This window comes from Mammaliicoccus sp. C-M13 (genome assembly GCF_022386845.1).
Taxonomy (GTDB): Bacteria; Bacillota; Bacilli; order Staphylococcales; family Staphylococcaceae; genus Mammaliicoccus; species Mammaliicoccus lentus.
This window is the reverse complement of sequence record NZ_JAJNHQ010000006.1, coordinates 115,343-173,013: the sequence shown is the minus strand read 5'-3', so window position 1 is coordinate 173,013 and position 57,671 is coordinate 115,343. Positions and strand designations below refer to the sequence as shown.

At 31.5% G+C, this 57,671-nt stretch carries 61 protein-coding genes (2 of these 61 running past the window's edge); 17 read left to right on the top strand and 44 right to left on the bottom strand.

Features of this window, described 5'->3' with window-relative positions:
- From LQ615_RS06710 to LQ615_RS06690, 5 genes are all read right to left on the bottom strand, one after another.
- Positions 1-742 carry the 5' portion of an amidohydrolase gene (locus tag LQ615_RS06710; protein WP_239704064.1) on the bottom strand. The gene continues 851 nt to the left of window position 1, outside the view, so only the first 742 of its 1,593 coding nucleotides appear in the window; it begins with the start codon at positions 740-742; its stop codon lies beyond the left edge, outside the window.
- A gap of 178 nt (positions 743-920) precedes the next feature.
- Positions 921-1,328 carry a TipAS antibiotic-recognition domain-containing protein gene (locus LQ615_RS06705; protein ID WP_016998980.1) on the bottom strand — a complete coding sequence of 136 codons (408 nt, stop codon included), beginning with the start codon at positions 1,326-1,328 and terminating at the stop codon, positions 921-923.
- Between the two features lie 256 nt (positions 1,329-1,584).
- Positions 1,585-1,827, bottom strand: coding sequence for a hypothetical protein (locus LQ615_RS06700; protein ID WP_103269459.1), 243 nt, complete (start codon positions 1,825-1,827; stop codon positions 1,585-1,587).
- A 10-nt stretch (positions 1,828-1,837) separates the two neighbouring features.
- Positions 1,838-2,536 carry a PAQR family membrane homeostasis protein TrhA gene (gene trhA, locus LQ615_RS06695; RefSeq protein WP_016998978.1) on the bottom strand — a complete coding sequence of 233 codons (699 nt, stop codon included), beginning with the start codon at positions 2,534-2,536 and terminating at the stop codon, positions 1,838-1,840.
- Between the two features lie 13 nt (positions 2,537-2,549).
- Entirely contained in the window at positions 2,550-3,737 is a 1,188-nt protein-coding gene (locus LQ615_RS06690; protein ID WP_103269460.1) for a UTP--glucose-1-phosphate uridylyltransferase, read from the bottom strand.
- Between the two features lie 181 nt (positions 3,738-3,918).
- On the opposite strand from LQ615_RS06690, the gene LQ615_RS06685 reads away from it, so the two are divergent.
- Positions 3,919-4,071, top strand: coding sequence for a hypothetical protein (locus tag LQ615_RS06685; RefSeq protein WP_016998976.1), 153 nt, complete (start codon positions 3,919-3,921; stop codon positions 4,069-4,071).
- Positions 4,072-4,205: 134 nt separating this feature from the next.
- Here the strand turns inward: LQ615_RS06685 and LQ615_RS06680 are convergent, their stop codons facing one another.
- Positions 4,206-4,697, bottom strand: a complete 492-nt coding sequence (locus LQ615_RS06680; protein ID WP_016998975.1) for a metal-dependent hydrolase — start codon at positions 4,695-4,697, stop codon at positions 4,206-4,208.
- Between the two features lie 282 nt (positions 4,698-4,979).
- Positions 4,980-5,678 (bottom strand): hypothetical protein, encoded by a 699-nt coding sequence (locus tag LQ615_RS06675; RefSeq protein WP_239704063.1) that lies wholly within the window; start codon positions 5,676-5,678, stop codon positions 4,980-4,982.
- A 159-nt stretch (positions 5,679-5,837) separates the two neighbouring features.
- Here LQ615_RS06675 and hutG point away from each other — a divergent pair, with 159 nt between their 5' ends.
- Both hutG and rarD read left to right on the top strand, forming a co-directional pair.
- Positions 5,838-6,827 (top strand): formimidoylglutamase, encoded by a 990-nt coding sequence (hutG, locus tag LQ615_RS06670; protein ID WP_016998973.1) that lies wholly within the window; start codon positions 5,838-5,840, stop codon positions 6,825-6,827.
- Between the two features lie 3 nt (positions 6,828-6,830).
- On the top strand, positions 6,831-7,739 hold the full coding sequence (gene rarD / locus LQ615_RS06665) for an EamA family transporter RarD (protein WP_218708777.1): 909 nt from the start codon (positions 6,831-6,833) through the stop codon (positions 7,737-7,739).
- Between the two features lie 72 nt (positions 7,740-7,811).
- On the opposite strand, the gene argF is transcribed toward rarD, so the two are convergent.
- Positions 7,812-8,831: an ornithine carbamoyltransferase gene (gene argF, locus LQ615_RS06660; protein WP_182094109.1), complete on the bottom strand. Its 1,020-nt coding sequence runs from the start codon at positions 8,829-8,831 to the stop codon at positions 7,812-7,814.
- Positions 8,832-9,036: 205 nt separating this feature from the next.
- On the opposite strand from argF, the gene LQ615_RS06655 reads away from it, so the two are divergent.
- From LQ615_RS06655 to LQ615_RS06645, 3 genes are all read left to right on the top strand, one after another.
- A complete protein-coding gene (locus LQ615_RS06655) occupies positions 9,037-9,297 on the top strand; it encodes a SunI/YnzG family protein (protein ID WP_064211662.1) in 261 nt (86 codons plus the stop codon).
- A 193-nt stretch (positions 9,298-9,490) separates the two neighbouring features.
- Entirely contained in the window at positions 9,491-10,213 is a 723-nt protein-coding gene (locus LQ615_RS06650; protein WP_016998969.1) for an SDR family NAD(P)-dependent oxidoreductase, read from the top strand.
- 11 nt (positions 10,214-10,224) lie between these two features.
- Positions 10,225-10,566 (top strand): heme oxygenase, encoded by a 342-nt coding sequence (locus LQ615_RS06645; protein WP_064205193.1) that lies wholly within the window; start codon positions 10,225-10,227, stop codon positions 10,564-10,566.
- Positions 10,567-10,727: 161 nt separating this feature from the next.
- Here the strand turns inward: LQ615_RS06645 and LQ615_RS06640 are convergent, their stop codons facing one another.
- Complete coding sequence (locus tag LQ615_RS06640; RefSeq protein ID WP_017001189.1) at positions 10,728-12,086, bottom strand: YjiH family protein; 1,359 nt, start codon at positions 12,084-12,086, stop codon at positions 10,728-10,730.
- 359 nt (positions 12,087-12,445) lie between these two features.
- On the opposite strand from LQ615_RS06640, the gene LQ615_RS06635 reads away from it, so the two are divergent.
- The gene (locus tag LQ615_RS06635) at positions 12,446-13,600 is read left to right on the top strand and encodes an MFS transporter (RefSeq protein WP_064205191.1); all 1,155 of its coding nucleotides are present in this window, start codon (positions 12,446-12,448) and stop codon (positions 13,598-13,600) included.
- A 111-nt stretch (positions 13,601-13,711) separates the two neighbouring features.
- On the opposite strand, the gene LQ615_RS06630 is transcribed toward LQ615_RS06635, so the two are convergent.
- The 10 genes from LQ615_RS06630 to LQ615_RS06585 all read right to left on the bottom strand — a co-directional run bounded on the left by LQ615_RS06630 (position 13,712) and on the right by LQ615_RS06585 (position 24,006).
- Positions 13,712-14,227 (bottom strand): Asp23/Gls24 family envelope stress response protein, encoded by a 516-nt coding sequence (locus tag LQ615_RS06630; protein WP_017001188.1) that lies wholly within the window; start codon positions 14,225-14,227, stop codon positions 13,712-13,714.
- Positions 14,228-14,294: 67 nt separating this feature from the next.
- Complete coding sequence (locus LQ615_RS06625; protein WP_017001187.1) at positions 14,295-14,519, bottom strand: DUF2273 domain-containing protein; 225 nt, start codon at positions 14,517-14,519, stop codon at positions 14,295-14,297.
- A gap of 23 nt (positions 14,520-14,542) precedes the next feature.
- Positions 14,543-15,082 carry an alkaline shock response membrane anchor protein AmaP gene (gene amaP / locus LQ615_RS06620; protein ID WP_064211668.1) on the bottom strand — a complete coding sequence of 180 codons (540 nt, stop codon included), beginning with the start codon at positions 15,080-15,082 and terminating at the stop codon, positions 14,543-14,545.
- Positions 15,083-15,298: 216 nt separating this feature from the next.
- The gene (locus LQ615_RS06615; RefSeq protein WP_017001185.1) at positions 15,299-16,315 is read right to left on the bottom strand and encodes a FecCD family ABC transporter permease; all 1,017 of its coding nucleotides are present in this window, start codon (positions 16,313-16,315) and stop codon (positions 15,299-15,301) included.
- Entirely contained in the window at positions 16,312-17,316 is a 1,005-nt protein-coding gene (locus tag LQ615_RS06610) for a FecCD family ABC transporter permease (RefSeq protein ID WP_017001184.1), read from the bottom strand. The genes LQ615_RS06615 and LQ615_RS06610 overlap by 4 nt, the downstream gene beginning before the upstream one ends.
- Positions 17,317-17,330: 14 nt before the next feature.
- Positions 17,331-18,134: an ABC transporter ATP-binding protein gene (locus LQ615_RS06605; RefSeq protein WP_017001183.1), complete on the bottom strand. Its 804-nt coding sequence runs from the start codon at positions 18,132-18,134 to the stop codon at positions 17,331-17,333.
- A 220-nt stretch (positions 18,135-18,354) separates the two neighbouring features.
- Positions 18,355-19,191 (bottom strand): YitT family protein, encoded by an 837-nt coding sequence (locus tag LQ615_RS06600; protein WP_017001182.1) that lies wholly within the window; start codon positions 19,189-19,191, stop codon positions 18,355-18,357.
- A gap of 252 nt (positions 19,192-19,443) precedes the next feature.
- Complete coding sequence (locus LQ615_RS06595; protein ID WP_017001181.1) at positions 19,444-20,400, bottom strand: L-lactate dehydrogenase; 957 nt, start codon at positions 20,398-20,400, stop codon at positions 19,444-19,446.
- A 27-nt stretch (positions 20,401-20,427) separates the two neighbouring features.
- Positions 20,428-22,026, bottom strand: coding sequence for an L-lactate permease (locus LQ615_RS06590; protein WP_135032578.1), 1,599 nt, complete (start codon positions 22,024-22,026; stop codon positions 20,428-20,430).
- 255 nt (positions 22,027-22,281) lie between these two features.
- Positions 22,282-24,006 (bottom strand): ABC transporter ATP-binding protein, encoded by a 1,725-nt coding sequence (locus LQ615_RS06585; RefSeq protein ID WP_135032576.1) that lies wholly within the window; start codon positions 24,004-24,006, stop codon positions 22,282-22,284.
- A gap of 188 nt (positions 24,007-24,194) precedes the next feature.
- On the opposite strand from LQ615_RS06585, the gene pbp4 reads away from it, so the two are divergent.
- Positions 24,195-25,568, top strand: a complete 1,374-nt coding sequence (gene pbp4, locus LQ615_RS06580; protein WP_239704062.1) for a penicillin-binding protein PBP4 — start codon at positions 24,195-24,197, stop codon at positions 25,566-25,568.
- 81 nt (positions 25,569-25,649) lie between these two features.
- Positions 25,650-26,399, top strand: coding sequence for a M50 family metallopeptidase (locus LQ615_RS06575; RefSeq protein WP_064211655.1), 750 nt, complete (start codon positions 25,650-25,652; stop codon positions 26,397-26,399).
- A 185-nt stretch (positions 26,400-26,584) separates the two neighbouring features.
- Here the strand turns inward: LQ615_RS06575 and LQ615_RS06570 are convergent, their stop codons facing one another.
- Positions 26,585-27,235 carry a metal-dependent transcriptional regulator gene (locus tag LQ615_RS06570; protein WP_064211718.1) on the bottom strand — a complete coding sequence of 217 codons (651 nt, stop codon included), beginning with the start codon at positions 27,233-27,235 and terminating at the stop codon, positions 26,585-26,587.
- 146 nt (positions 27,236-27,381) lie between these two features.
- Between LQ615_RS06570 and LQ615_RS06565 the strand changes: the two genes are divergently transcribed.
- The 3 genes from LQ615_RS06565 to mntC are packed head-to-tail and all read left to right on the top strand — an operon-like array spanning position 27,382 to position 29,849.
- Positions 27,382-28,095: a metal ABC transporter ATP-binding protein gene (locus LQ615_RS06565; RefSeq protein WP_017001212.1), complete on the top strand. Its 714-nt coding sequence runs from the start codon at positions 27,382-27,384 to the stop codon at positions 28,093-28,095.
- On the top strand, positions 28,095-28,922 hold the full coding sequence (locus LQ615_RS06560; RefSeq protein WP_026023754.1) for a metal ABC transporter permease: 828 nt from the start codon (positions 28,095-28,097) through the stop codon (positions 28,920-28,922). Before LQ615_RS06565 ends, LQ615_RS06560 begins: the two co-directional genes overlap by 1 nt.
- A gap of 9 nt (positions 28,923-28,931) precedes the next feature.
- Positions 28,932-29,849, top strand: coding sequence for a manganese ABC transporter substrate-binding lipoprotein MntC (gene mntC, locus LQ615_RS06555; RefSeq protein WP_239704061.1), 918 nt, complete (start codon positions 28,932-28,934; stop codon positions 29,847-29,849).
- Between the two features lie 881 nt (positions 29,850-30,730).
- Here the strand turns inward: mntC and LQ615_RS06550 are convergent.
- From LQ615_RS06550 to LQ615_RS06515, 8 genes are read right to left on the bottom strand one after another with little or no spacing between them, the layout of a single operon-like run.
- Entirely contained in the window at positions 30,731-31,222 is a 492-nt protein-coding gene (locus tag LQ615_RS06550; protein WP_064211717.1) for a Na+/H+ antiporter subunit G, read from the bottom strand.
- Positions 31,200-31,493 carry a Na(+)/H(+) antiporter subunit F1 gene (locus LQ615_RS06545; protein WP_017000804.1) on the bottom strand — a complete coding sequence of 98 codons (294 nt, stop codon included), beginning with the start codon at positions 31,491-31,493 and terminating at the stop codon, positions 31,200-31,202. Before LQ615_RS06545 ends, LQ615_RS06550 begins: the two co-directional genes overlap by 23 nt.
- Positions 31,493-31,975 (bottom strand): Na+/H+ antiporter subunit E, encoded by a 483-nt coding sequence (locus LQ615_RS06540; RefSeq protein WP_017000805.1) that lies wholly within the window; start codon positions 31,973-31,975, stop codon positions 31,493-31,495. The genes LQ615_RS06545 and LQ615_RS06540 overlap by 1 nt, the downstream gene beginning before the upstream one ends.
- Before the next feature lie 2 nt (positions 31,976-31,977).
- On the bottom strand, positions 31,978-33,474 hold the full coding sequence (locus LQ615_RS06535) for a Na+/H+ antiporter subunit D (protein ID WP_064205227.1): 1,497 nt from the start codon (positions 33,472-33,474) through the stop codon (positions 31,978-31,980).
- Positions 33,467-33,814 (bottom strand): Na(+)/H(+) antiporter subunit C, encoded by a 348-nt coding sequence (locus LQ615_RS06530; RefSeq protein ID WP_017000807.1) that lies wholly within the window; start codon positions 33,812-33,814, stop codon positions 33,467-33,469. Before LQ615_RS06530 ends, LQ615_RS06535 begins: the two co-directional genes overlap by 8 nt.
- Complete coding sequence (locus LQ615_RS06525) at positions 33,811-34,236, bottom strand: monovalent cation/H+ antiporter subunit B (protein WP_017000808.1); 426 nt, start codon at positions 34,234-34,236, stop codon at positions 33,811-33,813. The genes LQ615_RS06530 and LQ615_RS06525 overlap by 4 nt, the downstream gene beginning before the upstream one ends.
- A complete protein-coding gene (locus LQ615_RS06520) occupies positions 34,223-36,622 on the bottom strand; it encodes a DUF4040 family protein (protein WP_239704060.1) in 2,400 nt (799 codons plus the stop codon). Before LQ615_RS06520 ends, LQ615_RS06525 begins: the two co-directional genes overlap by 14 nt.
- 18 nt (positions 36,623-36,640) lie before the next feature.
- On the bottom strand, positions 36,641-37,192 hold the full coding sequence (locus LQ615_RS06515; protein WP_017000810.1) for a tyrosine-type recombinase/integrase: 552 nt from the start codon (positions 37,190-37,192) through the stop codon (positions 36,641-36,643).
- Between the two features lie 137 nt (positions 37,193-37,329).
- On the opposite strand from LQ615_RS06515, the gene LQ615_RS06510 reads away from it, so the two are divergent.
- Positions 37,330-37,539 carry a DUF1659 domain-containing protein gene (locus LQ615_RS06510; RefSeq protein WP_017000811.1) on the top strand — a complete coding sequence of 70 codons (210 nt, stop codon included), beginning with the start codon at positions 37,330-37,332 and terminating at the stop codon, positions 37,537-37,539.
- A 35-nt stretch (positions 37,540-37,574) separates the two neighbouring features.
- Entirely contained in the window at positions 37,575-37,790 is a 216-nt protein-coding gene (locus LQ615_RS06505; protein WP_017000812.1) for a DUF2922 domain-containing protein, read from the top strand.
- 116 nt (positions 37,791-37,906) lie between these two features.
- Here LQ615_RS06505 and LQ615_RS06500 read toward each other — a convergent pair whose 3' ends face one another.
- A complete protein-coding gene (locus tag LQ615_RS06500; RefSeq protein ID WP_017000813.1) occupies positions 37,907-38,236 on the bottom strand; it encodes a transcriptional regulator, SarA/Rot family in 330 nt (109 codons plus the stop codon).
- A gap of 262 nt (positions 38,237-38,498) precedes the next feature.
- Here LQ615_RS06500 and LQ615_RS06495 point away from each other — a divergent pair, with 262 nt between their 5' ends.
- Positions 38,499-40,679, top strand: a complete 2,181-nt coding sequence (locus LQ615_RS06495; RefSeq protein WP_239704059.1) for a helix-turn-helix domain-containing protein — start codon at positions 38,499-38,501, stop codon at positions 40,677-40,679.
- A 70-nt stretch (positions 40,680-40,749) separates the two neighbouring features.
- Here LQ615_RS06495 and LQ615_RS06490 read toward each other — a convergent pair whose 3' ends face one another.
- The 13 genes from LQ615_RS06490 to LQ615_RS06430 form a co-directional block, all read right to left on the bottom strand.
- Positions 40,750-41,712, bottom strand: a complete 963-nt coding sequence (locus LQ615_RS06490; protein WP_017000815.1) for an LCP family protein — start codon at positions 41,710-41,712, stop codon at positions 40,750-40,752.
- A 252-nt stretch (positions 41,713-41,964) separates the two neighbouring features.
- On the bottom strand, positions 41,965-42,267 hold the full coding sequence (locus LQ615_RS06485; RefSeq protein WP_017000816.1) for a hypothetical protein: 303 nt from the start codon (positions 42,265-42,267) through the stop codon (positions 41,965-41,967).
- A 53-nt stretch (positions 42,268-42,320) separates the two neighbouring features.
- Complete coding sequence (locus tag LQ615_RS06480; protein ID WP_103269281.1) at positions 42,321-42,743, bottom strand: HTH domain-containing protein; 423 nt, start codon at positions 42,741-42,743, stop codon at positions 42,321-42,323.
- A gap of 158 nt (positions 42,744-42,901) precedes the next feature.
- A complete protein-coding gene (locus tag LQ615_RS06475; RefSeq protein WP_239704058.1) occupies positions 42,902-43,756 on the bottom strand; it encodes a MurR/RpiR family transcriptional regulator in 855 nt (284 codons plus the stop codon).
- Position 43,757: 1 nt separating this feature from the next.
- Positions 43,758-45,194 carry a PTS transporter subunit EIIC gene (locus tag LQ615_RS06470; RefSeq protein WP_135032211.1) on the bottom strand — a complete coding sequence of 479 codons (1,437 nt, stop codon included), beginning with the start codon at positions 45,192-45,194 and terminating at the stop codon, positions 43,758-43,760.
- A 17-nt stretch (positions 45,195-45,211) separates the two neighbouring features.
- Positions 45,212-46,096: an N-acetylmuramic acid 6-phosphate etherase gene (gene murQ, locus LQ615_RS06465; protein WP_218708781.1), complete on the bottom strand. Its 885-nt coding sequence runs from the start codon at positions 46,094-46,096 to the stop codon at positions 45,212-45,214.
- Between the two features lie 4 nt (positions 46,097-46,100).
- Complete coding sequence (locus LQ615_RS06460; RefSeq protein WP_239704057.1) at positions 46,101-47,147, bottom strand: MupG family TIM beta-alpha barrel fold protein; 1,047 nt, start codon at positions 47,145-47,147, stop codon at positions 46,101-46,103.
- Between the two features lie 192 nt (positions 47,148-47,339).
- A complete protein-coding gene (panD, locus tag LQ615_RS06455) occupies positions 47,340-47,723 on the bottom strand; it encodes an aspartate 1-decarboxylase (RefSeq protein ID WP_017000822.1) in 384 nt (127 codons plus the stop codon).
- Between the two features lie 200 nt (positions 47,724-47,923).
- Positions 47,924-49,546, bottom strand: a complete 1,623-nt coding sequence (locus LQ615_RS06450; protein WP_135022022.1) for a BCCT family transporter — start codon at positions 49,544-49,546, stop codon at positions 47,924-47,926.
- An 81-nt stretch (positions 49,547-49,627) separates the two neighbouring features.
- Complete coding sequence (locus tag LQ615_RS06445; RefSeq protein ID WP_135032209.1) at positions 49,628-50,098, bottom strand: thioesterase family protein; 471 nt, start codon at positions 50,096-50,098, stop codon at positions 49,628-49,630.
- Between the two features lie 4 nt (positions 50,099-50,102).
- On the bottom strand, positions 50,103-51,071 hold the full coding sequence (locus tag LQ615_RS06440) for a 3-hydroxyacyl-CoA dehydrogenase NAD-binding domain-containing protein (protein ID WP_017000825.1): 969 nt from the start codon (positions 51,069-51,071) through the stop codon (positions 50,103-50,105).
- Positions 51,068-51,958, bottom strand: a complete 891-nt coding sequence (locus LQ615_RS06435; protein ID WP_017000826.1) for a beta-keto acid cleavage family enzyme — start codon at positions 51,956-51,958, stop codon at positions 51,068-51,070. The genes LQ615_RS06440 and LQ615_RS06435 overlap by 4 nt, the downstream gene beginning before the upstream one ends.
- Before the next feature lie 170 nt (positions 51,959-52,128).
- Entirely contained in the window at positions 52,129-52,665 is a 537-nt protein-coding gene (locus LQ615_RS06430; protein WP_017000827.1) for a TetR/AcrR family transcriptional regulator, read from the bottom strand.
- A 514-nt stretch (positions 52,666-53,179) separates the two neighbouring features.
- Here LQ615_RS06430 and LQ615_RS06425 point away from each other — a divergent pair.
- Both LQ615_RS06425 and LQ615_RS06420 read left to right on the top strand, forming a co-directional pair.
- Entirely contained in the window at positions 53,180-53,635 is a 456-nt protein-coding gene (locus tag LQ615_RS06425; RefSeq protein ID WP_017000828.1) for a MarR family winged helix-turn-helix transcriptional regulator, read from the top strand.
- A gap of 11 nt (positions 53,636-53,646) precedes the next feature.
- The gene (locus LQ615_RS06420; RefSeq protein ID WP_017000829.1) at positions 53,647-54,015 is read left to right on the top strand and encodes a transcriptional regulator, SarA/Rot family; all 369 of its coding nucleotides are present in this window, start codon (positions 53,647-53,649) and stop codon (positions 54,013-54,015) included.
- Positions 54,016-54,076: 61 nt separating this feature from the next.
- Here the strand turns inward: LQ615_RS06420 and LQ615_RS06415 are convergent, their stop codons facing one another.
- Positions 54,077-55,708: a poly(glycerol-phosphate) alpha-glucosyltransferase gene (locus LQ615_RS06415; RefSeq protein WP_239704056.1), complete on the bottom strand. Its 1,632-nt coding sequence runs from the start codon at positions 55,706-55,708 to the stop codon at positions 54,077-54,079.
- 102 nt (positions 55,709-55,810) lie between these two features.
- Positions 55,811-57,671: the 3' portion of a fibronectin-binding protein FnbA gene (locus LQ615_RS06405; RefSeq protein WP_275584104.1), read on the bottom strand. The gene runs 515 nt beyond the window's last position; 1,861 of the gene's 2,376 nt are visible here — the last part of the coding sequence; its start codon lies beyond the right edge, outside the window; the stop codon is at positions 55,811-55,813.

Below are 57,671 nucleotides of genomic sequence, written 5' to 3'. Positions count from 1 at the left end.
GATGTTGTTTATCTCCTATAACTGTTTTATATGCGTTTAATACATCTTTATAATCATTATAATAACCTAAATCTTCAGTATGTGCGCCAGTCACGCCAAATTGATATAAATAATCAACAGCATTTGTTAAATGTCTAGTTAAAGATTTTTCATCTTCAGTCATGGAAAGTTCTTCAAAAGGTTCCATTGCAGTATCGTATATCCACCCTGTTAACTCGCCGTTTACTTTTTCATATGATCCACCTTCAGGATTTTGAATATGATGATCAATATTTAATAATTCTAAAGCTTTAGAATTAACAAAAGCAGCATGTCTACATACACGTTTTACGATAACAGGATTCTCTTTACATAGTTCATCTAAATCATGTTTATTCAAACGTATACCATCAAGTAAATTTTCATCATAGCCTTCAGCAACAAGCCATTCACCTTCAGATAATTTTTCAGCTTTTAATTTGATTTTATTTTTAATTTTTTCAATATTCGTTTCTCCATTTAAAATTACGGAAGACAACCATACACCAGTTCCCATCACATGGATATGCGTTTCCACAAACCCTGGAAACATCGTTTCGCCTTTTAAATCAATAACTTCGTATTCTTTTTCATTTATTCGATTTAAATCATCTTGGTCCAAAACTTTTTCAACCTTGTTCTGATTAACAATTACACCTTTATATGTATCATCAGGATTTATCATTGTATAGATTGTGCCATTTTTGAAAAGCTTTTTCATCATATCCATCTCCTTGTAAAATTGCTCTTACGCTAATTCTACATATTAAACCAAAAAAAATACAACGATAAAAATAATAAAACCAATTAAAATAACAATCATTCTTGGCGTTCAGCATAGTTAAAAGCTTTTTAAAAGCTGAACACCAAGTAATCAAGTTTATTAATTGGTTTAAATTTGTTTAATTTTCTAGTACATGCCTAACAGCTGTGATAAGTACTCTTGATCTTTCTTCCCCGAAATACTCTCTAAATCTTGCATCTTCATCATACATCTCCACCATTTCAAGATGTCTTTCTTCTGTATAAGTCGGCCAGCTATATGTTAACCATTCTTTGTGTAATTCTGTTGCTTTTTGCTGTCTTTCTAAAGTAGCTCCATTATCAACAATTTCATCCAGTTGTTTAAACAAGTCATTTTCTATCTCATTTTTGCTTTGAATTTCATCTTGAGACATATCTACATATTTATCATCCGCCTGATCGATATTCTCGTGACCAAATCTTTCTTCTACTTGCTCGCCTTGTTTTTCTTCATTTTCATTAAGTACCTCTCGATGGAACGCTTCATATTTTCTTTCTTTTGTCATCTTTAAAGCCCCCTTCTATTTCAAAAATAGCTTATATATATGTTTTACCCATTTTTTAAAAAGTTAATGAAAAATAAGAAAGGAGAGCAGGACAGAATCCTTATTTTTTAAAAAGATTCCGTAGTCCCGCTCCGGCAAGGATGACTAGGTTTGAAAAGTTTAATATAAGCGCATTTTCCAGTCAACTACTGCCAATATAACAAAAGAGTCTGAGACAATTTTTATGTCTCAGACCTTTTCATTAATATTTTATATTTTATTTTAATCGTCTATCTTCATCGGTTTTTATATGTTCATTAAATTTTTGTTGGTTATTTCTTTTTTGATGTTTGATCAATAAAATCATGACATAAAGTAAACAAAGACCAAATATAAGGGAAATGACACCCATGAATTGTAAACCGCTTGCTCTACCATCACTAAATACAAAGTAATAAAAGAAATAGCATTGAATCATTATAATAATTGTCAAAACAATATAATACAAACGGTAATTCATGACTTACCTCCTACATAAAGTACATTATTGCAATGAAATGAAATATGGATGCAATCAATATAAAGAAATGCCAAATCATATGGAAATACTTTTTATCTTTTTGTGCATAGAACCATGCACCAATTGTGTAACTAATACCACCGAAAAGTATAAATAACATAAATAGAAGAGATGTTTTATTAATAATAGACGGTAGCATAAGAACACCCATCCATCCCATTATTAAATACATTGATAAACTCAATTTATGATTAACATTTTTAGCAGTAGATTTATAAACTATGCCCCATATTGTTATTCCCCATTGGACACCCATTATGACCCAACCTAACCATCCGCCTACTAGAGACAATGCGATAGGTGTATATGTTCCACATATTGCAATGTAAATCATACTATGATCTATAATTCGCATAATATATTTCTGCGGAGACGAAGTAGACATAGAATGATAAACTGCTGATGATAAGAACATAAGCATGATACTAATAATATAAATAGACACACTTGTTGATTTTAGTGCACCATCTTGTATATAACTTGCAACTGCTGCATATGGTAAAAAGAATAACAGTATAAAAGCTGGTACTCCATGTGATACTGCATTTCCCACTTCTTCTCCAAAGGAAAGAGGCATAATATCTTTAAAGGCCTCTTTCACTTTTCCTTCTTTTTTGTGATGAGATTTTGCATTACTAGACTGTTCCATTCACTTACCTCTTTTACAATAATTGATTTGCTTCTAGATCTTGTTGTGCTGTTTCTATACTATCTTTTCCTTCTTTATTTTTTAATGGACTAAATTCTTCTTTTCTATCTACTTGTAGTGTAGCAAATGAATTTGCATATTGGAAAATATCAAAATAAAATAATTCGAATTTTAAAGTTTCTTTTTCTATTACACTAAAATCTTCATCTATTTGCTTAAGGTTTTTAATCGCTAAGTGATAAGGAAGTGGTTTAGAAGCCGCTTCAATTAAGAAATCTAATTTAAAGGCATGAATTCCAATATTAGCGTTTTCTAATTTATTAACCTCACCTTCAGGTAATTCTGAATACTCAAGGACTTGTTTTTTATCATCAATAGATACTATACGACCTACTTTTTCGTCTGGATATGCTTGTACTGATTTAGTTGTAATGTCACAATCCTTTTCTTTTATAAAACCGGCAAATTCTGGATCTAATACTTTAACTAGCACATTATCAATATTATTTAAGAATAAGTATTCTACACCATTGTCTTTCATTTCATTTAATAAATTAGCTTTTTCTAATGATTTAAAAACGCCACCGTTTCCATTCGGGGTACGCATAATATGTTTATCTTTATCTAATACAAGTTCCCCCTCTGTTGATAGGGCTACAACATGGTCTTGTTTGAAAAAGTGGATATAAGATTCATCATAACCAAAATAATTATTTTCTAAAAAGAAAGATAGTGTATCTTTATGATTAATATCACTCGTCATGATGTACCAATGAATAGGTGTTCCAGTTTCTTCGAATAATTTATTTAACTGTTCTGCTTGTCTTTCAAATAAACTTTTATCATTAAATGAGAAAGTGCCCTTAGGTGCTTTATGACCTAAACGCGTGCCTTGGCCACCAGCCATAAGTAAAACTGCAAATTTACCTTCTTTAATTGCACTTAAACCTAATGAGCGGTACTCTGCTAATTTCTCTTCAGGTAAGTTTTCTTTAATGTCATAATTAATTTGTTCTACATCATCTGCTATTTCAATCATTTTTCTATTTACATAAACATCTTCATATAATTTATCTACTTCATCTAGATCTATTCTGTCCATATCTATGTGTAGCTGTTCTTTTTCGCTTTGGCTCATCATTTTACAATATTCTAAAATGTGACCTTGCCCGTGTTGCTTTAAGATTGTTTCATCTAGCATTTATAATACCTCCAAAATTTGACTCATTATCATTATACGACTTTAGAATGATTTGTCTAAAAATATCATAAAATAATTAAAATTTAAATGATTACAGAAGTAAAATGTGGGTATGATATATAATGTGTAGATTCTATAACACAAATAATCCTATATCTAATAGGTCAAGGAGGATTTTATTATGAGTTTAGGAGACAAATTTAACGACGCAAAAGATCAAGCAGTTGACAAAGGTAAAGAGCAGGTAGACAAAAACAAAGACGAGTATACTGAAAAAGGTAAAGATTTTGCCAAAGACAAAGGTAAAGATCTTAAAGACAAATTCAGTAAATAACATAAGTATTATAAAACAGTCCGAGGCATATATATGTCTCGGACTGTTTCTTTAATATAGGCAAGGGTGACTATGAAGTATTTTTACTAAAAGGAGATTTCCACCCCACTCCCTTCACTTTTAAATATTTATTTTTATAAAAATAATCTATAAATATCTTTCCACCATAATACCACTGTAATAGCGGTAAATGCTGTTGAAAGACTTAAATCAACTACTCCGCCTGTCCTAAATACAAAGGGCATTTTTACAGATATATTAATTGGATAGAATAATTTTACGCCTCTAGGTGTAAGCATATCTAAAATAATATGTGATAGCATCCCCATTATAATAGATACTAAATATGGCTCAGGAGCTTCAATTGCCTTTAACCCCCAAAATATTAAAAATAGAAATAGTAATGAATGTGTAAAAGTCCTATGTCCAAAAATTGTGCGTATAATTAAACTTAAAGGAAAAAGCTTTCTACCAATATTGCTTTTAAAATGACAAATATCTGGTACTAAACTAGCCACTCCACATAAACTGACAATTGTAAAAGACGTAAAGATATCCTCTCCATAATAAATACTTAATGATGACCCGATGAATATACCGCAAGCTAGATGTGTTTTTCCCGTCATATTAGTTTTCCTCGTTTCTATAAATTTCTTTATTAATTTTAACATAATAAAGCGAACAAGTATACGAACACTTTGTGACTTTGTTGTGATTTAAATCACGGTAGAAAAGATTTATTGACAATTATGTGAATTAAATCACATATTTATTGATTTCTATATAACACTTGGTACAATAACAGTGTAAGTCATATTAAACATAACCCTATACCATTGTTGAAATAACCCCCTTATTTCACACCAAAAAGCGCTCGTCAAAATTGACGAGCGCTTTTTGGTTAATCATTAACTTGCTGCTTTATTTTCATTTTGTTGATTATTTTGCAGATTAGACTGTTTGGGTTCTTGCTCTGAGTCATTATTGCTGTTTTGTCTATTCAAATCTTCATGAGATTGTTTATTAGAGTCATCTTCTGAAGAAGGTATTTCCTGACTTGGAGTATTATCTCTCGATTGATTACTCTGTTCGTTAGGAGACTGTTGTTGATTGTTTTCATTAGTGTCCTGATTTTCTTCAGGTAATTGACAGCCCTCATCATTACATAAATACCCATCATGACTTAAATTTTGCCAAGCTCGAGTAAATTCAATTGTGTTTTCAACTTCATCACACTCCGCTTGAGAATCACCTTGATTCAATAAACAATTTCTTGCTTTTGAATAAGTCTCAGTATCAAATTCACTTTCCCCTGAATTACGATTCGGTTTAACACCATTAACATTTCCTTCAATCGGAATTTCTTCCGATGATCCATTTTCGTTATTAATAGCTTCATTATTATTCTGATTTGTATTTTCGTTCGTTTCTGTTTCTTGACTACTATTTTTCTCAGTCGTCTTTTCTTCCGTTGTTTTTTTCTTATTTGCGTTCGTTTCTGAAGTTTTTTCGTCTTGGTTTGATTTATTTGTATTCGTAGAAGTTTCATTATCACATGCTACTAGAAACATTAAGCAAACTGCTAAGAGACCATATATCCATTTCATAGAATCACTCCTGGGCCTTTTTGCTTTATTTTCCTTGCTACTCATAAAAGACACTTCTTTCTTATAAAATAATTGAGCATTAATTAAAACATAAGAATATCATACATGATAAACTAATATTAGTAAAAATAATTGTATCATCCCAAGGAGGTATTTGTTATGTATAAAGCTGTCAACAAAGATGAATGGACTGGTAGAACAGATAGCGAAACTTTACGTTCTGCTTTTAGATATCATCAAATTATAGACACAGTTAACTTAGAGCAAGAAGCAATTGAACCAATAAAAGAGTTTGACGATCAAATTAATATGGCTCTCATTGGTTTTGAATGTGACGAAGGTGTCGCTCGTAATAATGGAAGAACAGGAGCGGTCGATGGACCTAAACATTTTAGAAAAGCATTAAGTCCCTTGCCTATTCATAACGAATATTTACACTTAACAGATTACGGTAATGTCGTTTGTCATAAAACTAAACTCGAGGAAGCTCAAGCTGAACTTGGAGACAAATTATCTCAAATTCTTCCATATAACCATTACACTGTACTTGTAGGCGGTGGTCACGAAATCCTATATGGTCACTATTTAGGTGTTAGAAAAGCAAATAAGGACAAAAAAATAGGCATAATAAATATTGATGCTCATTTTGATATGAGAGATTATGATAAACAACCATCTTCAGGAACAATGTTTAAACAAATATTGGACCAAGATGATCAAGTAGGCTACTTTGTTCTAGGCATTCAGAAAAATGGTAATACAAAAGCTCTTTTTGAAAGAGCTGATGAATACGGCGTTCGATATATTCTTGAAGACGAATTAAGAAGTCATCTTTCAATTGAGACAATCACTTCTATAAGCTCTTTCATAGAAGAATATGACGAAATTATGATTACATTGTGTACAGATTCAATTGATGTAAGTTATGCCCCTGCTGTAAGCGCCCCTTGCATTATGGGATTACAACCTCAAATTGTACAAACTATTCTACAATTAGTTACGAATTCAAATAAAAGTACGAGTATAAGCATAGCAGAATTATCACCTAGATTCGATATAGATAATCGCACAGCTAGACTTTTAGCTAATATTGCATCGAACATTTATCACGACCAAGCTGAAGTAGTTCAGTCACATTGGGAGTCTTAATTTATGTCAGAAAATAAAAAAGGCATACTATTAGCTGGGTTAGCCTATACTATATGGGGTGTGCTGCCTTTATATTGGAATCTCGTTGACGAGATTGGTCCATTTGAAATACTTGCACACCGCGTTCTTTGGTCAGTAGTATTTATGCTTATACTATTGACAGTAACCAGACAGTTAAATATGTTTAAAAATGCGACAACAAAGTTATTCAAAAACAAAAAAATGCTAATCGCTATCATAGCAGCCGGATATATTATTACATTAAATTGGGGTACGTTTATATGGGCTGTTAATAACCATCATGTGCTACAAGCTAGTTTAGGTTATTATATAAATCCATTAGTCAGTATATTATTTGCTTTTATATTTTTAGGCGAACGATTTTCTATTGCACAATGGATTGCGATTATACTTGCTTTCATAGGTGTACTATTTATGACGTTTCAAGTTGGAGAATTTCCAACAGTATCCATCTTGTTAGCTGTCTCATTTGCGCTATATGGATTAATTAAAAAAGTAGTAGATATTGATGCTTTCAGTAGTATTACAATAGAATGTATTGTAACTTTACCTGCTGCATTGATTTATATCTATTATTTATCTGAAACGAATAATATTACATTTGGTATGAATGCTTCTAGCGCTTGGTTATTATTAGCTGGTGTAGTAACAGCTACTCCACTTGTACTGTTTAGTGCTGGCGCAAGAAAAATCCCATTATCTTTAACAGGATTTTTACAATATATTGCACCGACCATTATGTTCTTCTTAGGTATATTCCTTTTAAATGAACATTTTGATATTAATCAATTTATTACTTTCATTTTTATATGGATTAGTATCATCATATATAGTTACTCGAAATACATGGAAATGAAGAAAAACAGAAGAAAACTAATAAAAAACAAATAGAAAAATCGTTTCGTTAGAAATAGCGAAACGATTTTTTATTTAATCATACTATCGATTATTTAAACTTAATTATTAATACAATTCTCCACATGTTGCTGCTAAGAGAGCTTTTATAGTATGCATTCTATTTTCGGCTTGTTCAAATACTCTTGAATAACTTGATCTGAATACATCATCAGTTACTTCCATATTTGTTACACCAAATTTATTAAAACAAAGTTCGCCCATTTCTGTGTTTAAGTCATGTATAGCAGGTAGACAATGTAAAAATAAAGTATTTGGCTGTTCTGTTAAATTAATTAATCGTTGGTTTACTTGGTAATCTTTTAACAATTCATAACGAGCTTCTAATTGATTTTCTTCACCCATCGAACACCATACATCTGTATAAATTACATCACTGCCATATACACCCTCTTGAATGTTATCTGTTATCAATATTTCACTTCCAGATAACTCACTTAATTCTATCGCTTGTTGTTGTACGCTTTCTTCTGGTTGTAATTCTACCGGCGCTACGATATGAATATTAACGCCTAATATTGCACTTGTAACTAATAGTGAATGAGCAACATTATTACGTCCATCGCCTACAAACGTAACTGTCTTATTCTCATAAGTACCAAAATATTCTTTGATAGTTAAGAAATCAGCTAACATTTGAGTAGGATGCCATTCATTTGTTAAACCGTTCCAAACTGGTACGTTAGAAAATTTAGCTAAATCTTCAACAGTATGTTGTTCAAAACCTCTAAAGGCTATCCCATCAAACATAGACCCTAATACAATTGCAGTATCTTCAATTGATTCCTTTCTGCCAAGTTGTAAATCTTCTTTACCGAGATAAGATACATGTGCCCCCATTTTAGTAGCTGCTACAGTAAATGCTGCGCGTGTACGAGTTGATTGTTTTTCAAACAATAAAGCAATATGTTTACCATTTAAAAAACGTTGAGGTATGTGATGTTTCTCCTTGAATTTTAATTCTTCAGCTAATTCAATAAGTTGTTCTAACTCATCTTTAGAAAAATCAACCTCTTTTAAAAAACTTGTCTGATATAAATCTTTTAACTTTGATAACTTCGTCCCAATGAAACCAACTCCTTTTTATTTATAAATAACATCATATAATACTTTTTGCACAATGTAAATAGTTATACAGTATATTGCATAAAAATACTTATTTTATTAGTATGACACATTGTTTTAAAAAGGTAACACATTTTTACTGTTTTCTATTGAAAACGAATTCATAATACGTTATGATATAGCTATCAAACAAAAGGATGTGTTAGATATGGCAATGAGAGTATCAAAGGATAATAATCAAGTTCATATTCACTGGAGAGTAGCTGACATTACTATTCCAAATGACGAAATCAAAGAGGTTAAGGAAGATCAAGACATTCATGCATTGTCTAATGAAGACCAAGATCACGTTGTAAGAATTGGTTCAACTTTTGGTAAAACAAATCGTGTCATTATTAATACAGACGATAAAGAATACATTATATATACACATGCCGATAAGAAAATTTATAACGAATTAACTAAATAATACTTAGAAATAATAAACAGGCTGAGACATATTTTTGTCTCAGCCTAATTTATTGTAATAGCAGTAGATGACTGGGGAGGTGCGACGAAATCTTTTTTAAATAAAAATTCTGTATCTCTCCTTTTTAAGTAGTTAAAATATTATGCTACTTTTTCATAGCGTGCTAACATAGAGTTAAGGAGTGATGCCAATTATGTTAAGAAGTTTATCAGGCTTAAACGCCATTATCACAGGCGGTTCTAGAGGAATCGGTAAATCTATCGCAATTGCTTTAGCACGTGAAGGTGTTAATATTGCAATCACAAGTAGGAATCTTGATACTCTAAAAGAAACTGCTGATGAACTAAAAGAATTTGATGTAAATATATTTTATAAAGACGCTAATATTGCTCGCAAAAATGATGTACAAAAATTTATAGAAGATGCTCACCATGCACTCGGTTCTATCGATATTGTTATTAATAATGCAGGCGTTATGAAAAACAATCCTTTTTTAGAAGTAGATGAAGAAGAGTTTGACCAACTTTTTGATACTAACGTCAAAGGAATATACTATGTACTACAAGAATCTCTCCCTTATTTAGTTAAACAAAAAAGCGGAGATGTTATAAATATCGCTTCAATGTCAGGACTTAAAGCTAATGCTACAAGCAGTATTTACGCTGCTACAAAATATGCAGTCATTGGAATGACTGAAGGAATTATGCAAGAAATGAGAAAACATAATATTAGAGTTTCTTATTTAACACCTTCAGCTGTACTCACAGATTTAATTGGAGAACCTAAGTTACAAGAAGAAACGATGACACATGCAGAAGACGTGGCAGATGTCGTTGTATCTCAGTTAAAACTTCAACCTAGAACTTTCATGAAAACAGCACAAATTTGGGCTACAAACCCAACACCAAAACAATAGGAGTGATTTAGATGTATGTTGTAACGAATAGAATTAAAATGAAAAAAGGCTATGCAGAAAAATTAGCACCAATGTTTACTAAAGGTGGCGCATTACAAGAAATGAAAGGTTTCATTAAAGTTGAAACTTGGAATATGCAAGATATAGAAGAACATGATTTATTACATGTAAATATGTGGTGGGAAACTTTAGAAGACTTCGAAGCTTGGAAAACAAGTGATGCTTTTAAACAAGCACATAATCGTGATGATAAATCTGAAGATGATAAATCCGAGAATGAACAAAGCGATTCACCAATGCTAGGTTCTGAACTCGCAATTGCTAAAGTTGAAACATCACTAGACCCTAAATAAAAATAATTAGACTTATATGCACAATAAAGCATAAGCATTCATAATAAAAAGTCCGAGACATTTATAAATGTCTCGGACTTTTTATTTATATAGGCATCCTTGCTGAGGTGGGCATACAAAATCTTTTTACCAAAATGAGATTTCTCAGCACTCTCTTTTAATTAAAAGAATATATGAGCCATGATAACAATAATAGGTAATGCAATGATTGTACGTATAATATAAATCATAAATAACTTACCTAAACTGACTGGTATTTTAGATCCTAAAATAACGCCCCCTACTTCTGATAAGTAGATTAATTGCGAGATGCTCAATGCTCCGACGATGAATCTTGTCATATCACTAGGCACATCACTAATTAATAATGATGGTAAGAACATATCAGCAAACCCTATTAATAAAGTTTCTGAAGCTTCATGTGCATAAGGTATTTGCATTAATTCTAATAATGGTACAAACGGTGCACCTAATATACTAAATAACGGTGTATATTCTGCTACAATTGTAGCCAATGTACCGATAGCCATAACGACTGGCAATACAGCCAACCACATATCTAATACAGTTTTTATACCATTAATGAAAAATTGTTTTAATCCTGGAGACACAACTGCTTTATCAGTGGCTTGTTGAAACCCCCATGTTAATGGATTGTGTGTCTTAGGAATCGTTTCATTTAATTTTTCAGTACTACCATTTGAATATTGATCCGGTATTTGTTTAAGTGGCCATATTCTTGGCATAATAAATGCGGCTACAACACAAGCTATAATTACAGATAAATAGAATTTAAAGAAGTGGTCTACAAGCCCTATCGTTTGAGCAATAACAATAGCAAATGTAATTGACACAACTGAAAATGTTGTTGCAATAACTGTCGCTTCACGTCTTGTATAAAATCCTTGTTCATATTGTTGACTCGTAATCATAACCCCTACTGTTCCATCTCCAATAAATGAAGCTAAATTATCAACTGTTGATCTACCTGGTAATTTAAATAATGGTCTCATAACTGGCGCAAACATTGGGCCTAGAAATTCTAATAAACCAAAATCCATTAATAATGGTAGAAACAATCCAGCAAAGAAAAATACCGCTAATAATGTTGGTAATAAGTCGTTATAAACCATTACCCCAGTATTTTCATTAAGCACAACCCCGGGACCGACATTAAAATATACCGAGATTGCAAACAGTGCTCCTAAAATTCTAATAACTACCCAAATCCAATTAACATTAAAAAGTTCATTCGTGATAGTACGTTTTGTAGAAGTCTTGAATACTGTAGAATAAATAATCGTTAATATCGCAGATACTGATATTAATAACATGATAATTAATCCTGATGAATTGCCTAAAAACTCTAAAGTTTTATTAGCTAAAAACGCTACTGGCAGACTTGTTGAAGTCTTCCCGTCCTCATCTGTTACTGAGACAGGTATTAAAAATAAATAAATTCCTAGTAACGATAATATTATAAATTTTAATCTACCAACTAAAACACTTGTTTCTTTCATATGTATGCTCCTTTACGCAAGATTAACTATACACAATATTTTATAAATATTCAATCCTATTCTTTCCTATTTTTATTATATATTTTTTTGTAAGCGCTGTCATTAAAAATCGGGAGAATATATAATAAATAAGACTATTTATAATTAAATAGTCTTATTTCAAGTCACTAATATATTTTAATCATTCAATAATTTGTATATTTCACGTATATTAATCCTTGTTTAATCATGTTCTACTATATTTTTATACATATATTATGAGTTGAATTCTCAATCGTCCGGTTATTAAATTTTGTCTGTATTTTTGCATATCACACTGTTATAATCATGTTTATATGTAAAAAAGAAGGAGTAATAAAATGTCAAAATCACGATTAGTCACATTTATGTTGAGTGTTTTTGTAGTAGGAATGGTTGAATTGATGATTGCTGGTATTTTAACACTGATGAGTGCAGATATGAATATATCAGAAGCAATTGTAGGACAACTTGTAACTGTTTATGCATTAACATTCGCTATTAGTGGTCCGATACTTGTTAAGCTTACAAAGAATTTTTCACCTAAATTAGTATTAATGATTAGCATGATTTTATTTATTATCGGTAACGGGATTATCGCATTTTCACCTAATTTTACAATTTTAGTGATTGGGAGAGTATTATCATCTGCCGCTGCTGCAATCATTGTTGTTAAAATTTTAGCTTTAACTGTTATTTATTCAAAACCAAGTCAACGCGGGAAAATGATAGGTCTTGTTTATACAGGTTTTAGCGCTTCAAACGTTTTAGGTGTTCCTTTAGGTACTAAGATCGGAGACCTTGTTGGTTGGAGAATGACATTTCTATTTATTTGTTTAGTTGGCGTAGTAGCATTTATTCTAATTTCTATTAATATTTCTAGTGACAAAATAAATAATGCTGATGAGCCTACACCTCAAAATCATAGTTATAAGATCTTACAGCCTTTAGAAGTAGTCAAATATTTAAGCATTACATTTCTAATACTTGCTGCAAACTATGTTGTTATCACATATATTAGCCCATTATTATCTATATATGGTTATGACTTAAATATTGTTTCTCTTGTACTATTAGTCGCAGGAATCGGAGCAATTTTAGGTACATCACTAGGCGGTTATATTACTGATGCTATAGGTAGTAAAAACTGGTTAATCATATCATTAAGTACATATACAGTACTTATGTTTATATTCCAATCTTTCTTACCAATATTAATCATCACTCTAATAGGTGTATTCGTTTGGAATATCGTACAATGGGGTTCTAACCCACCAGTTCAAATAGGTATTATTTCTCAAATAGAAGGAGATACTAGTGCAGCGATGAGTTGGAATATGTCTAGCTTGAACGCTGGTATCGGAGCTGGCTCATTATTAGGTGGTATTTTTGTAACTTACTTTAATGTAGTTTCAAGCTTATATGTAGCTGGAGCGCTTAGCTTTATCGCTTTATTGATATGTTTAACAATTAAAAAACAACCAAAAATAGTATAAAAAAAGGGAGCAAGACAGAAATCTTATTTTCAAAAAAGATTTCATAGTCTCGCCCCTGACAAACATGACACAGGCTGAGACATTGATATGTCCCAGCCTGTTTTTTATTCATTATTGTAATTCTTTGTTATTACCTTGTGATTGACCATCTTCATTTGAAGAATTTTTTTGTTCATATTCTTTCTTACTCATAACATCATCTACATGCATGTTTACTTCAACAACTTCAAGACCAGTCATATGTTTAACTTGTTCTTTTACTAAGTCAGCAACTTTTTTGAAAATTTTCGGAGCTGATTCACCATATTCTAAAATAACTTTTAAATCTACAGCAGCTTGTTTTTCTCCTACTTCTACAGAAACACCTTGTGTTACATTGTTTCCAGATGTGAAACGGTCAGTTAAACTAGAAGCAAAGCCGCCTTTCATATCTAAAATACCTCTTACCTCTCTAGCAGCAATACCAGCAATTTTCTCTATTACTTCATCAGAGAATGATAATGTATTTGAAAATTGTTGTTCTTGAACTTGTTCTTGCTGTTGTTGTTGGTTTTCACGTACTTGATCATTTACACCAGTTTGTTCATTGTAACTACTTTTTGCTTTATTGTTGTCTAAATTTGCCATAATAGAATCTCTCCCTTAAAATAGTTTAATTTAATTTATAGTTTCTTTATTTATTTAATAATGCAGTTTAACTTATTCGGTTTAAGAAATTTAAAAACTGCTGAGTACAGTCTTTAATGTACCCTAGTCCTATACCTATTAAACATAGGACAAGAATCAATACCGTTTTCCAAAAACCAATTGTTAAAAATAAAACTGCTAATATTAACATCGCAATAAACCCAACAATTCTCCATTTATACTCTTTAATAAAATTAATGAGTTGATTTGGATCTTGATTTTCATTTGGCATAACCGGAACCTCCTATCCTTAGTCTATAAAACTCTTGTATCACTTGTTTTCTGGTCTCTAACATTAATTTCAATGTTTTTGACAGGTATTTCGGAAAAATGCTCAACATTTTGCTTAATATCGTTCTTCATATTTTCCGTTAATGATTGAATACCATTCGTTTCAGATACAACAAAGAAATCTGCTTTAATCGTTGCATAAGAATTATTTTTCTTATTGTACAACTTTGCTATAACATTTGGTTGTCGTACTTCGTCGTATTTCTGGATTGTACGATAAACACATTTTTCAATCGAATTTCTAGTAATGTATATGTGCCCATCCTCATAATCACGATGTAAGCCTGGTTTCTTATGTGTCGGTTTAAATGCTGCAAAGAACATTAATAAACCAAAGAATATTAAAACCCCTGCACAAGCAATCAATGTCGGTTGGAACCAATTATATTTTAATAGTTCCTGTTGATAGCTTGTTATTTGACTAATATCCAAGTACATAAAAAGAAGCGTGCCCACTACTACTATGATGAATAAGCCTAGGAAAAAATTCTTTAATCTTCTCACTGGCAACTGCACCTCCTATGTAAAGTTCTATTGCTAGTATTAGTTATACCCCTAAAATGATTTTAGAAACGTTTTCAACTCATTATTTCATTTTTTGGTAAAATTTTTTATTAACTACTCTTATTTCCAACAATAAAAAAATCCCTAACCTGTTGAATTAAATCTTCCAACTGATTAGGGATTATTATTAAATATAAATATTGATATCTCAAATTATTATATATGTGCTGATTTTTGCATTAAGTATAAGAAGTATGGCGCGCCTACTATTGCTACAATAATACCTGCTGGCAAGCCATTTGGTTCTAGTACTATTTTACCAATTGTATCTGCGACAACCAGGAGTATAGCTCCGTTTAATACTGCTATTGGTAAATATAGTTGATGTCTTGGTCCCACAATACTTCTTGCAATATGCGGCCCCATAAGTCCAACAAATCCGATACCACCTGCTACTGATACGGCTGCAGATGACAATACGACTGCTAAAAATACGAGTAAAATACGTTCTCTATTATTGTTTATACCGAATGAAACCGATATTTGTTCATTTGTACTGAGTACATTTAGTACATTAGCTTTATAAAATAGGAATGGCATAACTATGATTAACCATGGTATAAATGCAAATACGAACGGCCATTCATCGCCCCAAATATTACCTGCAAACCATCTTGCGATAAATTCCATTTGATCTTGATCAAATGTAGACATAATTGTAATGGAAGCACCACTCAATGCAGTTGATAAGCCGACACCAATCAATACCATTCTCACGGGGTTAATGCCTTCTCCTTTTTTATAACTAAACATGAATATAACCATCGCCGTCGCTATACCACCGACCATACTTACCATTGGAAGTACATATACAAAATCACCTGGTTGTACAGTACCGACAACTAAGAATAAAGCAATCATAAACCCGCTTCCTGCATTAATACCTAATATACCTGGTTCAGCAAGGGGATTCTTAGTAACACTTTGCAAAATTGCTCCACTTAAAGCTAAACTTGCTCCAGCTAATATCGTTATTAACATTCTCGGCATTCTAAATTCATACAATACCATTGAATCTAGTTCATTACCTTGACCAAATAGTGTTTTAAAGAATTGAATGAATGACATCTTAAATTCGCCTGTCGTCATAGCGAATGCCATTGATGCGATTAATGCTATAATTAAAACGACAAGTGTTATTCTCTGTTTTCTAACTATTTTTGGATGTATCATAATATCTTACCGTCCCTTCTTACAAGATAAAGGAAGAACGGTACACCTATTATAGAAATTACAGCACCTATTGGAGCTTCTCCTAACATTCGTGCTATCATGTCAGCTAAAAGTAATATAAAACCACCCATTACTGCTGTTAAAGGTATAACACGTTTATAGTCTGTACCGACTATAAATCTTACTATGTGTGGCACCATCAAACCTACGAATGCTATTTGCCCTACTATTGATACAGCAATCCCTGCTAAAAACATCGTGGATACTAAACTTGTATATCGCACAACATTACTATTTTGTCCTAATCCTTTTGATAGTGTATCTCCTAGGCTAAGTATCGTTAATTGTCTGCTCATTATAACTAAAACAATTAAAATAACTAGAACAATCGGTGTAGAAATCGCAAGCTGTTTCCAGTTTGTACCACTTACGCCACCAACGCTCCAAAATGTTAAAGTTTGGTTTAATCTAAATATCAATGCGATTCCTTCACTTGCAGCTGTCAATAATGCAGATACTGCGGCACCTGCTAATACTAACCTCATCGGGTTAAAACCACCGCGTTTAGAGGAGCCTACGCTCATGACAAGAATACCACCTATACCTGCACCTATAAATCCTGCAAACATAAGGGTGAAATAACCTGCATTTGGAATAACTGCTAAAGTTAAAGCTAGCATCATACTAGCTCCAGCATTTAAACCAAGTAAACCTGGATCAGCTAATCCGTTTCGAGTAACACCTTGCATAACTGCACCAGATACTGCAAGTGCCATCCCAACGACAACAGCTCCTATTTCCCTAGGTATTCTTATCTCTCTTAAAATATTATGTTCTTCGATACTTGGATTATAATTAAATATTGCGTTATATACCATTTGTAATGATGTGTCTTTTGCTCCAAATAAAAATGACAGAAGTAAAACAGCTACAAGTAAAATAATTGTAACTGTTAAGATAATTGGATAGCGATTTTCTTTAACTGTTTTTGATTGACTCATATGTTGCCATCCTTTTATAACTTAGTATAGTGTTTACATAAAAGATTATAAGTAACAAGCATAGGTTTCCCAGTTCTAGGATCCGTAGATAATTCAGCGTCAATATTAAACACTTCTTCTAGAATTTCATTTGTTAATACTTGTTCTGTTTCGCCTTGAGCAACAATATCTCCAGCTTTCATAGCTATTAAATGATCTGAGAATCTGATTGCTTGGTTAATATCATGTAACACCATAATAATTGTGCAACCTTGTTCTTTATTTAACTCTTGTACAAGTTCTAGAATTTCGAGTTGGTGAGAAATATCTAAATATGTTGTTGGTTCGTCTAGGAATATGATATCTGTCTTTTGTGCGAGTGCCATAGCAATCCATACACGTTGTCTTTGACCACCACTTAAATCGTTAATTGCTCTATATTTAAAATCATGAGTGCCCGTAACGTTAAGCGCCCATTCTATTTCTTCTTTGTCTTTTTTTGATAATCTTCCAAATCCTTTTTGATGTGGATAACGGCCATAAGAAACGAGTTCTCCAACTGTTAATCCATCTGCAACGTCAGGTGACTGAGGTAATATTGCAATTTTCTTTGCGATTTCTTTAGTAGATGTTGAATGTAGATTTTTGCCATCTAAAACAACTTGCCCTGATTGTACATTTAAAATACGACTTAATGCTTTAAGTAATGTTGATTTTCCACAACCATTCGGCCCTATAATAGAAGTAATCTTCCCATCAGGTACCTCTAAAGTTAAATCACTAACTATTGCTTTATCTCCATAACCTATTGAAATGGCTTCTCCCGTTAATCGATTCATAGTGAACCCTCTTTCCGTTTAAAATAAATCTATAATATATGCGTTGCGTTAATTTTTAATTGTAGTTAAATGATAATGATTATCATCACTCGTACTTACGTATTATATCATTTAATAATAGTGATTTCTATCAATATATGAATAATTTCACTCATATTACACATTTAATAAAAATAAACATGTTAAAAAAGCTAGAACTTTTTGTCCTAGCTTTTATGTTTTATTCGTCAAGTAAGAATCCGTTCCCAAGTACATCTCTTACATCATGGACAACGACAAACGCATTTTCATCAAATTTTCTAATCATTCGTTTTGTTCTTGTCAATTGCGTTTTGGCAATGACAACGTATAATACATCAGTATCTTTTTTTGAATAGTAACCTCTACCATTTAAAATGGTACAACCTCTACCTATTTTTTCATCTATCATTTTTGCTATTTGATCTGGGTTTTGAGAAATGATTGTAACAGCCTTTTTAGGGTTCAATCCTTCAATTACAAAGTCCATAACTTTTGTTCCTATATATAATGCAACGACAGTTATTAATGCTTTTTCTACAGGCATAACAGTTAATGAAAATAGAACTACGATAAGGTCAAAAAATAGAAGAGCATATGATGTGTTCACATCTAAATACTTATGAGCAATTCTCGCTAATATTGTTGTTCCTGCTGTTGTGCCACCTGATAATACGATTAAACCTATACCTAAGCCAACCGTAAATCCGCCAAACACAGCATTAATAAGTATTTCACTAGAATCTAATGCCCATGAATCCGTCACTCCTAAGAATACGGATATGAGTATTACAGCAATAATAGTATATACTGTGCTTCTCTTACTCAAGAATTTATAACCTAATGCAATTAATACCGCATTTAAAATAAACGTAGACCAAGCTGGCGCAATATCAAACGCATAAAGTAAGATTAGCGAAATACCCGTCACGCCACCTTCACCTAGGTTAGCAGATATAATAAATGTATTAACACCTGCAGAAAAGACAAATGAACCTACAATTATTAATATCATATCTCTTAGTAATCTATTTTTCATGACCTTACCTCCTTTTAGTTTTTCAATTGACATACTGATACTACCACAAACAGCTAATCGCCTCAACATGCCGATATTTATAAAAAAGGGTCGTAAGATAATTTTTGCCCTAACTCTAGAAAGAGTTATTAGAAATCGCATATAAATACTCCTAATTCGTCAATTTCTTAATGAACGAATTAGGAGTACTATTTAAAGATAGGGATTCTTTATCCCGAACTCTTCATTATTATATTGTCAGTAGCTTATCATTTACTTAAACTCTTTTTCAAATGGTGCTTGAATGTCTTTTAGCACTTTTACTGAATTATCGAACAATCTTGTTTCTTCATCATTAAGTGGCATTTCAATAACTTCCCTTACACCTGTTCTATTTACAAGTGCTGGTACACCGATATAAACATCTTCGTGTCCATACTCACCTTCTAAATATGCTGAAACTGTTAGTACAACATCTTGGTTGTTTAATATTGCTTTAGTAATGCGCATTAAGCCCATTGCTACTCCATAAAAAGTAGCACCTTTTGATTCAATAATTTCATATGCTGCATCTCTTGTCTCTACAAAAATTTCTTCAACTCTATGTTTGCGTGTTTCATCTTTTTCAATTATAGAACGTAATGGTTTACCAGCAATATTGGCGTGTGACCAAACTGCTAATTCAGAATCGCCATGCTCACCAATAATATTAGCGTGTACACTTTGAGGGGCTACATCAAATTCTTCGCTTAATAAATATTTAAAACGTGCTGTGTCTAATATTGTTCCAGAACCTATTACACGTTCTTTTGGTAAACCTGAGAATTTCATCGTAGCATACGAAAGTATATCTACTGGGTTAGTCGCAATTAAGAAAATGCCATCAAATCCTGAATCCATTATTTCAGTTACTATATTTTTAAATATTTTCATGTTTTTCGCTACTAAATCTAATCTTGTTTCGCCAGGTTTTTGAGCTGCTCCTGCACAAATAACAACCAAATCAGCATCTTCACAATCTTTGTATTCTCCCGCTTTTACTTTCATTGGTGATGGCCCATACACTGAACCATGATTTAAATCCATTACATCTCCATTTACTTTCTTCTTATCTAAATCGATGATAACAAATTCATCACAAATACCTTGGTTAATCATTGAGAATGCATAACTAGAACCTACAAATCCGTTACCTACTAATACTACTTTATTACCTTTAAATTGTTTCATCAAAATCTCTCCTCAAATTTTAAATTTTTATATAATAAATGAAAGTACGAACGTCCAAATACAAATGAAGATGACTATTCCTACACTGTATTTTAAAGTCATTTTCAATAATTCTGATTCTTTTCCGACCTGACCTACAGCTGCTGTGGCGATTGCTATAGATTGAGGTGATATAAGTTTTGCTGCTACACCACCTGCAGTATTAGCTGCTACTAATAAAGGGCCACTAGTACCGATTTGGCTAGCTACTGAAGCTTGAATTGGTGCGAATAATGTATTGTTATTGACTACTGATCCTGTCATAAATACCCCAATCCAACCTAACACCGGAGATAGTAATGGGAATATACTACCAGCTTTTGCGATGCCAAGACCCATAGCTGCTGTTAAACCACCATAAGTAGTTACTTTTGCTATTGCTAATATGAAACAAATTGTCAAAATAGGTAACCATAATTCTTTGATTGTTAAACCTAATAATTGAAATGCTTCATTAAATTTGAAATGTTTGGAAATAAGAACTGTTATAATAATTGAAATTAATATAGCTGTACCTGTTGCGCTAAAAATGTCTATTTTTAGTGTTATAAGTTTGTTTGTGATTTCATTCATCGTACCTGGAATACTAATGTTCCATACTAAAAATGATAATGGTCCATCTGGTGCAAATAATGCTTTAAAGAATGGTGCACTCCATATCATCACAAATATCGTTAAAATATAGAACGGACTCCATGCATATAGAATAGACTTAACTGTATGCTTGTTTGCTTGTTTAAATTCAGCGTCTGAAACTCTAAATATTTTTTTCGGTTGATAAAATTTAGAAAATACTGCTAATGCAACCATTGATAATAACGGAGGGATAATGTCCGCTAACTCAGGTCCTTGGAAATATGTCAATATTAATTGAAGTCCAGAGTAAGTAAGACTAACTACTAATAACATTGGTAATATTTCTTTTATACCCTTAAATCCATCTAAAATCATGACTAATAAAAATGGAATAATAAAGTTTATGATTGGTAAAGTTAATGTTGATATTTGAGAAACATCTAAACTACTTATATTACCTTGTAGGCCTAGCGTATCTATCACGACTACTGGGAGGCCTATAGCACCAAATGCTCCGGCTGCTCCATTAGCGATTAAACATAACATTGCAGCTTGTAACGGTCTGAAACCAAGTTGTATAAGCAACACACTACAAATTGCTATAGGTACACCAAATCCAGCTGCACCTTCTAAAAATGCATTGAAACTAAAACCTATTAATAACAACTGTATACGTTGGTCTTGAGATATACCTGCTATACTATCTTGAATAATACTGAATTGCCCTGTTCCATTTGAAACTTTATATAACCATACTGCCATAACCACGATGTAACCTATTGGTAGAATACCTTGGAAGAAACCTTCTATAATTCCCCCTAAGGCAACAATTTTTGGTAACTCAAAAACTACTAAAGCTATTATTATCGTTACGATGAGCGTTGTAATAGAAGCATAAATACCTTTCATTTTAAAAACTGTTAAACATAATAAAAATAATATAATAGGTATGCTTGCCACAATTGCTGATAATGCAATATTGTCAAAGGGATTAATATTATTTATTAACACATTAGACATCTTCTTTCTATTTTATTTATTTTAAGATGCGCATCTTTCTTTTTGTGATTCTTTTCACAATGTAAATATAGCACTTGGTATCACTGTGGTCAAGTGTTTTTGTGAATATTTTCACATAAATTTTTACGCCTGTTTTCATTAATTTTTATAACTCCTTATTTAACAATAATGTTTGCGTTTACATAAAAAATGTTCTTTAAAGTTATTTTCGTCAACTTTAAAGAACATTTTTTATAATTTATAATTTTATTCTACTAAACTTTGCGTCTTCACAAAATGTCTATATTTTTCATGGTTTTTAATAAGTTCTCCATGAGTTCCTTTACCTGTCACTTCTCCGTTATCTAAAAAGATAATTTGATCAGCTTTTTTAATAGTTGCAAGTCTATGTGCTATTACGACAGTAGTACGGTCTTTCATTAACTCATTTAAAGCCTGTTGAATATAGTACTCACTTTCACTATCTAAATTAGCTGTCGCTTCATCTAGTAACAAGATGTCTGGATTTTTAATAAAACTTCTCGCAATATCAATTCTCTGTCTTTGACCACCTGATAATTTTGTACCTCTTTCCCCAATTTCAGTTTCAAATCCTTGAGGAAATTTCATAATAAAATCATAACAGTTGGCCATTTTTGTGTTATGAATTAAAGTTTCATCACTTACAGTCTCATTTATACCATATGTTAAATTATCTCTAATTGTTCCTGACATCATTGCGTTAGATTGCATAACGTATCCAATTTTTTGTCTCCAAAATCTTAAAGGTATATCTTCAATTAATTCATTACCATATTTGATAACACCTTTATCTACAGGATAAAATCGTTCTAACAAGCTAAATAATGTACTTTTACCTGATCCAGAAGGACCTACAATTGCTGTTACTTCTCCTGAACGAATTGTTAAGGATAAATCTTTTATAACTTCTTCATCTTTCTCATAGCTAAATGTAACATTTTCAAATAATATGTCATTTTTTTCATGAGGTAAATAATTGTTTTCATCGCCTATTGGCTCTGTCGGTTCTTGATAAATTTCATATATTCTTTCGCTCGCTCCTACTGCTTTCTTATAGTCTGTTATAAACATGGAAAAGTTTAATATAGGAGCTGATAATTGAATAACATAGAATATCATAGCTACTAATGTACCAGCTGTGATTGCACCACTTGAAACTCGGATTCCACCAAATCCTAATATAATAGCCACCGTTAACATCATAATAATTCCTGATAACGGTGATATAATAGCTCTTATTTTAGCTTCTTTTAATCCTAATTTATAGATATCTAATAATGTTGTTTTTGTCTTTTCTAACTCTTTTTCCTCAGAGGTAGTAACTTTTACTAATCTCATTTCTGTGAGCACTCTGCCCAACAAACCACTAAAATTCGCAATTTCTGTTTGTGTCGCTTTAGAAATCTTACCCATACTTTTTCCAAGAGGAATCATAATAGCGATAAATAATGGCAATATGATAAATGTTATAAGTGTCATTTGCCAATCTAAAATAAACAACATAGCTACAGAACCAATCAACGTTAACAGTGAAGGTAAAACACTTGGCGCTTTTTCTGAAATGAATAAATTGATGACATTTGTATCGTCAGTAATTCTACTCATGAGTTGACCACTTTCATTTTTATCAAAAAATCTCATGTTCAGTTTTATTAAATGTCTCCACAATTTTTCTCGTATTGAATAAATCGTTTTCTCACCGATTTTACTCAATAAGTATGTACCAAAACCACTTAAAATAGCATTAGCTAGAAAAATAACTATAAATAACCAAACCATTCTTAAATCTAAATTTTCAGCATTGAATGTATCTACTAATTGTCCCGTAAATAATGGAACTAACAATCCACTCAAACTGCCTAAAATAGATAGAATCATGGCGGTAACGACCATTTTCTTTGGCCAGTCTACTTTTTTCAGTAAATAAAACAACGAATTCTCTGTCTTCATTTTAAAACCTCATTATCTCAATTTATTATCTCATCATCATTTTACAATATTTCCCTATATTAATCTCTCATAATAGCTTTAAATTTACAATATTTTAATATACAATTGTAATTTTTTTCTAGGGAGAATTATAAAAATATGTTAAAATGATGTAGTTATTTTAAAAAAAGAATAAAGAGGTTTTATTAATGAAAAAATGTTTATTATTATTTTTCTCATTGGTTTTAATTAATATTACTTTGAACCAAAATGCTTATGCAGCTGATAATGAAAAGTCACCTACACAAGTAGCTAATGAATACGGGTATAACTTAGGCGAAATATATCAACCCGAGGGGGCTATTAACTACAGCTCAAAAACTGGTCAAATTATGTATGAGTATCAAATAGATAAAAAATGGTATCCGGCAAGTATGTCTAAACTTATGACTTTATATTTAACTGAAAAAGCAATTAAAAGTGGAAAGTTAAAAGAAGATGATACAGTTAAAATGACTGACGAAGAATACCGATTATCTACTTTACCTGAATTAAGTAATACTAAATTATACCCAGGTGATGTTTATACAATTTCAGAATTAATGCAAATTACAATATCTAATTCTTCAAATGCTGGCGCTATGATTTTAGGTAGAGAAACAATGAAAGCTGAAAATATTGGCTCTGCTAAAAAAATCGAAGATAAAGATAAAGATTCAAATAATAATACTGCCTCAAAACAACAGAAAAAAGATTTAGACTCTGATTTTATAGACTATATGAATGAAACTGCTAAAGAATTAGGAATGGAACATACTCAGTTTTATAATTCTAACGGCGCTGCCAATAATTTATTACTGGAATATAAAGCAAAGAGATATCAATCTGATGAAGAGAATTACTCTACTTCTAGAGATTTTGCTATATTAACGCAGCATCTTGTAAACGATTATCCAGGCATTCTGGAATACACTAAAAAAGTAGCACCTACAATACATTACGTTACATACTACACATATAACCATTCTCTTGAAGGTGCTGATATGTCTTTAGAAGGAACGGATGGATTAAAGACAGGATCAAGCGACATTGCCGATTACAATCACAGTCTTTCAACTAAGAGAGATGGACTAAGAGTAAACCAAATTTTATTTGGTGCAGGCGATTATAATACTGTCGGCGGTGAAAAAGAACGTAATATGATGGGGAACAGTTTAATGGAGAAAACTTTCGACGAATATGAATGGAAAAAAGTTCTTTCCAAAGGTGTTCATAAAATTAATGATAAAAAATATTACATTACTGAAGATTTATACGATGTCGTTAAAAAAGGTGTAGATTACGAAGTAGTTGTAGAAAATGGTAAAGCACATATAGATTATGATCGTTCATATATAAACGATAATTATGGCCCACCTACAGTCAAATTAGAATCACCATCAAAACATAAATTTAACCAGACAAAAGATAAAGTCACAAGTCCAGATAATAGACCTATCCTTATGACAGCATCTATCATACTTGCTATCGGCTTAATATTATTATTAACTTGGTTGATTGCGCGTAAGAAAAATACAAAATAACATTAAGTCTTAAGTCCGACAACAAAAACGTCACTTTAGTGTAGAATAGTATTAGACTATTAAACACGAGGTGACGTTTTTTTGACTCGATTTTTACCGAACTTTTTATCAGAACCAATTAATATATCATTAATAACTATTACATTAATTGCCTTAATATATGTTTTTGTACATCATAGAAGACAACACCCAATATTGAGTATGATTGATATAATACTAGGTTATTTTCCGATTTTAATACATGAAATGGGTCATGTTATTGCCAACAAGTTGTCCGGTGGTAAACCTAAAGATCTAGTCGTAGTTTGGCGTAGAAAAGAACGAATGGAGACTGGTCGTCAAGGTTATGCTATTACAGGATCTAAATCTGGATGGAATCAATTCATCACTACATTATTTGGTTATATTATGCCACCTTTAATGTTAATAATAGGTGTTTGGATGAAGCACCATACATTCGGACCAATTTTCTTAATTTTATTATTAATCATGTTCTTATTTTATGTCACATTAACTTCAAGAAAATTTCTACCAAGTATTATATTATTAGTTATCGCAGTTGCACTTTATGAAGTTATTTCTGCTCCAAACATCCATGATTTTGCTCAAATTACAACTTATATTTACCACATAGCATTAGGTACGCTATTAGGTGAAGTTGCCCAATCTACAATAACCATCTTTTTATTAACATTTTCAAGACAGCGCCCTGAATGGGATGGTAGTCAACTTAGACAAATCACAAAAATACCTACTCTATTCTTTAGTATACTTTGGATTGTTATTAACATATATGCTGTTATGTATACATTTAATGCGTTATGGCCTTAAAAAACTTAGAGAACTATAATATCGAGTTAAGAAACGACCAATCTAGATTTCTCTTATAAAATAAAAATGGGAGTAGGACTAGGGTTGGAAAAAGCTTGATATAAGCGCATCTTTAATCCAGTCAGCTACTGCCATTATAAGAAAAGAGGCTGAGACATGTATTTATGTCCTAGCCTCTTTTTATTTTATCCTTCTTTAGTTCCGAATATATATGAAGCATTTGTTTCGCTAATCATAATCGTCTTACCATTTAAACTTAATTCTATTAATTGATTAAGTTCATCTTTCTTAGTGATTTCAACGATATCACCTATTAGTAATTCTTCATTACTTAAATAGTCTAATAGATTAACATAGTCCATAACACGTTTGATTTTTATTTTATCGCCTACTTCAAATGTACTAAGTGGCGTATTATAAATCTCTTCGATTTGATTTTCTCTCGGTATAATTCCACCGTGTGGACATGTTTTAGGATAATCCATCAATTTATCTATTTTCTCAATGAAGTGTTCAGAAACTCTATGTTCTAAAATTTCCGCTTCTTCATGTACTTGATCCCATGTGTATTCTAATTCCTCTATTAAAAATCGTTCTATCAGTCTATGACGCTTAATAATATTTGCAGTATGATTTAAACCTTTTTGAGTTAATTTAACACCTTTATATGGACGTATATCCACATAATCCTCTTTCTTTAAACGTAACATCATCTCACTAACAGATGAGGGTTTTATATTTAAATCTTGTGCTAAATTTTTATTAGATACATAATCTGTCGTCCCGTTTAAACCAAATATTGCTTTTAAATAATCTTCTTGTTCTTCAGTCAACATTTGTTCTGACCTCACTTTTTTTAGCATATTTTTATTGTACCACGATTTATTTTTCCTTGCTATCTCTTGACTTTAACATAATTTACAGTTATATTAAAAACATAGTTTAGGTTACCCTAAACTTATTTTCGGAGAAAGGTGATAACATGTTACAGGTTAAGAATTTGAATTTATCATTAGGACATCAGCACATATTGCATGATATTAACTTAACAATTGAATCATCGGGAGAGTTAATTGGTATCATGGGACCCAATGGTGCGGGTAAATCATCATTGCTTAAATCTATTCTTGGTGAATTCAAAGCAACTGGTGAAGCATTATGGAATGATAAGCCAGTTAAACAACAGCTGACGGAACTAACTTATATTCCGCAGAGAAATTCATTAGACTTGGATTTCCCTATTACTGTGAAAGACAGTTTAATTACTGGCTATTATCAAACTTCAGGTTGGTTCAGACCTATGAAGAAAGAAGCTTATATTAAAAGAGATGAATTATTAAATGAACTTCAGTTAACTAATTTAAAAGATAAAATGCTAAATGAGTTAAGTGGTGGTCAATTACAACGTGTTCTTTTAGCGAAAGCATTAATGAAAGAGAGTGACTTTCTATGCCTCGATGAACCGTTTGTTGGTATTGACTTCAAAAGTGAAGAAATCATGATAAATCTGCTGCGACAATTAAAATCAGAAGGTAAACTGATTCTAGTTGTTCATCATGATATTCAAAAAGCTAAAGAATATTTTGATAGAATAATCCTCCTCAATCGATCATTAAAATTCTTTGGCTCTGCTAACGAAGCATTATCTGACGAAAACATAAAAGAGGTATTTTTAAAGGATGGCGTTGTATTATGATGAATGAATTTATTTCATCACTCGTAAATTATAATTTTTTAAGTAGAGCTTTGATTACTTCAATCATAGTCGGAATCGTTTGTGGTATTGTAGGTAGCTTGATTATATTAAGAGGTCTTTCATTAATGGGAGATGCAATGAGCCATGCTGTATTACCTGGTGTAGCGCTCAGTTACTTATTTAACATACCAATGTTTGTAGGTGCTCTTTTTACAGGTATGCTGACAAGTTTTTTAATTGGTTTTATTTCACAAAACTCTAAAACAAAAAATGATGCCGCAATAGGTATTACTTTCACAGCATTCTTTTCGATAGGTATTATTTTAATTAGTCAAATCAACTCCTCTACAGATTTGTATCATATTCTATTCGGAAATATATTAGCAGTAACAAAAAGTGCATTTTATACCACAAGTATTGTGAGCATTATTGTAATTTTATGTGTTGTGATTTTCTATAAACCACTGCACTTGTCTACTTTTGATCCAATTGCAGCTAAAATGAGTGGTCTAAATACAAGATTAATTCATTACTTTGTCATGATGTTATTGGCATTAGTAACAGTAGCAAGTTTACAGACTGTCGGTATTATCTTAGTAGTAGCGTTGCTTATAACACCTAGTTCTACTGCTTTCCTTATTACTAAGTCATTAAAAACTATGATGATTGTTGCAAGTACATTGAGTGCAATAAGTGCAGCCTGTGGCATGTATATTAGTTACCTATATAATTTGCCAAGTGGAGCTTGTATAGTCCTAGTAAGTTGTGCATTTTATATACTAGTATTTACTATACATAAACTTAAAAATAAAATTCAATTTAATTAGGAGGCATCTATGAAAAAATTATTATTACCTTTAATAGCAATTATTTTAGTTTTGGCTGGTTGTAATCAATCTAACTCTAAAGACGATTCAAAACTAAAAATTGTTACGACGAATTCAATACTTGGTGATATGACTAAAGAGGTTACTAAAGGTAACGCTGAAATTACTAGCGTAGTGCCAATCGGTCAAGACCCCCACGAATATGAAATTAAACCTAAAGATGTTAAAGCTATTACAGATGCTGACATTATTATCTATAACGGCTTTAACTTAGAAAGCGGTAATGGTTGGTTTGAAAAAGCATTAGAACAAGCAAATAAAAAAATCACTGACAAAAATGTTATTCAAGCTACTGAAGATGTAAAACCAATATACTTAAAAGGTGGCGAGGGAGATGAAAAGAAAATTGACCCTCATGCTTGGTTAAGTATTAAAAATGGTATTCAATACGTTAACACTATCGAGAAACATCTTAGTAAATTAGATAATGAACATAAAGATGATTATAAAGCTAACGCTGATAAATACACTGAAAAACTTGATAAATTAGACGATGAAATGTCGAAAGCATTTAACGACATTGATAAGAAAAAACGTGCATTTATTACAAGTGAAGGTGCATTTAAATACTTTGCAAAAGCTTATGACATTACTCCTGGTTACATTTGGGAGATAAACACAGAAAAACAAGGTACACCTGACCAAATGAAACAAGCAGTAAACTTTGTACGTGATCATAATCTTAAAGCATTAACAGTAGAAACAAGTGTAGATAAGAAAAGTATGCAGACTCTAGCTGAAGAAACAAACCTAAAAATTCAAGGTGAAGTCTATACAGATTCAATCGGTACTAAAGATTCCGACGGTAATTCTTACTACAATATGATGGAACACAATGTCAAAGTGATCCATGACACAATGAAATAATAACCCCTCCTCCTCATGTATATAATAAACGAAAACGAGTGTGAGACATTGATTATGTCTTACACTCGTTTTGCTAATTCTTAAATCTACTATTTTTCTTATGTTTATTGCTATTATAGCAACTCCTAAGCCATATTCCACTTTAGGATTTCCTCGTGATGATATACGAAAGTGATTTATTTTCAGGTCTGAACCAGAAGAAAAGTTAATTCGTAAGTTTAGTCATTACATAATCCAATAGAGGTGTGTGTAGTTGGATTAATGTGTTAATAAATCCAACAAAGGTGCGTCTAATTGGATTAATGAAGCAGAAAATCCAATAAAGGTATGTCTAATTGGATTAATGAAATAGAAAATCCAACAAAGGTGCGTCTAATTGGATTAATGAAGCAGAAAATCCAATAAAGGTATGTCTAATTGGATTAATGAAGCAGAAAATCCAATAAAGGTGCGTCTAATTGGATTAGTGAAATAGAAAATCCAATAAAGGTATGTCTAATTGGATTAGTGAAATAGAAAATCCAACAAAGGTGCGTCTAATTGGATTAATGAAGCAGAAAATCCAATAAAGGTATGTCTAATTGGATTATTGTAGTAGAAAATCCAATAAAGAGCGTCTAATTGGATTTAAGTAGTAGTATATCCAACAATAATATCAACTCTTGCTTTTATTGATCAATTTCATCCAAAACGATCTAGGGATTTACGTCCCTAGCTCGTTTTTTTATATTAGCAGCGGTTGACTCGATCGAACCATACACTAGACAAGCATGCACGAACAAAATTCTAAATCACATAAAAATAACATCTGATTTCTAACTGAATAAATCATTGAAATCAGATGTTATTTATTTTGAATTGATATTTATGTTCCAGCTGTTTTATTTTAAAGTTGGGTCGTCTTTTTTCATAACTTGCTTATATTTACTGAATGTTTCTTTATCATTTTTAGAGAAAGCTTCGTTCATAATTCTTCTTTTCTCTGCTCTTCTTCGTCTATCTTTTTTAGATTCTTTTCGGTCATATCTAAAGTTCAACGAAGTTCCTTTTTTTGTAAATTCTTTCATAAACATATATGAACCAGAATTATATGCCGCTCGTATAATCATATGACCAGCAACTGGCGATGTTAAATATAAAAATAGTATAGTTAATAAAGTACGAACACTAAAGTAATCTTTCGTTACTAAGAAATAAAAAAATACACCCGTTAAACAAAGTAAAACAGATAATGTAGAGCTTTTTGTAGCAGCATGACTTCTTAGAAAGGAATCTCTAAATCTCACAATACCTATCGAACTAATTAAAGCAGTTATAGAACCTAATAATATTGATATAGCTGCAATTAAACTAACGATCTCGCTTAGATTCAAAGACACGACCCCCTTCAATGAAACGAGAAATTCCAACTGTACTTAAGAAGGCTAAAATAGCAATAATTAAACTCGCTTCTAAATAACTGAAGGTGTCATAAACAATGCTCAATATACCTACTGTAGAAACTAAGATTGCACCCATAGCATCAAATGCTATAACTCTATCAGCAGTTGTAGGGCCAATAATTGTTCTAAATAGAACAATTACAATAGATATACCATATATAACTAATGCCGTTTTTATGATAAACATGATAGCTATTTCCATTATTTAAGCACCTCCCAGATTAATTTCTCATACTTCTTAATTTGCTTTGTTAAAATCTTTTTCTCTCTTTCAGAAACATCAATCGCATGTATAAAGAATCGTTGTCCATCTGGTGATAACCTTAATACGACTGATCCCGGTGTTAACATGATTAATAACGTTAATAATGTTATAGCCCAATCTTGTTTTAATGTTGTTTCATAAGTAACAAGCCCTGGATTCAATTTATTTGTTTTAAATAAAATATAATTAATTGTTGTAATACTGGATGTCACAAGCTGATAGTTATAAACACAAATAAATTTAAAAATAACCCATACTTTTTTCATATAAAAAACATGTCCGAAAAATCTATGCATTAAGTAAACGATGAACATACCAATCAAGTAACCTGAAATAAATGTCGATAAATGAAATGTATCTTCGTCTTGAAATAAAGTCCACAAGAAGGCAATTAAAATATTTAATAATAGTTGTGCCATTATTATTTAGCCTCCACTTCTACATTTGGAATAACTTCTTTAAAATATTCAAGCTCATTCATGTTAAACTGAGCTGCCATTTCAGAAATATTTAATACATATTGAGAAGCAATACCTAATATTATTGTTGTTACTGTTAATATTATCATTGCATATAATTTATTCTTAACAAAAACAACTTTACCAACTTGAGGTACACTTTCTCTGCCGAAATACATTACTAAAAATACGCGTAATAAACTATACATTGCAATGATACTTGAAATAATCATCACGATAACGCCAAATGTATAACCATTTTCAAGTGCGCCTTTAATAATTAATAATTTCCCAGGAAATCCACTGAGTGGTGGTACGCCTCCAATTGATAGTATCGTAATAAAGAATATGACACCTAAACTTGGATAATGTTTAATTAAACCACCAAATTGGTCATAATATCTTGTACCTGTTAATAATACAAAAGTACCTATGATTAAGAATAATAAAGTTTTGATGATCATATCATGTCCGACATAGAATATAGCACCGGTAATCCCTGCTAAATTGTTTGCGCTCAATCCTAATACTGCAAATCCAATAGATAGTATCACTTGGTACGCTGCTATTTTCTTAATATCTTTAAATCCAAGAACACCTATTGATCCAATAATCATTGTAAGTATCGCCATAATGTAAAGTAAGAAATGTGTTACTTCTGGCTTTTGATCAAACATAAGTACCATCACACGAATAAGTGCGTATACACCTACTTTAGTCATTAAACTCGCAAATAAAGCAGCTAATTCTGTATTCAATGCTGCATATGCTTTCGGAAGCCACATAAATACGACAAGCGCTGCTTTACCTCCAAATACAAATATCATGATAATTGCGACTAAAGTAGTCGTGGTAGGTTGGTTACTTTCACTAATTCTCATTGCAATATGACCGAAGTTTAAAGTACCTAACGTACCGTATATATAAGCAACGCCCATTAAGAAGAACCAAGAGCTCACAACGTTAATCACGACGTAAATGATACTTGCTCTTAACTGTTCTATTGATTGACCTAATGTTAATAATACAAATGAAGCTAATAACATTATTTCAAACATTACATATAAGTTGAATATATCAGCAGTTAGAAAACTACCATTAACCCCACTTAATAAGAACAATATAAATGATGGTAAAAAGTAGCGGTTAGCTAACCTTTCTCTCTTACCAAAACCAAAGTATATAATCACTGTGACAACAAAGCAGGAAATAGTAGTGAATAATAAGCTGAGCTCATCACCAACAAACTGAATCCCAAATGGTGGTTGCCAGTCTCCGAAGTTGATAACAAGTGCTTTATTCATACTGACATCGACTAATAACCAACCACTTACAATCGTCGTAAGTGCTAGAAAAGTGATGGCGATACGTCTTGTTAACGCTAATCGTTCTTTAAAGAAGAACAATATTAAACCAATAAATAGTGGTACGAGTAATGGTATAAGTATTAAATTATTCATCTACGTCTTCATCCTCACCGCGTAACGCCTCTATTCTGTTGACTTTCGTCAATTTAAATGTTCTATACACTAAAACAAGTAAAAATGCTGTTATCGCAAATCCAATAACAATTGCTGTTAAAATTAATGCTTGAGGTAAAGGATCGACATAGTCTTTTCCTTCACCATTTATGAGTGGTACATTTCGACCACCAAATTCGCTCATTGATAAAATCATTAAGTTAGCTACGTGTGTATAAATAGCTGTACCGATAACAATACGAATTAAGTTTTTAGATAAAATCATATACGTTCCAACGAAAGTAAGTACACCAATGATAATGACTAATATTAAATTCAACTGTTATCACCACTTATCGCAAGCATGATTGTTACAATGGATCCTACTACTGTAAGTAATATCCCGAGTTCAAATAATGTTACGCTTGAAAGATGAATTTCACCTAATAGTGGGAACGTAATATATCCATCTTCGTGTGTTAACATTGGATGTCCAAAGAACATTGGTATAATCGCTGTGCTCATTGACACTAGACACCCTATAATTGTAACTGCTCTAAAATCTATCGGTAATGATTGAACAACTGTCTCAACATCAAATGCTAAGAACATTAAGATAAACGCAGAACTAAAGACTAATCCACCAATAAATCCACCACCAGGATTATCGTGTCCCGCAAGGAATATATAAAAGCCGAATGTCAGAATGATAAATATTGCGATTTTTGATATGGTTTCTAATACTACATCATTTTCTTTCATCAGGCTCATCCTTTCTTATCTTAAATTTAACGAGTGTATAAATACCTAGTCCGGCAATCAATATAACGATTCCTTCTAACATTGTATCTAACGCTCTAAAGTCTCCTAAAATACCATTTACGATATTTTTAACACCTGCTAATTCATCAGCGTTATCATAATAATAAGAAATTTTATCGAATAGATTATCTTGTTGCATCATGATAACAAAAATTACGACAAATACCGCCATTAAGAGTGCGATTGCTAATTTAACGATTTCTGCTAGAACATTTGGTTTATCTTTCTGCACGTTTGGCAAATGGAAAAATACTAATAAAAATAAGACTGTCGTAATAGTTTCAATAACCAATTGCGTTAAAGCTAAATCAGGTGCTTTCATAAATATGAAAACAACAGCAATCGAATAACCGATTACACCATTTAAAATAGTCATTGTCATTCTTTCTCTAATAAACATTAATGCTGTCGCTGTAATCACAATGTTAATCAATATAATAATCTCGAATGTTGAAGCTTCTGTAATATGGTAATACGCAATATCGTAAATACCGACATGATATATGCCATATGCCATAAGTACGAAAAATATTACATAAATGATGTGTAAATATTGGTTTAATCTATTATTCATTACAATTTGAATTAAATATGCGCTTACCCGATCCAGTAAAGTCATACCTTTATTATAAATTGTATTGATTTCTATATTTTTTGATACTTTGCTATAAATAAATGTCCAATTTGGCCATATTACTAATAATGTACCTATTAAATATATTCCTATAGTTAAAAACAATTCAGTTGTAAATCCATGCCACGCTTGAATATGAGGTATATATTCCATTACTTTATCCGATTGGAATATATCACGTAACGCTGGACCTATTAAATATTTTCCTAATACATTTGGAATAAAGAAAAATAACGGTACAAATATTACAATTAAAACAGGCGCTATAAGAAGTCCCCCGCCATCATGACGTGGTACTTTAGGCAATTGTTTTTCTTTCATTTCCCCAAAGAATGGCTCTTTTATTAACTTTAAACAATAAACAAAAGTAAAAATACTACCTATAAATCCTGCTGCTATCATCACAAAAGACATCGTTTGATTGAAAATATCCACTTGTCCTGTCTCTACCAGACTAGTGAAGAACTTTTCTTTACTCAAAAAACCATTAAATAATGGAACACCTGCCATAGATAAAGCAGAGATTGACATTACAATTGCTGTAATAGGCATTACTTTTCTTAACCCGCCCAATTTATTAACATCTCTTGTTCCTGTTTCATGGTCTATAATACCTACTCCCATGAACAGTACACTTTTGAAAATAGCGTGGTTAATTAAATGAAATAAAGCTGCAAATAAAGCTGCAATAAATATTTCATGTCCCGCTTCAAACCTTTGATTTAAAGCTAACAAGCCTAAACCAATCATAGACATAATCATACCTAATTGACTGATTGTAGAATATGCTAATAAAGCTTTTAAATCTTTTTTACTTACTGCAAAGAAAGATCCTACTAACATTGTAACTAACCCGACTGTTACAACTGTATACACGACCCATTCACTTTGACCAATAATAGGTGTAAATCTAAGTAATAAATACAAACCAGCTTTAACCATAGTAGCTGAGTGTAAGTAAGCACTAACAGGCGTTGGCGCTTCCATAGCATCTGGCAACCATATATGAAATGGAAATTGTGCTGATTTTGTAAACGCACCGAGTAAGATTAAAATGACTGCAAGTACAAACCATGGTGATTGAAACACTTCATCAATCATACCGACTTGTTCAGTAATTGTATTCGTACCCGTAATGCTATATAACAATATCAACCCTACGAGCATAGCCATACCACCAAAAACGGTAATCAAGAAAGATTTAAGTGCCCCTTCTTGGCTTCTTTCTCTTTGATACCAATATGCAATGAGTAAGAAAGAAGATATACTCGTTAATTCCCAAAATGAATATAGCAAAATTGTATTATTAGAAAGTACAACACCTAACATTGCCAACATAAACATTAGCAAGTACGTGTAAAATCTTGGGAGATTATCTTTTTCATGAGAAAGATAATAAATAGCGTAAAGGAATACACCTGCGCCAATGAGTGAAATAAGAAGTGCAAAAATTAAAGATAAACCATCTAATCTCAAATCTAAATTAAAATCAATTATAGGTATCCACTCTTTAAAAAAAGAAACAGTATGCCCACTCGATATGTATTTAATTTGACTCAAAAAATAAATGGAACTTATTAGCGGCGCGATTAAACTTATCCAACCAGCAAAGCGGCTAAATTTAGTATTCATAGTCATAAGGACAATAGCCATTACAACTAAGATGGTGAAGAACAACCATATTAAAGCCATACACGAACTCCTTTCTTTTTATATATTTAGTTCTATTGTTGTTTCTTTTTTTATTGTGGTTACATCTATAAATTTTAAAGTTTCTAACAACGATTGATGACCTAAATATTTTTGTATTATTGAAACTGATACACCCGATTTAAATGCATGAAACGCAAAAGTTTTCCTTAAGGAGTATAGACCAATATTTTTCAATCCAACTTCTTCTGCAGCAACATGAATGATCCGATATGCTTGTTGTCTAGACAATTGTTTCTTCGTCTTGATAGATCTAAATACAAAGTCTTCTTTTCCTAACATTTCCATACGTATATAAGATGACAAACTTGATCTTAAGTGCAATGGAATCACTACTTTAATCAAATCCTTTTTATCATTTACCCAGTTAGAAATAATGTCGTTATCTTCATCTAGTAAATCTTGAACAGTTAAATTTAATAATTGATTTACTTTAATACCTGTATGAATAGCAAGACTAAATAATAAATAATCTCTTTCACTGTGTGATTTTAATACTTCATACATCGCTCTAATATCATCTTTATTCTTAATTGGAGATACTTGTTGCATGCATTTCGTCCATCCTTCCTAATTAAGGTACATATTAATAATAATATATATTTGAGTAACATGAAAGAATTTTTAACTAATTTGTGGTCGTTTTTTTAATCTCATTTCGATATATAAAGTGAAAGGAGGTTAGCAAAATGGCAACAGTTAAAGACATCAACATCATATTGTTACATCAGTACTTAGATGAGAATGCCAAAGTAAAAAATGTTCAAAGAAAATTTAAAGCAATTAAATTAAATGTAACAAATGAACAAGTTAAAACTTTTAAAGGCATTATCGAAACGTTATCTGACGAAAAGTTCAAAGATGCTTATATCGTCAAAACAATTCAGATAGAAGATTAATTCTATCCTCTAAATCTACCAAGGAGGTGAATTTCATGAAACTCGTATTAGAACTTACTTTTAAAACTTCAACAGATAAAACTTTCACATTACAGATCCAAAACCCAAAACGTGATCTCACTGAAGAAAACGTACGCCAGGCGATGGATAGTATTTTAAAATTAAATTTATTTGATTTATCTAAAGGTGAATTAGTTTCTATTCATTCAGCGCACTACGTAGAACGCTCAACACGTACTGTAATCAAGTAATTTTATAATACCCTTTTAAATCATTTTTAAATTCTATAGAAAAACCCAAAGAAAATCTTTTCACTTGAAAGGATTTCCTTTGGGTTTCTTTTTGAATAATTAAACCTATTGTTGTTTTATATGTCTTTTGCTATTTGTTCGTATTGAGCCTTTTGTTCGTCTTCCATGTAATAGTAAACTTTTCTTTCATCTAGCTCACTTCTATATTTATTAATATAATCTTTTCTATATAATTTAGCTAAATTTGTTCCAATGTTAGAAGGTTTCGTTTGAAGTTCTGTTAGCTTCCCGTTAAGTATTTCTTTAATTGTAATTTCTTCAGATCTATAGATTTCTTCTAATATTATAAAATCAACTAATGTTAAACGTTTTTCGTTTTTTAAATTTGCGATTTTATTCTCATAATCTATCATATCTTGAATAATCTTGTTGAAATTCCCTGTCATTCTATATACCTCCATTTTAATATTTTCCCCGTTTTTAATAGTTTACAATACAACAATAGCATTAAGTATTATTGTAAACCGTTTTAATTTCAGATTTTGATTAAATCAATTCATTTATTTGATTTATTATCATCTTTCTTATAAAAATTATTTAATAATCCAACTTTTTCTTACTTTTTTTGATATAATAGTTTAAAATGTAATAAAAATATGACATTATTTGATATAAAATGTAATATCTTAGTGAAGATGAGGTGAAAAAGTGTACAATTACGACATTTCATTGCATAAAGAAGGCATTATTAACCCTAAAAAGTTAGGTTATGGTGCATTATGTTTTGTGCTAGAAGGAAAAGCAATATTAACTTTAAATCAAAAAACATATACATTTACCGTCGGTGACTTATTTTATTTACAGGATAATGACAATTACTTACCAGTAATAAACGACGGCTTAGTCGCAGTATTACATATTGGATATTCAATGATGGAAAGTTTAAGTGGCGAAGAGTCTTACCTATATTGGATACCGAAAACTACAAAAACAAATCAATTAAACAAATATAAACATCAAATAAAGGATTTATTTATAAGAGCTATTTTAGCAGATTTAACGAATATAAAGATCAGACGTAGCCATTATATCGTTGAAATTTATAAAATTATGTATGAGCGTTTTAAAGAAGAAACAAATTATTATGGACAAACAGAAATGGAATTAACAGGACTTATACGTAAAGTGAAGCAATATGTTGATAAGCATTACCAAGAAAAACTATCACTGAACCTCGTAGCTGACTTTTTCTTTATTTCTCCTGAACATTTATCACGTGAGTTTTCTAGACAAATAGGTACGACGTTCACTCAATATTTGAAAGAAACACGTTTGTTTCAAACTACTTACGCCTTGTTATTTACACAATTTAAAGTCGAACAAATTGCAGACTATCATGGATTTTCTAGTTACCATAATTTCAATCGTCAATTTAAAGAACAATTTCAATTAACCCCTAAACAATATCGTTTAATGTATCAACAGAAAAAAATAAGTAAAAAAACTGAGACAATGACAGAAGATGAGCGTAAAACTTTAATTTCTAAATTGCAAAAAATGATGCATAATAAGTCTCTCGTTCATGAGTACAAACATTTAACTTTTAAAGATTTACCTTTACAAAAATTAAAGGCTAACCATAAAACTTATTTACATATCGGTGACGTTAATGATTTTTATACTCCATTCCTTGGTACAATATTGGAAACTGTAGAAAATATACCTCGTCAGCCTATCATTGTTATTCACTGTTCATTAAAATCATTTTTCTGCGATATAGAAAAACATAAGTATCGACATAATTTAGCTTTTTGTTTAAGCATGTTTTCAGATACAAATATAACGCCATGTATAAAAATATATGATTTTGATGTACAAGATCATACGTTCAAAAGTAAATGGTCAGAATTTATAGATGTTATACATAACTATTTCGTTAATAAACAAGGTGAATTTTACTTTGATATCAAGTATGACGAACTCACGCATATACAATCTCAAATTAATGACTCTAAAGAAAGCTTACCTGATTTACAAATAATGATAAATGGACCTGATCCATTTAAACATGATTATGAGCAACTTGATATAGATATGCAACTATGTAAAAATGTCGATTCTTTTGCAATATCTTATAGCTTTAATGAGTTATTCGACTTTAACAAAATGAATAATCATGATATAGCGAAAATAAAAAGTGACTATACTGAAAAGCTTATTCACAATTTAAAATTCATGAAGAACAATAATAAAAACGTAGTACCTATAGAATGGAATGTCATTCATGGTGATTCGAGGACGATGAGTGATTTTTATTTCAATGCTGCTATTATTGTAGATCATTTATTAAGTATCACAACTTATGTGTCTGGTTTAGGCTTCTGGTTATTAGAGGAAACTTCAGCCGATCTCGCAACTATAAATCAACCTTTATCACTACATTTAAAACACCACTGTAAAAGTCCTGTTAATTATTTAATATATATATTAACGTACTTTAACCAACAAGAATTCGAAAAAGGACAAAATTATATTAAGTTCGAGCAACATAATAAAATATTTTTCCTTTTATTTAATTATGAACTATATAATCCAAATGATATCAACTACCAGAATAATGTTGGTATTAGTCTTTCTTACCGTGACATACCTTTTAATACTTTTAGAGTAACTAACATTACATTTGATCAGGATAACGGTAATATCTTCAAAGCAATTAGAAAATTAGATAACGAACGTTTTAATATTGATTATTTCAACACAGTTCTATTAGATAAATATTGTTCTCCAGATATAGAAATGGCTGATTATAATTCTAAGGATGTAGATGAGACATATTATTTAAAAACTAACGCTATCAAATTGCTTATTATTCAAAAAAGAAGTTAAATACAAAAATGCACCTCAAAATTTGAGGTGCATTTTTTGTTTAAAGATTAATATTTTCTAATATTATACTTTATTCCAAACCTAGATTTTCTCTATATGAGTCTACTATATCTTTCTTGCTAGCGTCACTAGGTACAAAATAATATAATCCATCATCTAAAATTGAATCTTGTCCTTCTAACTGATTACGGTCTACATTATCTAAAGCATCATTATATTTAGATCTTAAATCATTTAGTTGTCCAATCTTCATATCTGTTTTAACATTATCACCTAAAGTATCAAAGATTTGATTAATTTTAGGTAAAGATCCTACGCTAACTAATTCGTTAGCTAGTGCTTGAATCACTAATTGTTGACGTTCTTGTCGACCAAAGTCTCCACCAGCGCCTTCTTCTTTTCTACTTCTAATAAATGCTAACGCTTCTTCACCATTTAATTTGTATTTTTGGCCTTTAACATATGATTTCCCTTTAACCGTAAACGTAGCATTACTTGTAACATTTACGCCACCTGCATAATCTACTAAATCTTTAACCCCATCCATATTAATTGTTGCATAATGGTCTACCGGTACGTTCATTAATTTTTCTACAGAGTTAATCGCCATTTTAGGGCCACCATATGCATACGCATGGTTAATTTTTTCTACAGAATCATTGCCAACAATTTCCGCTCTAGTATCCCTAGGAATACTAACCATTACAGTTTTCTTCTTATCTGGATTTATAGATAATAAAACGATTGAATCCGAACGCTCTCCTCCACCTTCTGCTGATCTTGTAGAGTCGGAATCAATTCCAAATAAAGCTATCGAAATAGGATCTCCATTAGTATCTACTGCGTTCTTTCTAAGTTCAGATTTATCTCTATCCAGTGGGTTATGTATCGTATTACCTAATGCAAAAAACTTATACACAAAATAGCCAATAATAATTAAAAACGCAATTAATAACACAATAATAATAGTTGTTACAATTTTAAATGCTGCTGATTTAGGTTTCTTTGCAGAACGCTCATATTGATTTGCCACGTATTCTCAGTCCATTCTTATTTTATTTTTTCTTTATTATACATTTATTAGATGTAATTTGCCAATATACACATAATTATTTCACACTATACATTTCTTTAAAAAATATATAATATTATCATATTAAATGATATATCTTTTTTCTGTAAAATCTATACATTTTATGTTAGAGTACTTATATAAGTCTACAACGTTACTTATTTAAATTTTTTTAGACATATTAAACGGGAAAGAGGATGAGATTCGGCGATCTCATCCTCTCTTTTTTCTGTTCTTTTTAGATTTATTAGATTTAATAACTTTTGTGGTCATTTGCATATCTTCGTCTTCAGGATATCTAATCCTTACAACATCTCCATAGAAGAGTCTTTCTTCTCCGTATCTTTTACATAAAGATAATTCAGGGTATACTTCTTCTATTTTCGCAATATATTTATAAGATTTATCTCTCTTTAATACATCTATAAAATAGCCAGGTTCTAAATATCTATCTGAACCTGCATTTACAACAAAAGAGGTATCATCTAATATTCTTATAATTTCTACTTGTTTCATAATAACACGCTAACTTTCCTTAATTCTTAAAATATGATGTTTATGATGAGCAATTAGTTGACTGATTTTAAAGTTTCATAAAGTTGAAGAACGTTTAGTATAAGATTTCTCTCTTCGTTTCTATCAATTTTCTTAGAATTTATTAATTTTTTAATTGTTTTCTTTTTAACATTACATAATTTGGCAATTGACTTATTTGGTAAATTATACTCTTTTTTCAATGTTTTTTCAATAAAATATTTAGTATACTTTAAAGCATCTTCGTGCTTACCAATAGATTCAAAATAATTTAAACGCTTTTCAATTTCGTTTCTTTGTTTGTCTGTTAAAACACCTTGATTCCCATGCATAAGCAATTCATACTTTTCTTTAGGCAAGTTTAATAGCTTTCTCATTTGCTTATCTTCTAGACTAAATGCATCAATTACATTGTTAATTCTACTGGTGTAATTTTTCTTCTTAGATTTTGCCATCATTATGCACCTCCACTCATAATATATATACCCCGTGACAATCTGTATAAGCGGAGAAAGTGTAATAAATTACTTTCTTTCATCTTTTTCAGTTCTTAAATATTATTTAAATACACTGAGAGTCCGGGACATAAATTGTTGTCTCGGACTCTATCAAACATTTATTCTGTATATAATTCAACTGCATCTCTCGTTTTACTCATCGTTATTACATGTTCATCATAATCTCTTGATAAATAGCTATAAAATAATATATCAAGCGTCATCAATTGCGATATAAGAGAACTCGTAGCTGCTAATCTTAAACTTTCTTCTGAACTTGCATCATGTGTTAATTGATAGTCAGATTGTTGTGATAAAGATGAACTTTTTGATTGAGTCAGACTTATTACTTTAACATTATATTTATGTGCAACTTTAGCTAAAGATAGTGTTTCACTATTCTCACCAGAGTTAGAAATTCCTATCAAAATACAATCTTTATTATGTGAAGCTATTGCTGTAGCTAAAAAGTGAGTGTCTAAAGAATGAATAACTTGTTTACCAATTCTAGTAAATTTTTGATATAAATCTTGTGCTACTAAACTTGAAGCACCTACACCAAAAACTATAATTGTTTTTGCCTCATACAATTGATCAATAATGGCATTTACACTGCTACTCTCGATTAATTTTTCAGTCATTTCAAGTGTATGTGATGCTCGTGTAATAAGTTTCTTACTAATAGACGATACTGTTTCATCTTGTTTAATTTCTTGATATATACTTTTTTCATGTTGAGGCATATACCTAGAAATAGACAGTTTCAAATCAGTAAAACCTTTAAAATCTAATTTGTGCGTACAACGTATAACGGAAGCAGCACTTGTGTTTGTTACCGTGCCTAACTCCTTAGCGCTTAATTCAATTATCTTTTCAGGATAATCGACAAAGTACTGTGCTATACGCTGTTCTCGTTTAGTTAAACGAGACATATTTTCTTTAATAAACATAAGTACGTGTTGATGTTCGCTCATATTAATCCTCATCCAATTCTTGTGGTGCTGTCATTTCTTTGTTCGTTCCAAATAAATATGTGAAAATAAAGCCTCCTAAATAAGCTGCTAATAAACCTGCAATATATCCTACATACATATTATGAGATATTAACGGTATAAGGGATACGCCACTCGGCCCAATTGCACTTGCACCAATATGTCCGATGGCGCCTATAACTGCACCTCCGACTCCACCACCGATACAAGCTGTAATAAATGGTCTACCTAGAGGTAAAGTTACCCCGTAAATCAATGGTTCTCCAATTCCTAAAATTCCTACTGGTAGAGCACCTTTTAGAAGGTTAATGATTTTTTTATTTTTTCTACATCTAACCCATAGGGCAAATGCTGCACCTACTTGACCTGCACCAGCCATAGCAAGTATTGGTAATAAGTAAGTAGCACCTGATTGATTAATCATTTCTATATGAATTGGTGTTAATACTTGATGCAATCCAAACATAACTAAAGGTAAGAACGTTGCACCTAATATAAATCCACTAAATGCTCCACCTATATTTAAGACCCAATCAATTACGCCTAACAAGCCGTTAGAAATAAAACCTGCTATAGGCATGATTACAAAGATTGTTCCTAACCCCATAATAAATAATGTAATCGTCGGAGTAACAATAATATCTACAGCAGTCGGTACAATTTTGTGTAATCTTTTTTCAATTAAAGATAGCAACCAAACAGCTATAATAACCCCAATTACACCACCTTGTCCTGCTTCAAGTGGTTCGCCATTAAAAATATTTTTCAGTGGACTTTCTGGATCCATGCCAGTCAACATAGTTGTACCACCAATTACACCACCTAAGCCAGGTGTTGCACCAAATTCTTTTGCAGCATTAATACCTACATAAATGACTAAGTAAGCAAAAAGACCATCTTTTATAATATTAAATACTAAAACAAATTGTTCCCATGATGCTCCATCGATTGTGCCGGCTGTTAACAGGTTAGAAAGTACAGCAGAAATACCACCAATTAAACCGGCACCCACAAATGCAGGAATAAGAGGTACAAAAATATTAGCTATCGATCTCAACACTCTTTTGAAAGGTGTTTGATTTTTCTTGTTAATATTTTGTTTAAACAGATCCGCTTCTTGTTCTACTTTCTCTTTATTACTTTGATTTTTCTTAATTGTTTCGCCTAGTGGTACGCCAATAATAGAACTCATTTCATTGGCTACTTTATTTACAGTCCCCGGTCCAACTACCACTTGAATCATATCATCTTCTACAACCCCCATCACACCTTTGATATTTTTTAAACCTTCAATATCAACTTTAGTGTAGTCGACGATACTCATTCTAACCCTTGTCATACAATGAATGACTTTTTCTAAATTGTCTTTTCCCCCAACTTTATCAAGTATCTCTTTGGCCATTTCTTTTTCTTTAGACATATACATACACCCCTTGTTTACGTATTTCTCACAAACCCTTTAGCTTTTTCTAATTTCTGAATGGCTTCTTCTTTACTCACATTGTGCATGCCCATAACAATTGCCACTTTTACTTGTTCATCGCTTTCTTCAAAAAGTTTCTGGCTTTCTTCATATGAACACCCTAAAACTTCTTGAATCATATTAATAGCACGTTGTACAAGTTTTTTGTTGGTTGGTTTAACATCAATCATTAAGTTTTCATAAACTTTTCCTATACCAACCATCGCACCAGTTGAAATCATATTTAAAATGAGTTTTTGAGCTGTGCCTGCTTTCAACCTTGTTGAGCCTGTTAAAACTTCTGGACCAACATCAACTTGAACCGGAAAATCAGCGTAATTTCCTACTTCTGATTGTTGATTACATGTTACACAACCAGTAGGAACGCCTATGCTTTGGGCGTATTTTAATCCACCTATAACATATGGTGTTCTTCCACTAGCAGCAATACCTATAACCGTGTCATTTTCGTTTATATTTAAATTTCTTAAATCTTGTTCCCCTAATTCTAAATCATCTTCAGCCCCTTCTACTGCAACCGTCATTGCTTCTGGACCACCTGCAATTAAACCTATTACGACGTCTGGCGTGACACCAAACGTTGGGACACATTCCGCAGCATCCAATACCCCTAATCTTCCGCTTGTTCCTGCTCCCATGTAAATTAACCTTCCCCCATTGTTTAAGCTCGTAATAGCTCTTTTAATCAATTCGGCTATCGCATTATTCTCTAACTTAATTTGCTCGGCTACTTTTTGATCTTCTGTATTCATCACTTCAACAAATTGTTCTGGCGTTAAAGTATCTAGTTTTGATGAATATTTATTTCTTGATTCAGTAGTTAGTTTTTTTATGTCCATCACATTATCCCCTTTTAATAAATTGGAAAGCCTGTCCAGCACCAATCATATTTATACAATCTAAATTGCTACTAGAAACACGCCCAATAACATTCACGGCTTCATTTGCTTCTAAATCTCTCTTGACGATTTGCAGTTCGTTCATGTATCGCCCATATTTCAAGTTATCTAATGTAACGGTCCCCTTAACTCTTTCAGTCGTATTATCTGGTTTAACTTCCCCTTGAAAACTCATCCTTGCCTCTTCCGCTCTTACTACATCTCTCGCTTTGTCTTTCCTATTATGAAAAATTCTCCCTGTTACATCTTTTAAAGCAGGTGTTTCCTCTTCAATATAAAGACTTACGATTCCATTATTAAAATAATCATGAAATTGATTTATGATATCTAAGTCTATGCTTGTGTCCCCAATACAAACAACGTCGATATCATATTTTAATAATTGATAAGCAGCATATAAAGGATGTATATTTCTGTGTGCTTCAAGTGTTGGTAATCCTCTAAAGATAGGCCCTCTTAATTTAGTACCAGGGACAAATGCCATAATTTTCACATCCGGAAAAACATCCCTTATTTCTTTGTTTTTAGAAATGAAAAACTCATTTTCTAAACCTGTTTCCGGTCGTGGGTAATAATTATGTGCAACCATCACTTTTGATAAGTCTATATCTTTAGCTTTAAGTTGATAGAGCAATTCGACAGCGTCAGTACTTGCGTTACATACTACATTAACTTCATTTAATAAAGATATAATATCTTCTATATCCAATGATATATCTAATCTTATAAAATCTATTCCAGCATCTTTTAAAGTAGTAGGCTTTTTATACGACAATCCTAAAGTCTTAAACGTTTTAGGATTTGCATCTGCAATAATCTCTGCTCTACCATTTACTATTTTATTTAACTCTTTTAATTTGGTTAAATACAACATTGGATCATCTTCTGGTATTTGCAATGAAGTAAATACATATTTGGCACCTTCATTAAGCATTGTTTCAATATAAGTCTTATCAAATGGTTCTCCTAAATAAACAGAAAAGCCTAGCATTTCAACACACTCCTTATTGGAATCGCTTACATTATCTCACTTTTGGAATGAAATTTCAATATAATATTATAATATAACTAGAAATGAAATGAAATTACAAAAAGCTTTAAAGTTCAAAATAAAAGTTCTGAACTTTAAAGCTTTTTAGATTAATAATAGTATTAAGGCAAGTATATTCATGACATAGCCACTTTATAATATGATTTCATTTTCCTTCTCATGAATCATTTCAATAATTTCATTACGTTCATTCATTACTGCTACTTTAGGTGATAAATTTTTAGCTTCTTCGTTTGTAACTTGTACGTAATTCATAATGATAATAACATCATCTACTTGAACTAAACGTGCAGCTGCACCATTCAAACAAATCTTACCGCTTCCTCGTTCACCTTCAATTACATAAGTTTCTAATCTTGCACCGTTATTATTATTAACGATTGCTACCTTTTCATTCGGCAAAATATCTACTGCATCAAGAATATCTGCATCTATAGTAATACTACCTACGTAATTTAAATTTGCTTCAGTTACCCTCGCACGATGAATTTTTCCATACATCATAGTTCTTATCATGCTTTTCATCTCCATATGTTTTTTTATAGTTATTATCATCATACAATTATATTTTCATACGTCAACAATTAAATTCTGAGACGTCTTTCTTCTATTATATAGTTGTTAAAGTGTATTCAAATATCATCATAAATGAAAAAGCACTAACTCGTTATATATAATTCAACGAATTAGTGCTCAAAATTTATATTAAAAAATATTTATTTCTTTTCCCACCATCTATCATTTTTGGCATACCTGATAGAAAGTGTACGACGTTCTCTTTCTTTATGAAGTCGAGAGCGTTCTTCTAGTTTAATACGATCGTTGCTTAGCGTTTTGATGAAGGATACCATCAGTAATATAAATATTATAATCAATGGCACACCTGCAATGATTGAGGCGGTTTGTAACAGATTTAAAATCTCATCCCCACTGATTAGCATAAGTGCTAACGGAATAAATGATAACGCAAATGCCCAGAATAATCTGTTCCAACGATATGGCTCGTCATCTACTTCAGTTTGTGTTGCTCCTGCTAAGATGTATGAACCTGAGTCGAAAGTAGTCGCTAAATAAATGACTGCTGTAATTACGAATATAACGATAACGACATTACTCATCGGTAACTGCTCTAAAATGGACATAATCGCAGCGGGTCCTTCTTTCTCTTGAAGTACTTTTGTAACAGAGAATTTACCAGTAATCTCTAGCCATAAACCATAGTTACCTAATATTCCGAAGAATAGTGTACAGCCAAGGGTACCGTATCCAAGTGTACCTAAAATAACTTCTTTTAACGTACGTCCTTTAGAAATACGGGCTATGAATAATCCTACGAATGGTGCGTATACTAACCACCAAGCCCAGTAGAATATTGTCCATGATTGTGGGAAGTTGTCTTTTGAAATATTACCAAGGCCACCAAATGGTTCTAACCATGTTGCCATTCTGAAGAAATCACGGAACATTAAACCTACACTGGAAAGCGTTGTTTCCATTATAAATACTGTTGGTCCAACAATAAATACAAATAATAATAATATAAACGTTAACCAAATATTAATGTCGCTTAATATTTTAATACCGTAATTAATACCTGAGTAAGAACTTGCTGCAAATATCAATGTTGATATGCCTAGTATCGTTAATCGTAGCCAAGTTGAACTACCATCTAAACCTGTTAGTGAGCCAACTCCTTCAGCAATCATTGGTGTAGCCAGTCCTAAAGTAGTACCTGCACCACCTAGTAAACCAAAAATGAAGAGAACATCAATCATTTTACCAGGCCATTTGTCAGTGTATTTTCCTATTAGTGGTCGACATGCATGACTAATACGTATAATAGGTTGTTCTTTTACATAAAGCGAATAAGCGATTGGAAGTGCTGGCAAGACATATATTGCCCAAGCAATAGGTCCCCAGTGAAACATTCCATATGTAGCAGCATAATTAATTGCTTCTTCACTACGTGGTTTGATATGAAACGGTGGACCATCATAATAATATGCCCATTCGATAATACCCCAATATAAAATACTAGAGCCGATACCTGCACAGAATAACATTGCTGCCCAACTCATCGTATTAAATTCAGGTTTATCATTAGGTTTACCTAGTACAATTCCACCATATTTACCAAATGCGATATAAAGTATAAAGATTAAAACAGCTAGACCAATTCCTAAATAAACAGCACCTAATTTTGAGGTTATTAGATCATTAAGTGATAATATTACTTGACTACTTGCATCTGGAAATGCAATTAAGGGTATAACTACAGATAGCAATATAAGTAAAGAAATTGTAAATGTAACCCAATCCATCAATTTAAATTTTTTCACAATTTACTCATCCTTTAATTTAGTGATTTTTTTCATATAATAAGGACTATCTGCATCATACAAACAGTCCTAGTTATACTTTTATTTACGTTTAATGCCTATTTGACGTCCTAATTCACGTGGTAATGAATCGTCTTGTTTCTTAACTGACTCATTTTTAATTTGCTCAATAATGTTATCTGGAAACGCACTAGGACGGCCACTTTCGACATCGATTCCCATTAACATTACTTCATAAGTAGAGCATAATTCGTTTGAACCATTAAACATATTCATGAATACATGACATCTCTTCTGATCAAAGTCTATTAATTGTACACTGACATTTAACGTTTCATTTTTAGGTACTTCTTTTTGGTAAGTAATATGATTTTCTAACGTAAATACAGTATATTTAATATCTTTAATCGTTTGAACATCTAACCCTATGTGAGCAAGCCAAGCATCAGTTGCTTGACTGAACACACGGTTATATTCTGCATCATTCATATGGTTGTTATGATCTAACCACTCATTCTGAACAGTTGTTTGATAGTTGAAAAAGTTAGACACGACATTAAACCTCCGTCTTAGTGAGTTGTTTTTTCTTCATATAATCACTATTTTTTGGCCAATATTCTTCTGCAAGTTCTTTAACTTTAATTAAAAATTCATTTCTTTTTTGGTCTAATTCTGACATTGAATAACCAAATGACGATTGTTCACAGCCTTCAACAACTGCATTGTATAAATCTGTTGTTAATTCTGGTGCGACTAGTTTCGTCCAAGGTTTCTTCAGAGCAGGACCAAATTGTTTTAACATGTGACGCATACCACCTTGACCGCCAGCTAAATGGAAAGTCATAAATGGTCCATATTGTGCATATCTTAAGCCAGCTGCATGAGTAAATGCTTTATCTACTTCTTCTGTTGTAGCAATGCCTTCGTTTACAATATGCAATGATTCACGCCATAAAGCTTCCATAAGACGGTCTGCAATGTGACCTTCTATTTCATGACGTACATGAAGTACATCATTTCCGATAGCTTCATAGATTTCTTCAGCTTTAATAACTGTTTCTTCGCTTGTTTGTTTACCTGGCACAATTTCAACTAAAGGTAAAATATAAACAGGATGGAAAGGATGAGCTACGACTAATCTTTCAGGATGCTTTAAATTTCTTTGTAATTCTGTTGGTTTAATACCTGATGTACTAGAACCGATAATTGCATCTGGACGTGCATAAAAATCAATATCCGTTAATACTTTATCTTTAATTTCTTCTACTTCTGGTACATTTTCTTGTATAAGGTCAGCATCTTTAACAGCTTCTTCTAAATAAGGTGTGAATGTTAAATTATCAAGTGACGCATTTGGGTGTAAGCCCATACGTTCAGCATATGGCCAATTTGATTTCACTTGTTCTAACATTGTTTCATATGCACTTTCACTTGGGTCTGTCGCTACAACTTCATGTCCATGAGCGAGCATACGTGTAATCCAACCGCTTCCGATTACACCTGTTCCTACTACTGCAAATTTCATGATTGTCCTCCTTTAGGGTCTCTTAGTTGATAAAATTCACGCGCTTCTTGAGGCGTCATAGGTTCTATATCTAATTCTTTTAATATTTCTACAGCTTTTTCTACTAATGCTTCATTTGTAGCTTTAACACCTTTAGATATATACAGGTTATCTTCTAATCCAACACGAACACTGCCGCCACGTTTAGCTATTTCTTCTACAGTTGGTAATTGCATTCTACCTATACCAAATCCTGACCAATGTGCATTTTCTGGTAAACGTGTTTTAAAGTATTCAATCGTTTCTGCGTCGTTATCTGCTCCCCATGGAATGCCTAGACAAAATTGGAACATTGGTTCTCCATCAATTAAGCCTTCTGAAATTAATTGTCTAGCAAATCGAATATGACCACTATCGAAACATTCAAGTTCTGGTTTAACACCAGCTTCTTGTACAAGGCGTGCTTGTTCACGTAGCCAATCTGCAGGGCTTAAGTAAACCATATCTCCGAAGTTAGTACTTCCGCAGTCTAGCGTACACATTTCTGGTAGTAATGTTCCGATTGGTTCATGACGCTCTTCAGGCGTTTGCATGTCTGAACCTTCCCCAGCAGTGTATGGATCTTGTAAATTCGGGATGAAATCTCCACCACCACCAGATGTAATATTGATAATAATATCTTCACCCGATTCACGGATTAATCGTATAGCTTCTCTAAATAATTCTGTGTCGTGACTAATACCACCAGTTTCTGGGTCACGTGCATGAATATGTGCAACTGTTGCCCCAGCACGTGCACATTTAATTGCTGAATCTGCAATTTCTTCCGGTGTAACTGGTACATTTTCGTTCTTCTCAACAGTATCTCCAGCGCCAGTTATAGCCGCTGTTAACATTACTTTATTCATTATAATCCTCCTGAAATGATGTTTTTTAAAAAATTCAACGTTTGTTAGTATACCAACTGGACGGTAAAGTTTCAAGCTGTTATTCAAATTCTTTTTTAAACACAAAAAAAGCTGGGACATAATAATGTCTCAGCATGGTTAACCACTATAGATTAAATATTTTAAATTGTTTAATTCTTATTTGTATAATTTGATAATTGGTTTAAAACTTCTTCACGTCTTGATTCATCTATTGCATCAAGGCCGAACAATTCTGTTAACCATAAGCCATCGATAGCAAGTCGAATAATAGTTGCATCTACAGGGTTCAAACCATCGTCTTCAATAAAATGTTGCCACTCTTGATAAGTTTCTTGTAATGGTTTTAAAAGTGAGCGATCGTTTCCTTGTGCTGCTAATACAGCTGAACTGATAGCAATATTATTGTCACGATGACTTCTAGTAGCTTCAATATACCCTCTTAACAATTTACCAGTATCGTCATCATCTTGAACGTTTGTATCGACATTATTACGATAAGTGGCACTTGCATAATCGACTAATCCTTGAATTAAAGCTTTTTTGTTTTTAAAGTGATACAAAAGTCCGCCTTTGCTCACCTCTGCACGTTTTGCGACAGCATCAAGTGTAAGAGAATCAGTGCCTTGTTCATTTACTATTTGAATTGCTGCTTCAAGCATCTGTGTACGTCTATCGATTTTACTCATACTTGTCATCTCATTTCGGTTTGTAATTATAAAAGATATTGTATACTAAATAATCTTTTTTATAAACATAGACTATTTCAAAAGTTGTAACTTATTGTCAATTTTTATTAATTTAAATATCCACCTATAACAATACCCTGTTATTTCTATATATATCATTTATTGCTATTTGTAAATTATTATTTCAATATTCGTTCATAATTCTACTAAGTTATAAAAATTTATTTTGATATTAATAGTTTAATCAAAGTCCATGAATCACTTATTTGACAGTCTTTGTTTAGCTTTTACTATATACATTAGTTACATTAAATAAATATACAATTAATTATTAGAATATATAAAAGTTCGATTTATTATTGTATTTTACAACAATAATAATTTCGTAAAACTTAAACCTTTTTAATTAGATTTTCAAACAATATTATTGTACTTTTCTCTATTTTTGGTATTATTTAGTATTATAAGGATTTATAGTTATATTTTGACAATACTATTTGGGGGGCACATCAAAATGAATGATCAATTTTTAAATGAAAATGCTCAGATTTTCAAAAGTTCCCTAGTGAATTTATGTAGTAATTTGCATTATCTATGCAAAGATGTTGCGCAATCCCATGGCATATCCTTAAAACTCGCAAATTTACTAGAGATTATTTATGAACAAGATGGTATTACTTTGAACAACTTATGTAGAAAAATCGATGAAGACAAAGGAAATTTAAGTCGCCTAGTCAATGACTTAATGAAAGATTCTTATGTCATCAAAAAACAATCTGAACGTGATAAACGAATTTACTATATTTATATAACTGAATATGGTAAAGAAGCTATCCTAAATTTAAAACAAGTTTGCATACATAATATGGATAGCTTGCTGTCTATATTGTCTGAGGAAGAACAAAATCATTTTATAAAAGCTCTAACAAAACTTGATAATCACGTATATGACTTAACCATTAAAAAATAGGAGACGATTAAATGAAACAAATTATTTATTACGAACTATTTAAGAAAGATATCCTTAAGACAATTTATAATGAAAAGAAATTAAAAAGAATGGACATTTTAACTTTATTCTATCTATCTGAAATAGATGAGGAAGAAGTCTATGTAAGAAAATTGAGAGATATTATGTTCGATCCGCCCTCTTCAGAAATTACGAATTCATTAAAAACACTTGAACACTTCGGACTATTAAAGAAAGCTAGAGACCCATTTGATGAAAGAGCACTTATACTTAAAGATATTCAATTAAGTAAGATTGATGAAATCCTAGATTATTGTGAAAAAATCGTACAACATCATATAGATAGTATTGATTTAGTTCAAAAGAAAAAACTGATATAACATACTTAAAAAAACTTCCTCATAAATTTTGAGGAAGTTTTTATGTATAAATAATTTTTTATTAAGTAATCTTATTATTTTTAAATACATTTTGATACTGCACATAACCTGAAATATAATGCTCCACATCATCTATGCGCACTCTGAAGCCATGATGCTTAATAAAGAATGTGTTCATTATTCTTTCTGGATTTTTAAAATACATTACTATTTCTGGATAAAAATATCCAGTTCTTTGATAATTTGCTCTTGAATGAATGGTATCAATCAATTTTCTTTCGTCTATATACTCTGTTACTAAGTGTTTAAATCCACTATTTTTAGCTGATTGTACAAGTTTGTATGTCGCTACAAGCATTTCTAAAAATGTAGGAAATGTAGTTTCCCTTTGCTTAATATAGTCCAAATGACCAGCAGCATTTTTCATACCAAATATATAGTACTTTTCTTCATGGTTTAACTTCACTAACTCATTTGTACAATAACTTAACCAGTGATCATGATATTTCCAATAATTCTGTTTTATAAACTTTTCAAATAAATGTTTAACTAGATTGAGCCAATTTTCATCTCCATCAACTTGGTACAATCTTAATAAAGCAAAGGCAGCTTCCCCATCATAATATACAATGCGATACTTTTCTTTTACTTTTAATGTTGGATAATACAATACATGTATCGTTTCTGCATCATTATCATCAATCATACTTTCAATACCTTTAGCTACTTTTTGTGCTATTTCTAGATAGAATAAATCATCTGGTCGATGTCTTAAATACTCACAAATCGCTAATATAAATGCTGCATTTTGCCCTAATTTAATTTCATTGATACCTTTCGTATCATCAAAAACATAAGCTATACCATCATGATTGTATAAATAGTTTTCGATAATATAATTTAAAGGTTTCTTAGCGACTGAAATATCTTTATTCAAATAAGATAATCCTTCTATTAATGCATATGTAGAAGAAGAATGTCTTAAATTATTATAAAAATTAATTTTCTTATCAAAATGAGGAAAATATCCATAAATATACTTACCATTACTTTGAATTTCATTCTTTAAATAATTCACACTTTGTTTAATTAATTCATCTATTTCTTCGTGAAAATTATCAACATCTCTTAAATTTTTCTCATAACCTTTTTCATTTAGCTTAATAATTCGATCTTCTTCAACATAAAAACCTTTTGTATAGAATTTAATTACTTTTTTATTACTATAGTAAGACTTATTAAATGCCAAGTTATTTTTCGTATACTTCCTTAAATAATTATTGATATTTTTTTCAGATAGATATAATTTTTTATCTTTATTATTAGGTCTTATAAAGGCATTCGAATTAATGATTTCAGGTAAAAATGCATACCTCCAACTATCATCAAGTGAAAAACCATAGTCTACGTAATTTCTACGAGTCTTTTCCAAATCATTTACTAGTATATTAAAGTCAATTTGCTCTGTATGCGTAACGATATCCATTTTAATCCAAACTGGTTCTTTACCCGTTTTTTTCTTAAATTGAGCACATGCTTTTAATATATCATCTTTTAAATATTTTTTTCTTTTCAAAACTGAAACTATAGCTTTAATATTTGGTAATCCTAATGATAGAAACGAAATATCAAACTCTAGATTTTCTTCATTTACTGTTGCTAATAATTTATCAATTCGCTTTTCTAAAAACAATTTATTCCCTCATTTCTCGACTTTTGAAATAAGTTGAAAATAAATGGAACCAGGCTAAAAAGCCTGGTAGTAAAAATACTTTCATATTTATTTATACGCTATTTACTTTTCTTTTTTACGACGTCTACCAAACAAGAGCAATGAGCCTAAACCAGCAAATAGTCCACCGAACAATAGACCATTTTGTGTATTTTCTTCACCTGTATCTGGTAATGTCTTATTAGATTTTCCATCTTTACTAGTACTAGCTGCTTTACCAACATTTGATCCAGAATGCGGTCCATTATCTATATTAGACCCTGGAACCATATCATGATCTACATCACCGTCATTATCAGAATCGGCGTCACTATCAGAGTCTGCATCACTATCTGAGTCCGCGTCGCTATCTGAGTCTGCATCACTATCTGCATCGGCATCGCTATCTGAGTCCGCGTCACTATCGGAGTCCGCATCACTATCTGAGTCTGCATCACTATCTGAGTCTGCATCACTGTCTGAGTCTGCATCACTGTCTGAGTCTGCATCACTATCTGAGTCTGCATCACTATCGGAGTCCGCGTCACTATCTGAGTCCGCATCACTATCTGAGTCTGCATCACTGTCTGAGTCTGCGTCACTGTCTGAGTCTGCATCGCTATCTGAGTCTGCGTCACTATCTGCATCGGCATCACTGTCTGAGTCTGCATCTGCGTCAGAATCTGAATCATCGTCGCCATCACCAGAACCAGAACCTTGTTTTACGATATTTTCATTGTCCCAATAATATGTGTTTTGATTTCCATAATAATCTGTATTACTATGAGTCACTCGTGTTCTTACACTTTCGTCACTATTGTCAAAGTGTCCGTCTACTACTACAACATAAGTTTTTGAAGTATTACTGAAATCTATTGTCGCTGTATTGTCTCTATAAGTAATTGCGTTACTAAACTGATTTGTTACATCTACATAATTTGAATCTTCAGGATTAATATAGTAACTATCTGTTAATTTTGTATTATCTTGAACTTCGTATACTTTAAATGATGTATTATTTTCATCAATTAAAGTACTACTTTTCGTAGGGTCTTCATGATAACCTTGGATTTTAACTGTAGAATAATTTAGTTTATTGCCTTTAGGGTTAACGTATATAGATTGAGTATATTCATTTTGCCCAGAATGTAAGTCTATCTCTGTTATAAACGAAGTAATATTTGATCCATTTTCACCTCTATTACCTTGTACTGGACTTCCATAATTAATATTTATATCTTCATTAAATGTTTCGCCAGCTACATCAAACTCTAAAGGATATTCACCAGATTGAGGAGCATTTTTTCTATCTGTAAATAACGGAAGTTCAAATTGACCATTAATATTCTTCTTACCATTTATAAAATCAGTAAATGTATACGTACCTGTTTTATTAGTAGTGTTGTACATTCCTGTAGCAATGACATCACCATTTGCATTTTTTAGTTCTGGTAAATTCATAATATTATTTAAATTTGAATAATCTACATCGCCATCAGCTGTTAAATACTGAGGTAATTTAAACGTAAAGTAGTCTCCAGATTTAACTTCTCCATCAACTTGGAATTTTGAATTAAAGGAAGTGTGCCCACTATTATTCGGATTGATATCTTGAGAATTAAAATTAAACTCAGTCGTGTTTACTTTATCATTTACTAATGTTCCAGAAGGTTGCTCGCTTGCTTCCTCTGTACTTTCTTTGTCATCTGTATCAGTTGCTGTATTCGTTACAGCATCATTAGTATTTGACTCTTCTTTATTAGTTTCTTTATCAGTTTGTGTATTTTCAACTGGTTCTTCATTAGTTGATTCAGTGTTGTCTTCTACTTTATCTGTTACCGGTGTTTCTGTTGGCTCTTCTCTTGTTGCTTCTTCGCTATCTTCTGCTTTATCTGCTGACGGTGTTTCTGTTGGCTCTTCTGTTGTTGCCTCTTCGCTATCTTCT

Bases quoted from the DNA above. Each gene is read 5' to 3' on its own strand.
- LQ615_RS06705 (WP_016998980.1), bottom strand. From the start codon at position 1,328: ATGACAAAAGAAAGAAAATATGAAGCGTTCCATCGAGAGGTACTTAAT.
- LQ615_RS06700 (WP_103269459.1), bottom strand. From the start codon at position 1,827: ATGAATTACCGTTTGTATTATATTGTTTTGACAATTATTATAATGATT.
- trhA (WP_016998978.1), bottom strand. From the start codon at position 2,536: ATGGAACAGTCTAGTAATGCAAAATCTCATCACAAAAAAGAAGGAAAA.
- LQ615_RS06690 (WP_103269460.1), bottom strand. From the start codon at position 3,737: ATGCTAGATGAAACAATCTTAAAGCAACACGGGCAAGGTCACATTTTA.
- LQ615_RS06685 (WP_016998976.1), top strand. From the start codon at position 3,919: ATGAGTTTAGGAGACAAATTTAACGACGCAAAAGATCAAGCAGTTGAC.
- LQ615_RS06680 (WP_016998975.1), bottom strand. From the start codon at position 4,697: ATGACGGGAAAAACACATCTAGCTTGCGGTATATTCATCGGGTCATCA.
- LQ615_RS06675 (WP_239704063.1), bottom strand. From the start codon at position 5,678: ATGAAATGGATATATGGTCTCTTAGCAGTTTGCTTAATGTTTCTAGTA.
- hutG (WP_016998973.1), top strand. From the start codon at position 5,838: ATGTATAAAGCTGTCAACAAAGATGAATGGACTGGTAGAACAGATAGC.
- rarD (WP_218708777.1), top strand. From the start codon at position 6,831: ATGTCAGAAAATAAAAAAGGCATACTATTAGCTGGGTTAGCCTATACT.
- LQ615_RS06655 (WP_064211662.1), top strand. From the start codon at position 9,037: ATGGCAATGAGAGTATCAAAGGATAATAATCAAGTTCATATTCACTGG.
- LQ615_RS06650 (WP_016998969.1), top strand. From the start codon at position 9,491: ATGTTAAGAAGTTTATCAGGCTTAAACGCCATTATCACAGGCGGTTCT.
- LQ615_RS06645 (WP_064205193.1), top strand. From the start codon at position 10,225: ATGTATGTTGTAACGAATAGAATTAAAATGAAAAAAGGCTATGCAGAA.
- LQ615_RS06640 (WP_017001189.1), bottom strand. From the start codon at position 12,086: ATGAAAGAAACAAGTGTTTTAGTTGGTAGATTAAAATTTATAATATTA.
- LQ615_RS06635 (WP_064205191.1), top strand. From the start codon at position 12,446: ATGTCAAAATCACGATTAGTCACATTTATGTTGAGTGTTTTTGTAGTA.
- LQ615_RS06630 (WP_017001188.1), bottom strand. From the start codon at position 14,227: ATGGCAAATTTAGACAACAATAAAGCAAAAAGTAGTTACAATGAACAA.
- LQ615_RS06625 (WP_017001187.1), bottom strand. From the start codon at position 14,519: ATGCCAAATGAAAATCAAGATCCAAATCAACTCATTAATTTTATTAAA.
- LQ615_RS06615 (WP_017001185.1), bottom strand. From the start codon at position 16,315: ATGATACATCCAAAAATAGTTAGAAAACAGAGAATAACACTTGTCGTT.
- LQ615_RS06610 (WP_017001184.1), bottom strand. From the start codon at position 17,316: ATGAGTCAATCAAAAACAGTTAAAGAAAATCGCTATCCAATTATCTTA.
- LQ615_RS06605 (WP_017001183.1), bottom strand. From the start codon at position 18,134: ATGAATCGATTAACGGGAGAAGCCATTTCAATAGGTTATGGAGATAAA.
- LQ615_RS06600 (WP_017001182.1), bottom strand. From the start codon at position 19,191: ATGAAAAATAGATTACTAAGAGATATGATATTAATAATTGTAGGTTCA.
- LQ615_RS06595 (WP_017001181.1), bottom strand. From the start codon at position 20,400: ATGAAACAATTTAAAGGTAATAAAGTAGTATTAGTAGGTAACGGATTT.
- LQ615_RS06585 (WP_135032576.1), bottom strand. From the start codon at position 24,006: ATGAAGACAGAGAATTCGTTGTTTTATTTACTGAAAAAAGTAGACTGG.
- pbp4 (WP_239704062.1), top strand. From the start codon at position 24,195: ATGAAAAAATGTTTATTATTATTTTTCTCATTGGTTTTAATTAATATT.
- LQ615_RS06570 (WP_064211718.1), bottom strand. From the start codon at position 27,235: ATGTTGACTGAAGAACAAGAAGATTATTTAAAAGCAATATTTGGTTTA.
- LQ615_RS06565 (WP_017001212.1), top strand. From the start codon at position 27,382: ATGTTACAGGTTAAGAATTTGAATTTATCATTAGGACATCAGCACATA.
- LQ615_RS06560 (WP_026023754.1), top strand. From the start codon at position 28,095: ATGAATGAATTTATTTCATCACTCGTAAATTATAATTTTTTAAGTAGA.
- mntC (WP_239704061.1), top strand. From the start codon at position 28,932: ATGAAAAAATTATTATTACCTTTAATAGCAATTATTTTAGTTTTGGCT.
- LQ615_RS06545 (WP_017000804.1), bottom strand. From the start codon at position 31,493: ATGGAAATAGCTATCATGTTTATCATAAAAACGGCATTAGTTATATAT.
- LQ615_RS06540 (WP_017000805.1), bottom strand. From the start codon at position 31,975: ATGGCACAACTATTATTAAATATTTTAATTGCCTTCTTGTGGACTTTA.
- LQ615_RS06535 (WP_064205227.1), bottom strand. From the start codon at position 33,474: ATGAATAATTTAATACTTATACCATTACTCGTACCACTATTTATTGGT.
- LQ615_RS06525 (WP_017000808.1), bottom strand. From the start codon at position 34,236: ATGAAAGAAAATGATGTAGTATTAGAAACCATATCAAAAATCGCAATA.
- LQ615_RS06520 (WP_239704060.1), bottom strand. From the start codon at position 36,622: ATGGCTTTAATATGGTTGTTCTTCACCATCTTAGTTGTAATGGCTATT.
- LQ615_RS06515 (WP_017000810.1), bottom strand. From the start codon at position 37,192: ATGCAACAAGTATCTCCAATTAAGAATAAAGATGATATTAGAGCGATG.
- LQ615_RS06510 (WP_017000811.1), top strand. From the start codon at position 37,330: ATGGCAACAGTTAAAGACATCAACATCATATTGTTACATCAGTACTTA.
- LQ615_RS06505 (WP_017000812.1), top strand. From the start codon at position 37,575: ATGAAACTCGTATTAGAACTTACTTTTAAAACTTCAACAGATAAAACT.
- LQ615_RS06500 (WP_017000813.1), bottom strand. From the start codon at position 38,236: ATGACAGGGAATTTCAACAAGATTATTCAAGATATGATAGATTATGAG.
- LQ615_RS06485 (WP_017000816.1), bottom strand. From the start codon at position 42,267: ATGAAACAAGTAGAAATTATAAGAATATTAGATGATACCTCTTTTGTT.
- LQ615_RS06480 (WP_103269281.1), bottom strand. From the start codon at position 42,743: ATGATGGCAAAATCTAAGAAGAAAAATTACACCAGTAGAATTAACAAT.
- LQ615_RS06475 (WP_239704058.1), bottom strand. From the start codon at position 43,756: ATGAGCGAACATCAACACGTACTTATGTTTATTAAAGAAAATATGTCT.
- LQ615_RS06470 (WP_135032211.1), bottom strand. From the start codon at position 45,194: ATGTCTAAAGAAAAAGAAATGGCCAAAGAGATACTTGATAAAGTTGGG.
- murQ (WP_218708781.1), bottom strand. From the start codon at position 46,096: ATGGACATAAAAAAACTAACTACTGAATCAAGAAATAAATATTCATCA.
- LQ615_RS06460 (WP_239704057.1), bottom strand. From the start codon at position 47,147: ATGCTAGGCTTTTCTGTTTATTTAGGAGAACCATTTGATAAGACTTAT.
- panD (WP_017000822.1), bottom strand. From the start codon at position 47,723: ATGATAAGAACTATGATGTATGGAAAAATTCATCGTGCGAGGGTAACT.
- LQ615_RS06440 (WP_017000825.1), bottom strand. From the start codon at position 51,071: ATGAAATTTGCAGTAGTAGGAACAGGTGTAATCGGAAGCGGTTGGATT.
- LQ615_RS06435 (WP_017000826.1), bottom strand. From the start codon at position 51,958: ATGAATAAAGTAATGTTAACAGCGGCTATAACTGGCGCTGGAGATACT.
- LQ615_RS06430 (WP_017000827.1), bottom strand. From the start codon at position 52,665: ATGAGTAAAATCGATAGACGTACACAGATGCTTGAAGCAGCAATTCAA.
- LQ615_RS06425 (WP_017000828.1), top strand. From the start codon at position 53,180: ATGAATGATCAATTTTTAAATGAAAATGCTCAGATTTTCAAAAGTTCC.
- LQ615_RS06420 (WP_017000829.1), top strand. From the start codon at position 53,647: ATGAAACAAATTATTTATTACGAACTATTTAAGAAAGATATCCTTAAG.